Origin of the sequence: Yeosuana marina, from assembly GCF_011762485.1 — a bacterium.
GTDB classification, from domain to species: Bacteria; Bacteroidota; Bacteroidia; order Flavobacteriales; family Flavobacteriaceae; genus Yeosuana; species Yeosuana marina.
Genome location: NZ_JAAKGI010000025.1, coordinates 115,693 through 173,363, shown reverse-complemented (window position 1 = coordinate 173,363; position 57,671 = coordinate 115,693). Strand labels below are relative to the sequence as shown.

Below are 57,671 nucleotides of genomic sequence, written 5' to 3'. Positions count from 1 at the left end.
AATATACCTAAAATGTTCTGGAGAGAAACTAGGAACACCTTTATAATTTAAGACTTCTCCTTCTGTTAGTGTGTCACCTATTTTAAAAGTCCCAGTATCTTGCAACCCAACAATATCACCAGGATATGATATATCCACAATTTCTTTCTTTTCGGCAAAAAATGCATTCGGACTAGAAAATTTTACTTTTTTATTATGTCTTACATGTAAATAGGGTGCATTACGCTTAAATTCACCCGATACAATTTTAACAAATGCTAAACGGTTTCTGTGATTAGGATCCATATTGGCATGTATTTTAAATACAAAACCGGTAAATTTATCTTCGTCAGGTTGTACTAAGCGTTCTTCACTTTGTTTGGGTCTTGGTTTGGGAGCAATCTCAATAAAACAATCTAACAGCTCTCTAACACCAAAATTATTTAATGCAGACCCAAAGAACACAGGTTGTTGATGGCCGTTTAAATATTCTTCTTTATCAAAATTTGGATAAATACCTTCCACGAGTTCTATTTCTTCTCTTAAGGTATTAGCCGCTTTGTTACCAACCAAGGTGTCTAATTCAGGAGATGATAAATCCGAAATTTCTATGGTTTCTTCAATATCTTTTCTGCTATCACCACTAAAAAGGTTAACATTTTTCTCCCAGATATTATAAATACCTTTAAAATCATATCCCATGCCAATTGGGAAACTTAAAGGTGTAACTTTTAGTCCTAATTTTTGTTCAACTTCATCCAGTAAATCAAATGCATCTTTACCCTCTCGATCCATTTTATTAATAAACACAATCATAGGAATGTTTCGCATACGGCAAACTTCAACCAATTTTTCGGTCTGTTCCTCAACCCCTTTTGCAACATCAATAACTACAATAACGCTATCTACGGCAGTAAGGGTTCTAAAGGTATCTTCAGCAAAATCTTTATGTCCAGGGGTATCAAGAATATTAATTTTAATACCGTCATATTCAAAAGCCAAAACAGACGTAGCTACTGAAATGCCTCTTTGGCGTTCAATTTCCATGAAGTCACTTGTAGCCCCTTTTTTGATCTTGTTACTTTTTACAGCACCAGCTTCTTGAATGGCACCACCAAAGAGCAGTAACTTTTCGGTTAATGTGGTTTTTCCGGCATCTGGATGTGATATAATTCCAAAAGTTCGTCGTCTATTTATTTCTTTAATAAAACTCATAATATTTATTGCAAATGGGTTGCAAAGATACTATTATTAGTATCAATAAGAATAATTGATAACCATGCTTTTTAAATTTATCATAAGATTGCTGATTTTAACATTTTACTTGGTATTTTTGTCTCGTTATGAAAGAAGAAAACGTCATTTTAGTTAACGAAAGCGATGAGCAAATTGGACTGATGCCCAAAATGGAAGCTCATGAAAAGGCGCTTTTGCATCGAGCATTTTCAGTATTTATTTTTAACGACAAAAATCAATTAATGCTCCAGCAACGCGCTCTAGATAAATACCATTCACCTGGATTATGGACCAACACTTGTTGTAGCCACCAACGCGAAGGCGAAAGTAATATTCAGGCAGGAATGCGTCGGTTGCAAGAAGAAATGGGATTTGTTGTAGACTTACAAGAATCTATTTCGTTTATTTATAAGGCACCGTTTGATAATGGTTTAACAGAACATGAATACGACCATATTGTAATAGGAAAATATAATGGAACACCAGAAATAAATCCTGATGAAGTTGCCGATTGGAAATGGATGTCGTTAGAAGATGTAAAGATTGATATGGTTAAAAACCCACAGTTATATACCGAATGGTTTAAAATTATTTTTGAGAAGTTCTACCAACATATAAATATTCTAGACAATGAGAGTAACAGTTAGCAGAAGGGCCCATTTTAATGCAGCCCATAGATTGTATAGAAAAGACTGGAGTTTTGAAAAGAATGATGCTGTTTTTGGTTTGTGTAATAATCCCAGTTTTCATGGTCATAATTATGAATTAATAGCCAGTGTTACTGGTGAAATTGATCCAGAAACAGGATATGTTATTGATGTAAAAATTTTAAAGGATATTATAAAGACAGAAGTAGAAGATGCCCTCGATCATAAAAACTTAAACATTGATGTGCCTGAATTTAAAGATCTTAATCCCACAGCAGAAAACATTGTAGTTGTTATTTACGATAAGATTAAAGCAAAATTAGATCCTAAATTTGATTTAGAAGTCGTACTTTATGAGACACCAAGAAACTTCGTAACTTATTCTGGGCAATAATTAATTTTAAGCATTCAAATTCCTGATAAAATTAATACACTATTGCAAGTTAATGCGTAATTTTGCACGAAATAAAATTATTAAATATGGCAAATGTTCGAGACCTAAAAAAAGACATTAATTATGTTTTAGGCGATATTATAGAAGCAGTTTATGTTTGGGAATACTCAAACACCGATAAAGACACCAAAAAAAGTGAAGCAATTATAGATGAAGCTATTGAAACATTTGATGGGTTAATAGCTAAGATAAATGATAAAACTGCTGAAAACAAAAAAGCACACTTTAAAGCGATTAGTTCTGAACTTGAAGATAAGGGAAGAGCGCTTATTGAAAAAATTAATAAATTAGGATAAATTTTTTAACGGACTAGTTGCAAATTTAATTTTTGCGATTATATTTGCATCCGTTAAACGCCGATGTAGCTCAGCTGGCTAGAGCAGCTGATTTGTAATCAGCAGGTCGTGGGTTCGAGTCCCTCTATCGGCTCTTTAAAAAGTTCAGTATTTTACTGAACTTTTTTATTTTATTATAGTTTGGTAATCTGTTAGTGACTTAAGAGTTTAGTTTAACTTTAAAAACATCAATCTTTATCTCCTTTAAGCCACGAGAAAAAGCCTTTTTTCTTTTTCTTTTTAAAAGTTTTTTTATTTGAATCGGTGCTAAAAAGACGTTTAAAAAATCCATCTTTCTTTGTTAACTCACAATCTAAATCATCTATAACGTCTGTTGAAGGTTTCTCAAATGTAGCTTTGGTAATGGCGTTGTATTTGGGGTCTTTGTTTAATTCTTTTAAGTAGTTTGCGAAAATAGGTAAGGCAGAATTAGCCCCTTGACCAATAGATGTATTACTAAATCCAATTTGCTGATTATCGTTTCCTACCCAAGTTATCGTTAATAAATTGGGCATAATTCCAACAAACCATCCATCCTTATTATCTTGAGTAGTGCCTGTTTTTCCCGCAATATCATTTTTAAAACCGTAAGAACTTCTTAATCGCTGTGCCGTGCCATCATTAACAGTTGCCTTTAAAAACTCTAACATAACCTGTCTTGTGTAATCACTAAAAGCTTTTTCCGCTGGTTGTTGGGGGTTTATATCATTGTATGACGCAATTACATGACCTTCTTTATCTTCAATTTTAGTGATGAAAACAGGAGTGGAGGGTCTGCTATCATTAACAAAAGACGTGTAGGCTTTAGCTAGCTCTATTAAGCTTAGGTTTGAAGTGCCTAGGGCTATTGAAGGAACTTCTTCTATGTGACTAGTTATACCCATAGCTTTCGCTTGTGCTATAACATTATCAATGCCGGTTTCATGTAACACTTTTACAGCTATGGTATTTATAGAGTTACTCAATGCCTTCTCTAAAGAATAATTCAAATCATCATCCTCGGTTTCTGAGGCGTTTATTGGGGTCCAATCATCGTAATCGGTATAAGTAATTGCTTTTGCTGAAAAATAGGTACAAGGCTTCATGCCACTTTCTAGGGCAGCTGTATAAACAATTGGTTTAAAGGTTGAACCTACTTGACGTTTGCTTTGTGATACATGGTCATATTGAAAAAAATGATAGTCTATACCGCCAACATAAGCCCTTATAGCACCCGATTTGGGATCTAAAGATATTAGTCCAGAATTTAAAAATTTCATATAGTATTCTAAACTATCTAAAGTTGAAATAGATTTTATTACAGTTCCATCCCATGAGAATAATTCTTTTTCTTGGGGTATTTTTAAAGAATCTTCAATATCTTTTTCCGTTAGGTTTAATGATTTTAAGGTTTTGTATTTTTTTAAACGTCTTTTAGAGGCTATAAAGGCGGATTTGCTTTTAAGCCAGGGTGCATTTTTTCCATAGGCTTTTTCATAAATGGCCTGTAATTTGGTCATATGGTCACGCATAGCTTGCTCAGCATAGCGTTGCATGGTATTGTCTAATGTTGTGTAAATTTTAAGACCATCTTGAAAAATATTATACGTTTCACCGTTTGGTTTTTTAAACTTGTCTTGTTGTAGTAAGCTATCTAACTGTTTTTTTATTTCTGCTCTAAAATAGGAGGCTAAACCTTCATTAGGCGCATAATATTGATAATCTAACACAAGTTTGTTAGCTATACTTTTTGTCGCTTTCTCTGGAGTTAAATACCCATATTTTTCCATTTGTTTGATAACAACATCTCGTCTGGCTCGCGATTTTTTTGGGAATAATCTTGGATTATAACTGTTATTTGCTTTTAATGATCCTATTAGAGTTGCGGATTGAGAGATGTTTAGCTGTTTTGTGTGAACATTGAAGAATTTTAATGATGCGCTTTCAATACCATATGTGTTATCAGGAAACGGCACTGTGTTTAGGTAGAATGTAAGAATGTCTTCTTTTGAATAAATATCTTCAAGTCTGGAGGCAACAATAGCTTCTTTTATTTTATTTACAACAATACTAAATGGTCCAAAATCTTTTCTACCGAACAAATTTTTAGCCAATTGCAGGGTAATAGTACTTCCACCTCCAGAAGATTTGTCTCCTGTTAAAATAGTTTTGAAAAAAACACGAAATAGACTCTTAATATCAATACCGTTATGTTCATAAAAACGAGCATCTTCAGTAGAGATTAATGCATCAATGAGATGTTGAGGGAAATCAGTAAAAGGAATGGATTGTCTATCATAAATATAGTATTTACCAATGAGATTATTATTGACATCTAAAACCTGTGAAGCCTGACTTTGCTTAAGATCTTTGAGTTGATCTTTAGAAGGTACTTTTCCCCATAAACCCAAATAAATACTTGATATAAACAATATATTTAAAACGATTAAAGCTAATAAGCCTTTGATTGCGTATTTAAACCACTTGTTTTTTAATAGTTTATTTAATACCATATATGTATAAAACAATAGACGTTATAATAAATCCAATTTTAATGGGCATTTTTACAATATAACGACTATAACCTTAGGTAAGTATATATAAGAGAATAATGTTGTTTAAGGCTGTTCTGTATTTTTTATAGTCTTAATGAATGATTGCAACTCTTTACCATATTTAGAGTCTTTAACCTTTGGTGTTAAAGAGTTACTGATTGTATCTAAATATTTAACTTGAGCGTTATAAATTTCGGTAAGAGCCAGATAAGGCGCCACTTCGCTATCTTTATGATTTAGCGCAAAATTTACGGTATATAAATATTTACGTTTTAAAATATTATCCGATTCTTTTTGAGTACTTTTAATTTTAGAAGTGTCACCATTTTTTTGAGCTTCAAAATTTTCTTTAATCAAATCAAGATTTCTTTCATTAAAACGAGACATCATAAGTTTATACTCATCCCAAGTTTTTTGTTGAGCTGATCCGTTTATTTTTGCATCAAACACAAAGTTTTTTAAAGTTGTGTTGATTTCAGTTATTCCCTTATCTGCAAAAAACGAAATCCGATCATTTTCTTTACTGTTTTTATCTAAATATAAAAAGAAGACTTCTGGAGACTCTAAATCACTATGAAGTTCAAATTCAGAATTTCCATTAACCACAATCGAATCAACAGTGACTAACGCAGTATCTTTTACTTTTTTAAGATATACAGTTCCTTTTTTTAATCCTTTAATGCTTGCTTTAACTGTTAAATCATGTTGTTCCTTTCCACATGAGAACATTAAAACCAATACTAATAAAACGGATATTTTTTTCATTTAAAGATTATTTTTAAATCGCAAATATCATATAAATATAGATTTAAAAAAAATTAAGAGAATACAATATTTAAAATTAGCTCACGGCAGCAAGTTCCATTAAAATTGTACATAAAATAGCACCTACTGTTCCAATAGCGTACCCACAAACCGCTAATAGAACTCCCACAGTAGCTAATGACGGGTGAAAAGCAGCTGCAACAATAGGTGCTGAAGCAGCACCACCAACATTAGCTTGACTACCAACTGCTAAAAAGAAATAGGGAGCTTTTATGAGTTTGGCGACCAAAACTAATAAACCTGCGTGTATAGTCATCCAAACAATACCAATAAAAATTAATCCTGCATTATCAAAAATTTGAGTTAAATCCATTTTCATTCCTATGGAAGCAACAAGAATATAAATAAAAACACTTCCATATTTACTGGCACCTGCACCTTCATAGTTTTTGGCTTTAGTAAAAGATAATAAGATGGCAATTAGTGTTGAAAGACTAATCATCCAAAAGAATTCAGAGCCTAAAAAAGTAAATATATTTCTGGCAGTTGCAGATTCAATTTCACCAACCAACCTCTCAAAAAAGGGCGCTAAGAAGCCTGCAAAGTAATGTGAAAAACTCACCGTGCCAAAAGCAATAGCAGTCATAATCATCAAATCGGTTAAAGTTGGATTACGTTTTACTTTGTTACTGAAAGTAGATACTTTTTCTTTTAGAGCTTCAATGGCAGAATTATCGGCATTTAGCCATTTATCGATACGATTAGATTTTCCAATACCTATTAATAAAACAGCCATCCAAATATTAGCCACGACAATATCAACAAACACCATACCGCCATATAATTTTTGATTATAGCCATAAATTTCTAGCATAGCAGTTTGGTTGGCTCCTCCACCAATCCAACTTCCTGCAAGTGTAGATAAGCCTCTCCAAACAGCATCAGGACCAACCCCACCAACGGTTTCTGGAGAAATCATAGAGATTAGTAGAATAGCAATAGGACCACCAATTATGATACCAATAGTACCTGTAAAAAACATAATTAAAGCTTTCCAACCTAAATTAAAGACAGCCTTTAAATCAATACTTATCGTCATTAAAACTAAAGCGGCAGGCAATAAATATCTACTGGCTACATAATATAGATTTGTACTATGCTTTATGGTCTCACCAGCATCGTTAACTGTTTTCCATGTAGGAGCTATTAATCCAACAGTTGTAAACAACGAAGGAAGCATATAGGCTACAAATAATCCAGGAACTATTTTGTAGAATTTAGGCCAAAACCCAGTTGTTCTTGATTCTGTATAAAAAATGAACCCTAGCGCGAGCATTAATAAACCGAATACAACTGTGTCATCTGTGAAAAGTGGAGAATTACCCATGAAATTTTTATTTTGGTTAAAAATACCAAAATATTTAAAGTATTGTTAATATTCCAGTGAATTAAATATTTGGCACAGTCATTGCATTTTTAATAACGATTACTTGTTACAAAAAAAGTTTATTGAGTGGTTACTTTAAACTTAAGACTTGTAATTATATTTTTGGTTGGTTAGTTAAAAAAGTATCCTTTCGAGGATGCTTTTTTTATGATGTTTATTTTACAAATTCTGTAATAGCTTCAATTAGTTCTGGCGATAATTGTCTGTTGGGCTCGTTGTATGATTTTGAGTTTTCTAAATTATCATTATCCGTTATAGGAACTAATATATGATTCATTTTATCTATTATTTTTAAAGTTGCCTTTGGGGCAGCTTCTTTTAAAAGCGTAGCTTCTTTAGCTTCAACTTGTAAATCGCTTGTGCCATTGATTAATAAAATAGGTATTTGTAGTTTTTTAATTTCTTCTTGCGGATTGTATTGCATCCAATTCATCATGAATGACTGGATTTCTATGTTGAAAATAGCTGCCAATTCTGGGGGATATTTGGCAGTCTTTTGTCCATTTCTTAAACTTTCAAATATTCGTTTTGCATCATCAGTGAAAACCGGATATGTTTTTGCAATTTGTTCAATGACTATCTGATCAATAGGCTGACCCGCTCCGGCAATTGATATAAATCCATCAGCTTTATTTTCTGCAGCTAGCATGCCTACTAAGCTTCCCTGACTATGGCCAAGAACATATATTTTATTGAATTTTCCGGTGTTTTTAAAATAGTCTATAACAGAAATAGCATCGGTTACAAAATCATCAAATAGAATGTTTTTATCTATAGCACCCTGTTTAATCTGTTTAACAACTCGTTTGTCATATCTATAAGTCGCTATTCCATTCTCTGAGATATCTTCGGCAAGCTTTTTTAATGAATTATTTTTTAAAAAATTTTGATTTCCATTTCTGTCGGTAGGACCCGACCCTCCTATAATAATTACCAAATTTGGATTTTCTACATTATTTGGTGTCAAAAGGGTACCGTCAATTAAGCTGTTTACTGAAATGTCTTGAGCTGTAAAGTTGGTGTCTTGTGAAAATATTTTAAAAGTGAAGAAAAGTAAAAGGACTACTATTTTTGTTTTCATTTTATTGACTTATAAAAATTACTTTTTAATAAACTGAATGACTAAGGGAATTAGTATTTAAAAATGTAAAAATATATTAAAATTGAAGAAAATAGATTTAAATGTTAGAATAAAAAATGATTTTGAGCCAATGATGTTTACTAAAAAATAGATAAATAACTTACAAATGTTAAAAAAATATGTTTTTCATCGAAAATATGTACTTTTAATCGTTGAATTTGAAATATAATTTTATTTTTGAAGTGTACTAAATAACATACTTTTTAGTTCAATGGATTAATTAATTAATATTTGCATTATGAGTTGGAATTAGAGACCCTAAATCTATCTTCGTAATATAAAAAGCAAATTGAGAAAAGACCGAGATTGAGGGATCTCGGTTTTTTTATGCTTAAAATTTCGGGTTATAGTCTTAAAAATTATAATGATTCCTTATAGACATAAGGACGTTATTTATTCTAAATGTTAAAAAAAATAACACTTCATCGAAAAAATATACTTTTTGTCGTCAAAATTGGAATATATTGTTACTTTTGAAGTGTACTAAATAACATACTTTTTAGTTCAATGGATTAATTAATTAATATTTGCATTATGAGTTGGAATTAGAGACCCTAAATCTATCTTCGTAATATAAAAAGCAAATTAAGAAAAGACCGAGATTGAGGGATCTCGGTTTTTTTATGCAATAATTCTAAAGGTTAAATTAATACGTTCACCCACAACTTTTTTAGTTTTTGGCAATTTATGTAACCAATTGTTTTGTGTATCACCTTTCATCACCAAAAGGCTTCCGTGTTTTAATATTAATTTTGCTTTTTGATGTTTATCGTGTTTATGTTTAAAGTGAAATACTCGTTCAGCACCAAATGTTACGGAAGCTATTGTTGGATATTTGCCTAATTCTTTTTCATTATCGGCATGCCAACCATTACTATCTTGTCCATTTCTATATAAATTAGCTAAACAACTTGTAAAAATGGTTCCTGTTTCTCGTTCAATACGATGTTTAATTTCTAATAACTCTTTAGTGAATGCTTTTGGATGCATGGTAATATTAGAATATGTATAAGGGGCGTTATTATCTGCATAGAGGGCTGTTAATCTGGGTTGTAAATACTTCTTTCCAAAAACAGTAATATCGTCTTGTTGCCACTCAATAGTTTTTAAAAGTTTTTTGAAATAGTGATTAGAAAGATCTTGATCAAAGAAATGCTCAAAATAATCTACATGAGCATCTTTCATGTTTAAACAAATGGGGTTTTTAAACATATTTTGGAGTGTAATTAAAAATTTATTTCTCTAAATTAGCATAAATTGAATTAGATATGAAATTAAAATTTTCTGTATTATGTTGTTTGATTTGGTTTGTTGGTTTTTCACAATTACCAAAAGGATTTGTGTATGTTGATTCACTTATTCCAGATATACATGTTGAATTACGCTATAGTACGGACTATAATTTTGTAGGTAAGGTTGTTAATGGGTATACCGCTAATAAACTAATTTTAACACAAGCAGCAGCTTTGGCTTTAAAAAAGGTTCAAGACGAATTAGAACAACAAAACTTATGCTTAAAAGTATACGATGGGTATCGCCCTCAGCGTGCCGTAAATCATTTTATTGTTTGGGCAAGAGATTTACATGATACGATTAACAAACATATTTTTTATCCCAACGTACATAAAAAAGATTTGTTTAAAGACGGATACATTGCATCGCATTCAGGACATAGCAAAGGAAGTACACTTGATTTAACGATTATAGATGGAAATACAGGAGAACCACTGGATATGGGAAGTCCGTATGATTTTTTTGCTCACCAATCTTGGGTAAATTATGAAGGAATCACAGAAACACAAAAAAACAACAGGCAGTTGTTACAAAACGTTATGTTAAAGCATGGGTTTAGAAATTATTCAAAAGAATGGTGGCATTTTACCCTACGAGGAGAACCGTTTCCTGATACTTTTTTTGACTTTGTTATCAAATAAAAGAGGCTGTCTAAAAAGTGTCTTTTGGGTCACTGTGAGTAACGAAGTAATCCATAAGTTATTAGTATTAAATCAACAGATTACTTCACTACGTTCGTAATGACGATTTTGTCCACTTTTAAGACACCCTCTTTTTGTTTTTTGATTGATGATATGCCTATTCTTTATCTAAATTTTTGGTCATATTAAATCCTATAAATAACCCAATACCAGCCATAAAGAAAATAACTGCTGGATATACAGCATCTTCGTCTAGCGTTGTATAGTTAGCTAAAAGAGATGCAATAAATACACCTAAACCAATACCCATTAATAATAAGGCAAGATTTAAGATTAATACTTTCCAGATTGGTGAGGTATGACCTTTTCCTTTCATGAAAATACTTGCGTCTGCTCCTTTTTCAATTAGAGCTAAACGTTCTTTGTTGCGAGTTGATAGGTATAAATAGAATATACCAAATAGAACTCCAAACATAATAGGTACTATAACTATTTCTGATCCCATAATTACTTGTTTTTAATTGATTATATTTAATGTGTTCATAGCTTATGACGATACCTTTATTATTTAGGTTACACTTTTTTTGAAAAATATTTTTTTAATGTGTTGTAACCTAAAACTAATTATAGTCGTCTTACTATTAAATGACCACCAACAACGACATATATTATATCAATTTAATTATTGAAGGCAACTCAAATGCATTTAGTGTTTTGGTTGACCGTTATAAGGACTTGGTATTTTCTTTAGCGTTAAAGCTGGTTAAAAATAGGGAGGAGGCGGAAGAAGTTGCGCAGGATACGTTTATAAAAGTATATAAATCGTTGAGTCAATTTAAAGGCGATTCAAAATTTTCAACATGGATTTATAAAGTAACATATAACACCTGTTTGGATAGATTAAAGAAACATAAACGAGAACAACACGTCGTTCCAATAGATGAATTTAATACTAATCAAATAAAAAGTTTGGATAATGCACTTGATGCTATGCAAGACAAAGAGCGCATACAAGCTATTCAAGATTGTATTGAACTGTTGCCAAGCGATGATGCTTTTTTGCTAACTTTATTTTATTTTGAAGAACAATCTTTAGAAGAAATAGCAAACGTTGTAAATTTAACGACGAATAATGTAAAAGTAAAATTGTTTAGAAGTCGGAAGAAATTGACAACTATTTTAAAAGAACGATTAGAACCAGAAATAATTCAACATTATGGATCATAATACAGATAAGCAAATAGAAACATTGGTAGATAAAATGATGAAGGAATCAACTATAGAACAACCTTCGTTTGATTTTACAAATAGTGTTATGTCTCAAGTTGAAGCTCTTTCAAAATCAAAAAGTTTGGTTTATAAACCATTAATTTCAAAGAAAATTTGGGTTTTGGTTTCTGTAGGTTTTATAGCGTTAGTTCTATTTTCAATTTTCGGAACGCTACCAGAAAGTAAAGGTTGGTTTGATACGTTAGGTTTTAATACCAATTCTATACATAAACTTTTTAATGCGATTCCAACATTTAAACTTCCAAAAACGACTTTTTATGCGTTAATTATGTTAAGTGTTATGATTTTTATTCAAATTCCTGTTTTAAAACATTATATAAACAAACGTTTTGAAGCCTAAGCCTCTATTTAATTTAAAGTTAATACCAGCGTTTCTTTTTCTTTTTTGAAGCTTCGCTTTTTCGGCCTTTTTTGTATTTGCTTTTTCCAGGCGTTTTATGAATTTCTTTTTTAGCTTTTGGGTCTAACGGATAAGGATGATCTTCAATCACATCAAGTTGTAATTGAATAAGTTGTTGAATGCTTGCAACATACGTTTTTTCGTCAGCAGAACAGAACGAATACGACGTTCCTGTGTTTCCTGCACGAGCCGTTCTTCCAATTCTATGCACATAAGTTTCAGGTACGTTGGGCAAATCAAAGTTAATAACAGCATCTAAACTATTAATATCAATACCTCTTGCCGCTACGTCTGTTGCTATTAAAATGCTAACTTCGTTATTTTTAAATTGGTTTAAGGCTGCTTGTCTGTCGTTTTGGTTTTTATCACCATGTAAACTCGTTACTTTATAACCATTATTTAAAAGTGTCTGTTCTAGTTTTTCTACGCCAAATTTGGTACGTCTAAAAATAAGGATACTTCCCTTTATGGTATTTCTTAGCAAATGCAAACACAATTCTATTTTATTACGTTTAGGCACATAATACAAGACTTGATTAACATTTTTTGATGTAGATGAATTTTGTGAAACTTCAATACGTTCAGGATCTTTTAAAATACTATTGGCTAATTGCTCCACCTTAAAAGGAATGGTTGCCGAAAACAGTAAGATTTGTTTTTCATGCGTACAAAGTCGTTCAATTTTTTTAACGTCATCAATAAAACCCATGTCCAACATTAAATCGGCTTCATCCAATACGAGTGTTTCAATATAATCTAAATTGATAATGTCTTGTTTGTGTAAATCGAGTAAACGCCCTGGAGTCGCTATTAAAATATCAACGCCTTTTTTTAAGATATCAATTTGAGGTTCTATGGCTGCACCACCAAAAACAACGGTCGTTCTTAAATTGGTATACGTGCTATAAGTTTTAAAATTTGTTTCTATTTGTACTGCCAATTCACGTGTTGGGCTTACTACTAAAGCACGTATTTTTTTACCACGCTTTGAGGCATCTTGTTTGTCAAATAATTGCTGTAAAATAGGTAAGGCAAAAGCTGCCGTTTTACCGGTACCGGTTTGTGCAGACACAATCACATCTTTTTTGTCTAAGACGAATGGTATTGTTTTTTCTTGCACTAAGGTTGGGTTATCGTAACCTGCTTCGGCAACAGCTCTTAAAATAGGTCTGTTAAGTTGTAAGTCTTTAAAGGACATGTAAAATAGTTTGCCACAAAGATAACCTAAAATGTTTTGGGTTTATTTTTTATTAAAAAATCTGAAATTTTAGGAGTTAGACTTATAGTGGTTCGGTGTAAGATTAGTTTTGTGATTAAGCAACTAATTGATTCAATAAATCACGGATAGAATATTCCATAGGCATATTCGTAAGTTGGAAGTGACCAAGGAATTAATTATACTCGTTGTCGGATGTTTTTTATTCAAATAGTTTTCTTGTTAAATGTTCCCCATTTTCATCTACTAAAAATGATGTGATTGAACCGTCAGGTAGCAAAGTACTATGGCCAATATCTATCCCACAACTTTTCAAAAGATAATCTAAGAAAAGAGCATATTCTTGATTATCCCATTTCCTAGATCTTAAAGTTCCCATAGTATTTACATTAATTTCCTTTGTCAAATCATTGTATGATGTAATATATTTAGGAACATTTTCTTTAATTATTGCACTATAAAACAGGTTGCAGTTTACTTCCAGATATTGAGGGAAATTAATTGGGTAATCCTTAAGTTTTTTAAAGCCATCCATAAAGCTCTCAATTATATTATTGTCTTCAAAAACGATAGTGATAGCAATCTTACCAAACTTCATTGATAAAAAAAGGCCTTCAATGTTATTATGATAGAAAAATTCTTCATCTGTACACTTGAAAACAAATAAGCTCCAAGGCTTGGGTGAATTAAATGTTGTTTTAAATCTAATTGACTGCAAAAATAGGTGAAGTGCAGAATACCCTTCTAATTCATAAGGATTAAGGATTTTACCCAATTCAGGGTTTTTCCTATCTATTAATAATGATAATTCCTTGTATCTTGTTGCATAAAGAATTTTTGCTGTCCATTGAAAAATAACTTGTTCGTCTTCAATAGTTAAACTTTCGAAAGAGCATTCCAAAAGTTCTTGGAATTTAGCTTCCATTCGAGAGAGGTCTTCATTATTGCATTTTTCACAGCAAGGGACTGTTAAATTTTTATAAGGAATTGAAGTATCATTCGTAACAGTTAGTTTTTTATTCCACAAATCATATTTATGTTGCAACCATTTTGGAAAAATATGTTCTGCTGTTTTGGTCTCACATTCTTTCCCGCACAAGAAACAACTATTGTCATCAAATGTCTCTTCTTTGAAATTTGTGTAAAAATTGAATTCTGTGCCCATTTTTTAATAACAGCTAACAAATATGGTATGAAATCGTTTTAATGTTTTATATCAAAAGCCCAACGAATTTAGTAAAAATTCTTACAATATTAAGAGTGTTTTTTATAAAACCAAAAGCCCTACTTCTCTTAGTTTTAGAATTGATTTTGAAAACCAAAACAATTCAAAATTTTCAAATAGAGTTTCGAAATCAGATTTTAAATCGTCATACGTACGTTGTTTGTTATGGTTTGGATTAATGGTTTTTAAGGTGTTTAAAAGCCATAAGCCTTGCTCTTTTTCTAAAGATATTTTAAATATGTCAGTCTTATCATGAAAGGTCATAGTCAGTAATTCTAAAGTTTGACCTCGTTTTGACTTGGTTTGTTCTGTTACCATTGGGGTGGTGCCTAACCAAACTATTTTAGCATTAGGTTTGATGTTAAAATCAACCGCTGTTTCCAAGCAATTGTAAATAAAGTCGGGTTTAATTTGAGTTTTTGGAATTTTAAAATCGAACCATTCTTGTAGTGGCAATTCAAACCCGATACCGTGCATAAAATTAAAAAGTGATTTTTTTAAACCAAAACTGAACTGCGTATGGTCAATACCAGTTTGGTCTGTAAAATCAATATCATTATTGGCGAATGAAATATCTTTGGTGTGTGGCATAACTCCAAAATCAGAAGGGTTTAATCCAATTGGACTATGCGCTGTTAATGCAAACTGATGCCAAAACCCTGATTGTAATACACCGACTTCAAAAAGCTGACGTACCATTTCTAAACTATCAATAGTTTCCTGTACAGTTTGTGTTGGGTAGCCATACATTAAATAGGCGTGCACCATGATGTTGGCTTCGGTAAAATTTCTGGTTACTTGCGCCACTTGTTCTACCGTAACCCCTTTATCTATTAAAGCTAATAATCTATCGGAAGCGACTTCCAATCCGCCAGAAACGGCAATACATCCAGATGCTTTTAATAACAGACAGAGGTCTTTGGCGAAGTTTTTTTCAAACCGTATGTTCGCCCACCAAGTAACAGTAAGCTTTCGTTTTAAAATTTCAAGAGCCAACGCTTTCATTAAGGATGGTGGTGCTGCTTCATCTACAAAATGAAAACCTGTTTCATTGGTCTGAGTGACAAGTTGTTCCATTCTGTCTACTAAAATAGTTGCAGCAATGGGTTCGTATATTTTTATATAATCTAATGAAATATCACAAAATGTGCATTTGCCCCAATAGCAACCGTGTGCCATAGTGAGTTTGTTCCAACGCCCGTCACTCCAAAGACTATGCATGGGGTTTGCGATTTCAATAACCGAAATATAGCTATCTAAATGCAAATCAGAATAATCGGGTGTTCCAAGATCTACTTGTTTATAGTCTGATTGCGTAGCGTTATTTTTATAAACTACGTTGCCGTTTTCTAGTAGAAAGGTTCTTTTAAAAGACATTTCGACTGAGCTTGATGTGACAGCATTATATAATAATTCAATCGGTAATTCGCCGTCATCTAAAGTAATAAAATCGAAAAATTCAAAAACCCGAACATCTGAAACCGAGCGTAATTCGGTATTTGGAAACCCGCCTCCCATGGCTATTTTAATCGTTGGGTAGTTTGTTTTTATAAATTGAGCACAACGAAACGCACTATATAAATTACCAGGAAATGGTACCGAAAAACAAACTAATTTAGGTTGAATGGTTTTAAGTTTTTCTTCAAGAACACTTAAAGTTATCCTATCAATATAAGTAGGTTCTTCTTTTAAATGCGCATACAATTCATCAAAACTGTTAGCGCTTTGCCCCAAACGTTCTGCATAACGACTAAAGCCAAAGTTGTCGTCGATACATTCAACAATAAAGTCCGATAAATCCTCTAGGTATAGGGTTGCTAAATGTTTAGCTTTGTCTTGAATTCCCATAGAGCCAAACGCCCAATCCAAATCATCCAGTTGCTCAAAACGTGAGGCTTGGGGTAAAAAATTATCTGTACAAATCTGTCTGGAAAATGTTGGTTTTTTGCCTTGTAAAAAGGCAATAACATCATCTAAAGGTTGCAGATAAGCATCTTTTAACGCATAGATACGTTGACAATTTTCAGAATGAATTTGGTTTGTATTAAAGGCTATTTCAAAAAGGTCTTGAAAAGTTTCTTTTGAAAATAATTCTAAAATCACTTCAATACCCAAATCCATTTGAAATGAACTAATATTTTTAGTGTTTAAAAATCCTTTTAAATAGGTTGTAGCAGGATAGGGGGTGTTTAATTGCGTAAAGGGTGGTGTTATGAGTAGAAGGTCTTTCAAAATAAAGCGTTATAACGAGTAACAAATATAACTTAAAAGATAATGCGTTAAGATTCTAAAAACAAAGGTTGTTTAAAAGTATATTTTACGTCATTGGGAGGAGCTAAGTATAAATCTATTAAGAGGTTACTTCACTACGTTTGAATGACGTTTGTTTAGACAGCCATATTAGTCAAGATAGGCTTGTAGTTTGAGCCTCTTTTTTAGAGGTAATGCTTCATTTTGTAAGACACGTTCTATAAGTTTTTTGTCCTTTTCTTTTGCAAATAACAACTTGAAAAATTCATAAATGGTAACACTCTTTGGGGCTTGTTCAACTAATTCAAACGTGTCACCAGTTTTCACAACTCCTTCTCTTAAAACACGCACATAAGTACCCGGGCGTCCATGATCTATAAACTGTTTAAGCACCTCTTGACTGCCAAATTTATAAGCAAATTTAAAACAAGGTTCTCGTGGTTGGGTAATTTGAACTAAAGCGTTTCCCACTTTGTAAATACTACCAATGGTTAGTGTCATTTCATCTAAACCTGATACTGTTAGGTTTTCTCCGAACATACCGTAATTCCAATCTAAATGAGGATATAGGTTTTTCCAATAGGGATAATAGTCTTCCGAAAATAAATAACAGGCTTTAAACTCACCACCATGAACATTTCTATCGGATACTTCATCTCCTTTAACGTCTTCTTTTCCAAGAAATATTGGTTGGTTTGTTGGTGTTTTATAAATGCCAGTTGTGACTTCCTTTCCATTCCAAATAATGGTAGTTGGCTTTGCTGTGTTAGTAGATGTAATTTTCAAGATTGCTTATTTTTAATCTAATAAATTTAAAACCTTTTGCCATACATCATGGTTTACCTGCATTCCAGATTTTAAGTTTTTAGTTTTATTTTGTAGTGCCTGTTCTCCAGGATAGTATGTTTTGTGTCCTTCTTTCATGGGTGTTACATCATGAGTGTAATCAATGATTTCATTGAGAAGTTTTTGTTGAATATTTTTGTCGTGAAACAAATCTGGGTAAATACACAGATATATCTGTGAAATAGCGGTTTCATATTCGCTTAAACCAATATTATATGTAGAGTTTCCAGCTGATAGCAAAGTAGCTAGCATATCTAAAACCATGGATAAGGATGATCCTTTCCAGTATCCAATTGGAAGACCGCGCTCTCCATTTGATAAGATTTTGTCAGGATCATTGGATAGTTCGTTATCAGCATCCCAACCACCCGGATGAGGTAGTTTTTCGCCTTTTAATTGATACTCATTAATTTTGCCAAATGAAAATTGTGAAAGCGACATATCTAAAACCACGTGTCCTTCTTTTCGGGGTATAGAAATAACTAAAGGATTATTTCCTATGCGACTATCTTGTCCTCCCCATGCTGGCATATTTGGTTTGGTATTGGTAAATAATATTGATATACACCCAGCATTAGCCGCCTGCCATCCATAAGCTCCCCCTCGCATCCAATGATTAGTATTTCGAAGTGCTACTAACCCTATTCCATGTTTTTTCGCTAAATAAATAGCGCGATCTGTACATGTAATGGCATTAAGAACTCCTGAGCCTAAGTTTCCGTCCCATCGTTCTATACTTCCAAAAGCTGCTATTTTTTGAGCTTCTGAATCCACTTTAATAATCCCTTTTTTGATATACTCAATGAATAGTGGTACGCGATTGATTCCATGTGAATTGACACCATTCAATGTGTTTTCTGTATGTGTATTGGCTAGAGATTTAGCTTTTTCTACTGTAAAACCATATTTTAGGAACAGCTTAAAAAGCACGTCTTGCATCTCATTAGCCTTAATTTTTAATTGCATGTTTACTTTTAGATAATTGCCACGTTAATACAGATTAGATTTTTAAAGAATCTATCTGGTTCGATGTTAAACGAAGTCCGTTAATTTTTTAGATAAATTTAAACCTTTTAGAGATAAAAGCGAAGCGTATAATTAAGCAATCTTATCTAAACCTCCAGGGAAAGGTCTGTAAGCATAGTATTGTAGTACTTCTTCAATGGCAAGTTTTAAAGCTTTATTTATAGGAACAATGATATTGCCCATATGAAAATCTATTTGAGAAAGTTGCATATAATAGTCTGTAAAGATAGGTACATATAAACCTTTACTAATAGCTTCAATGGTATCTTGATACAAGTTTTGCTGGTTTTCTTTGATAATTTTACAGGTTACCAATCGTTGTTGTCCATACTTGTCTCTAGAGGTAGCATAACCAAAAAGGCGGCAGATGAGTCCTCGATATTTGTAATTACTGCAATTCCCTAGAGTACTGTCAACAAGGTTAAGAGGATTATAAATATGACAAAGATCTTGATGCTCTTTAGTGTTTAGTATTTTAAGAGTGTCTTCTGCTTTTCCATTTAAAAATAAATGAAAAGCCCAAGGTAAAAATTCTATGGGAGACGCTTCAATGGTAGGGTTAGTACAGCACTTTCCGCAACCAGCTAAACAATGTATTTGAGTTTTATTTTGAAACTCTGAAATCTCTGAATCAAGCTGTTCAAATAACCCCTCAACCAACCGCACTTTAGCCTCAACAGACATAGGATTTTTTTTGCGAATGTACGCTATAATTTGTTTCGTTAATTTTTTTTTGAGAGATATTTTTTGATTCTAAAAAGTTTTAATTACAACTATTTATTAGTGCAATTTTTTTGATAGATTTTTTATAAAAAATTATGTTTTTATTCTTTAGAAATAAGTTTTAATTAAAAAAACCACTCTGTTTACACAAAGTGGTTTTTGATTTTTATAGATTGTTTAAAACATTAATGCGTCAACTTATTTTATTACATTGTCGCTTAATTGATAAGTTTAATTGTTATTTTCAAACTCTTTTTTTAAAGTAATACTATCAATGGCTCGTGTATAAACATAGGTTTCTGGGTGGGTTATTTCTTGGGTTGTAAATAATTTTGAAGCTCTTTCTAAAAACTCGGTGTCCTCACCATAGTTTAGGTTGTCAAAACCACCAAGTTCAAAAAAAACACTTCTTTTTCCGAAGAATGTAGACCCTAATACACATTCTTTTACGTTAATTAAAAAATTGGGTTTATAAAAATCGGGCACAAAAATATCTTCATGTAAATCAACTCCTCCATAAATTAAATCAACTTGATCATTTTCTACCATGAAATCTAAACGACTTTGGATGTGGTTTTCTTTAAAAGTATCATCACTGTCTAAAAAGGTTATGTAGGTTCCAGTGGCTAAAAGGAGACCGACGTTTCTAGATAAAGCGAGTTTTATATTTTTATGTTTTACATATCTTATATTTGAATATTTTTGAAGATAAGGATTTACAATGTTATACGTATTATCATCACTGCCATCATCAACAATTATTAATTCCCATTGTTGATTGGTTTGGTCTATGATACTTGATATGCATGTGTTTAAATAACTGGCTCTATTGTATGTACAAATTATTATTGATACTAATGCCTGATTATTTGAAACTTGAATTTGTTTTTGTTCATTCATAAATTAAAAAAGCAAAAACCACTTTAAGACTAATATGAATTTAGCAAAAAGTGGTTTTAAATTGAATTTTATCGATTCAAACAAGATGCTATTTTTTAATAACAATTATTTTATCATCTCGTAGCTACGTTTAATAAAGTTTGTTAATTCTTCACCTTTTAACAATCCTTGCGATAAACGCGCTAAATCTAAACTTTGTGTTATTAAGCGTTCTTGTTTCTTTTTGGTTTTAGTGTTTAAAATTTCTCCAACCAAATCAGAGTTTGTATTCACCACTAAGTTATACATTTCTGGCATGTTACCCATACCAAACATACCGCCACCGCCAGTTGCTTGCATTTCTTTCATACGACGCATAAATTCTGGTTGTGTAATAATAAAAGGCGATGCATTACTGTCCATAGCTTCTAATTGAACCATAAATTTTTCTGAAGGAATCACTTCTTTTAGTAAATCTTCTAAAGATTTCTTTTGGTCTTCATCTAATTTAGAAATGGTTGTTTCGTCTTTCTTAATTAAGTTATCAATATGATCACCATCAACACGAGCAAAAGAGATGTTTTCTTTCGTGCTTTCTAATTTCTGAATTAAGTGAGATACAATTGGAGAATCTAATAACAACACTTCGTAATTTTTAGCTTTTGCAGCTTCAATATAACTGTGTTGCGCTTCTTTATCTGAAGCGTATAAAATAACTAGCTTATCATCTTTATCCGTTTGATTTGCTTTAATTTTATTAAATAATTCTTCATAAGTGTAATATGCACCATCAACTGTTGGATATAAAGCAAACGCATCTGATTTTTCAAAGAATTTTTCTTCGGAAAGCATACCGTATTCAATCACGATTTTAATGTCATTCCATTTCGCTTCAAAATCTTCTCTGTTATTATTGAATAACGATTTCAATTTGTCTGCTACTTTTCTGGTAATGTAAGACGATATTTTTTTAACAGCGCCATCAGCTTGTAAATACGAACGCGATACGTTTAATGGAATGTCTGGAGAGTCAATAACTCCACGAAGCATGGTTAAAAATTCAGGAACAATACCTTCAACATTATCAGTAACAAATACCTGATTTTGATACAATTGTATTTTGTCCTTCTGAATTTGCATGTCGTTAGACATTTTTGGGAAGTATAAAATACCAGTTAAATTAAAAGGATAATCTACATTTAAATGTATGTGGAATAACGGCTCTTCGAATTGCATCGGATACAATTCTCTGTAAAAGCTATTATAATCTTCATCTTTTAAATCTGTTGGTTGTTTTGTCCAAGCAGGATTTGGGTTGTTAATAATATTGTCAACCGTAATTTTTTTATGAGGTTCAGTGGTTTCTTTACCGTCTTTATCTTTTGTAGTTTTAGGAGTAAAGTCTGGATCGTTTATTTCCTTAGTGCCAAATTTAATTGGAATAGGCATAAACTTATTATATTTTGTAAGAAGCCCACGAATTTTTGATTCTTCTAAAAACTCTTCAGAATCATCGGCTATGTGAAGAATAATTTCTGTACCTCTGTCTTTCTTTTTGGCTTCTGTTAAGCTAAATTCCGGACTTCCATCACAAGTCCAATGCGCAGCAGGAGCATCTGTATAAGACTTTGTGATAATCTCTACTTTTTTAGCGACCATAAAAGCCGAATAAAAACCAAGACCAAAATGACCAATAATACCTGAGTCTTTCGCTGAATCTTTATATTTATCTAAAAATTCTTCAGCACCAGAAAAGGCTATTTGGTTAATGTATTTTTCAACTTCTTCAGCTGTCATACCTAAACCTTGGTCAATAATATGTAATTTTTTTCCTTTCTTATCTACTTTAACTTCAATTTGCGGATTACCATATTCTACTTTGGCATCTCCTAAAGTTGAAAGATGTTTTAGTTTTAAAGTAGCATCTGTAGCATTACTTATAAGTTCACGTAAGAAAATTTCGTGATCACTATACAGGAATTTTTTGATAAGTGGAAAAATGTTTTCAACCGATACATTAATATTTCCTTTTGTCATGTTATATGTGTTTTTATATTGTTTATTACTATGACACTTTAGTAGTCAAAAAAAGTACCAAGTATAAAAAGATGACAAACTGACACAATATCTATATTCGAAAGTCATAAATCTTTAAACGTGTTTCTTGCATTTGGTTATGGGAATTTGAGTTTTTTAAATAGGAATTTAAAAACAGTTGTTGTATTTTGCTTAAACAAATTAAACGGGTTATGTACAATTCAAAAATTATAGGTTTAGGCAAGTATCTTCCAGAAAATGTCGTTACGAATGACGATTTATCCAAAATGATGGATACCAATGATGAATGGATACAGGAACGAACAGGTATTAAAGAACGGAGATGGATTCCTGAAGACAGTAATGATACATCTGCCGTTATGGGTGCAAAAGCAGCTAAAATAGCCATTGAGCGTTCTGGATTAACGAAGGATGATATTGATTTTATTGTCTTTGCTACGTTAAGTCCAGATTATTATTTCCCTGGTTGTGGCGTCCAAATTCAAGATTTATTGGGTTTACAAAATGTAGGAGCTTTGGATGTAAGAAACCAATGTTCGGGTTTTATATATGCTATATCTGTGGCTGATCAATTTATTAAAACAGGCATGTATAAAAATGTGCTTGTAATTGGAGCGGAATACCATAGCAACGGACTGGATAAAACCACTAGAGGACGCGGTGTTACGGTTATTTTTGGTGATGGAGCAGGAGCCTGTGTACTCTCTAGAGAAGAAGATACAACTAAAGGAATTTTGTCGACTCATTTGCATAGCGAAGGAAAATATGCCGATAAATTAATTGTTGCTTCACCTAGTATTAAACATTGGGTTCCTGAAATTATTGAATCAAACGAAGAGGATATTTCATATTACCCCTACATGGATGGTACGTTTGTTTTTAAACATGCTGTGGTTAGGTTTAGTGAAGTTATTATGGAAGGTTTAATGAAAAATAATTTGACTAAAGAAGATATTGATATGTTGATTCCTCATCAAGCTAATTTGAGAATTGCTCAATTTATTCAAAAGAAATTTAAATTACGAGATGATCAAATTTTTAATAATATCATGAAGTACGGTAATACAACGGCGGCTTCAGTAATTATTGCCTTAACAGAGGCTTGGGAAGAAGGTAAAATAAAAAGTGGTCAGCATGTAGTTTTAGCAGCTTTTGGTAGTGGTTTTACATGGGGAAGCGTTATTATAAAGTGGTAATTCATAAAATTTAAAAACCCGAAATCTTTTGGATTTCGGATTTTTTAGCTAATAATCAGTTCAATACTAAAATTTAAGATGTATTAAAGTATTAATTATTTGCATGGGGGCTCTTATTAACTTTAATAATTTATTCTTTTTTAGATACTTAGAAAAAAACTCGAAATACCGTATTTCGAGTTTTTTTTAAAGCTATTTTTTTTGGGAGCTAATACAAATCTTTTCAATGTGGTCGTACATTATCTTAAGCTGACTAATTCAAAATATAATTAAAAACAACGTTTGTAAAATAGATTGTATTACATAGAGCAACGTTTATTACTGTATATTATTGTCTGTGAATGAATATTTTAACATTTTTTTAAACATTTATGGTTTAATTTGATTAAACCCCAAAGAAAAAATACTTTGGGGTTTGCTATTTAATAACCTAACATTACACTAACCATCAACTATTTTATGAAGGTTATTAAATATTTTTATAAAAATCCGCCACCGCCAGATTTTTCATTATTATCTCTATTTTTTCTCTGTAATGCTTTATATTTTCCTCCTCCAAATCTGTAGGATATACTAATATTCCAGGTATTACTTTCCCAATTAAATTGTCCAGCAGAAGGAAATGGTCTGTCTCCTTCAAACTCAAATTTCATTGTGTTAAAAATGTCATTGTAATTAAAACTAAAGGTTGCTCTATTGTCTTCTAAGAAACTATATCTTAAACCAGTATTAACCATAAACATTGGTTTTCTTGTAAATTGTAATCCTTCTTCTTCCCCTCTATACATTGCAAATAAGGATAGGTTTAGTTTTTTGGTTGCTTTAAAATTATTAAACACTCTAAAATTCCAAACTATATTGTTTGCTTCAATCGTTGAAACTGAAATATCATTAGCAGTAGCCGTTTCTATTGGAGCATTAAGCACTTCGGCGATTCCTTTTTGTTTTCTGGAATATAAATCAAAACTTGCATTAAAGTTCCACCAAGTAGTTGGTCTGTAATTAGAGCTTAACTCTAGTCCAAAAGCAGTAGTATTGTCAAAATTATCAAAGCTTAAAATACTTTTATTTAAATCTAAACGATCAATAAAAAGAACTCTGTTAATTTCGTCTTCAACAATTCTGTAAAAAATACCACTAGTAATACTTCCTTTCTCTAAATTTCTGGTATAATTAATTTCAAATGAATTAGTAAATTGCGGTTGTAAATCTGTATTTCCATAAGATGATATTAATGGTGTACTCCACTCTCTAATAGGATTGACTTGTTGTAAACCAGGTCTATCTACCCGTCTACTAAAACTAGCTTGGTATGAATTTTTTTCACTTGGAGAAAAGGTGAAAAATGCTGATGGATATATTTGAAAATAGTCATTTTTAAACGGTGTGGCTTCAGTCGAATTTTCTAAAGTTTTAATAGCATTAGCATCTTCTTTAACGGTTTCTGCTCGCGCTCCAAGTTGTACGGTCCATTTTTCGAAAGATTTACTATAGTTTGCATACGCTGAATAAATATCTCTTTTATAGGTAAAATCTGTACTTGGGGTTGGTATATATTCATCACCATTATTTGCAATATCATCTTGATTTTCGTTAATCGATAAGCCTGTAGAACTATAATCAATATTTGTTTCAAATAGTCTAGCCTCCAGTCCCATTTCTAATTTAGCCTTTTCAGATAATGGATTTACGTAATCGATATTTGCAACTGTTTGCTCTCTTTTTGTGTAAACAAAATCAGTGTAATTTGGCGGGAAAGTGAAATTAATGAAATTGAAATTAGCAACTTCATCATCATTAAATTTACTATAATCAACCTCAATATCTAGTTTCTCACCTTCTTTAGCAAATTTATGATTGAAAACACCATTGTATTGAGATGATAAGTTACCATTTACATTATCAAGAGTTTGTAGTTGTAAAGGTTGATTGACATATTGTACACCTGTTGAACCGAATCCTTTTCCGTCGTATTTATTTTGGTTTGTAAAGAAAGAAATAGTGTTGTTATCATTCATATAAAAATCTAAGCCTGCTTTGTATAAATATGACTTATTATTATTACCAAAATCAAATAATTGTATTGAGTTATCATCTAAACGGTCTACACGACCATAATTAGCTGAATTACCAATATTATTACCATAATTTCCATACAAATTAAATTTTCCATTTCTGTAATTTAAGTCTACAGAGCTATTAAAACGTGCATTTATTTCTTTAGTTAAACCAAAATTAAGATTACCATTAAATCCAACATTTGTATTTTTATTTAGTATAATATTAATGATACCACTCATCCCTTCTGGGTTATATTTTGCTGAAGGATTTGTAATTAATTCAATACTTTTAATAGATGTTGAAGGAATCTGTTTTAACAATTGTGCTACTGGTACGTTTGAAAGTTTTCCATCAACCATCACACGAACATTTTCGTTGCCACGCAAACTAATGTTTCCTGTTTGCTGATCGACATTAACGGATGGGATGTTATTCATAATATCTGAAGCAGTTGCACCAGAAGTTGTTAAATCTTTACCAACGGTAATTACTTTTCTGTCTACTTTTTGTTGAATGGTTGAAACTTCGGCTACGACGGTAACTTCATCAAGGCCAGCAGCTTCTTCTTCTAAAGATATATTGCCTACATCTAATTTGCGATTACCTTTATCTATGCTAAGGTTTTTTGTGATGGTTTTAAAACCAATATATTGGATGCTCAATACATATTGTCCGTCAGGAATATTTCCAATTTTAAAGGTTCCGTCTTCGTCGGTAATACCTCCAGTTATAATTTTGTCAGCTTTGTTTTTAATTATTACATTGACGTAAGGTAGAGGTGTGTTTGAACTTTCATCTATTACTTTACCTGTAATAGAACCAGTTGCTTCGTTATCATTTGTTAGTGTTGATGCTTGTGTTCTTAAAATAGTAAACATAGAAAGAACAGATAATAAAAATAGTTTTTTCATTTTTTGATTGATAGATTATTTGTTGGTTGATTATTATTTGATTTAATTAGATTAGGTTTTGTGGAATAGACGACTAATCTTTTAATATGTTACTTTTAATAATTGTCTTAACAGTTTTTTAACATTATAAAATGAGCATAAAAGAGGGATTAATCACCCAAGGGAATGATTATTTGAGAATGACAGATGACCACTGAAAAATAATAAATATGAACACATGAAACAGAAAAAAACTTTGGTTATAGGCGCTTCCTTAAAGCCTCATAGATACTCTCATTTAGCCGTTCAAAGACTTGTTAATCATCAATTTGAAGTAGTTGCATTTGGGTTGAAATCGGGTAAAATTGAAGGCGTGAAAATTGATACAAAATTATTGCCTTATAAAAATGTGCATACGGTGACTTTGTATGTAAATGTGGATAATCAAAAAATGTATTATGATTATATTGTATCGTTAAAACCTGAACGCGTCATCTTTAATCCCGGAACAGAAAATCCTGAATTCTATAAAATTTTAGAAGAAAATGATATTTTTTATGAAGTAGCTTGTTCTTTAGTGCTGCTTTCTACGAATCAATATTAACCCTAAATAGGTTAAAAGACCATTCAAAATTAAAACGAAAAACCCAAATTCAAATCCGAACCATTTGTAGCTATTCATACTTATAAAATAGGAAGAAATGGGAGATAGTATAGCTATTATTGGAACCCATTTGTCTTTAATCTGAAATTTGGTAAAGAGCCCAAAAGCATATAAACCGAGTAATGGACCATAGGTGTATCCTGCAAAAACAAATAATTTAGCAATGACGCTCTCGTCTCTGATAAGATATTTAAAGGTGATGATGGTTAAAATTAAAATGACTGAAATTAAGATATGAATTTTCTTTCTGGTCGAAACTTGTTTGTCAATGCTATATTTTTTTTCAATATCTAAAATGTCAATACTAAAAGAAGTCGTAAGCGATGTTAACGCACTATCAGCACTACTATAAGCTGCAGCAATTAAACCCAATATAAAAAAGGCAAGAATGCCAAAGCCTAAGTGGTTTTTTGCCAGAATCGGGAATAAATTATCTTTATGAGCATCGATGCCATGTTGCTCCGCATAAACTGTTAAAAGCAAGCCTAAACTTAAAACTAAAAAATTAACAATGGTTAGAACAATTGTAAACCAGAACATGTTTTTTTTCGCCTCTTTAAGAGATTTACAACTCAGGTTTTTTTGCATATTGTCTTGGTCTAAACCAGTCATAACAATGGCAATAAAAGCGCCAGAAATAAATTGTTTCCAAAAGTAATTACCAGATTTATAGTCATCAAAAAAGAATGTTTTTGATAGATCGTTATCTAAAACATAACTCAATAAATTTCCATTTTGTATTCCAAGGTCGCTACTTACAAAATAAATGGTAACGCCAATAGCTATAAGCATAAACAATGTTTGTAAGGTATCGGTCCAGATAATTGTTTTCATACCCGATCTAAATGTGTAAACCCAAATAAGCAGTACGGTAATACAAACCGTTTGCCAAAAGGTAATTCCCAAATCATTAAATAGAATGGTTTGCAATACGTTAGCAACTAAAAATAATCTAAAACTTGCGATTACAATTCTGGAAATTAGGAAAAATGACGCACCAGTTTTATAGGAATATTTCCCAAATCGTTGCTCTAGATAGGTGTAAATGGATGTTAGGTTCAGTTTGTAATAAAGAGGTAATAAAACAGTTCCAATAACTATATAGCCAACAATATAGCCCAAAACCACTTGCATATAACTAAATTGAGAGGCTTCAACCCAACCAGGAACGGAAATAAAAGTAACTCCAGATAGTGAAGCGCCAATCATTCCAAAAGCAACTATATACCAAGGAGCTTGTTTGTTTGCATTAAAAAAAGTGTCATTATCAGATTTTTTTCCCGTGAAATAGGATATTAAAATTAGCAAGCCAAAGTAAGCAGCTATTAAAAATAAAATTGTTTTTGAAGACATGTACGCTTTAAATATTTTCGAAATTAATTCTTTTATATTATAAATTTCAAAAAACACTTTTTTAATTACTTCAATCTATTTCGTTTTTTTAAAATTAAGTACCTTCGCATTCATGGAATTTTCTTCAAAATTATTAGAACGTGCAGTTAATGAGATGTCTCAACTTCCTGGTATTGGAAAACGGACCGCTTTACGGTTGGTTCTTCATATGTTAAAGCAGCCTAAAGAACGGATCGTTTCATTATCTGAGTCTTTGCAGACTATGCGAAATGATATTAAGTTTTGTAAGTCTTGCCATAATATTAGTGATGTGGAGCTTTGCGAAATTTGTTCTAATCCTAATAGAAATGAAGAGATTATTTGTGTTGTGGAAGATATTAGAGATGTGATGGCTATCGAAAACACGAGTTCTTTTAAAGGGTTGTATCATGTTTTAGGAGGAAAAATTTCTCCCATGGATGGTATTGGACCTCATGATTTAAACATAGAATCACTAGTCGATAAAGTGAAGCAAGGACATATTAAAGAGCTTATTTTTGCGTTAAGCTCTACTATGGAAGGCGACACTACTAATTTTTATATTTTCAAGCAAATACAAGATTATAAAGTAACAACATCAACAATAGCAAGAGGGATTTCAGTGGGTGATGAGCTAGAGTATGCAGACGAAATAACCTTAGGAAGAAGCATCGTGAATAGAATTCCTTTTGAAAACACTTTAAAACTTTAATCTCTCATTTGAAACTTTCAGTTATCATTTTAAATTATAATGTGCGTTACTTTTTAGAATTGTGTCTAAAAAGTGTACAAGAGGCTACTAAAAATTTAGAGTCTGAAATTATTGTTGTTGATAACCATTCTGAAGATGAAAGCTGTAAAATGGTCAAGGAGTTATTCTCTGATGTTATTCTTATCGAGAATACTGAGAATTATGGGTTTTCAAAAGGAAATAATATTGGTGTCAGTAAGGCGACAGGTGACTATATTTGTATTTTAAATCCGGATACCGTTGTTCCTGAAGATATCTTTGAAAAACTATTAGCGTTTTCCGAAGATAAAAAAAAACTAGGTATAGTAGGCTGTAAACTAATTAATGGACGGGGCGAATTTTTACCTGAAAGCAAGCGAAATATCCCATTTATAAAAGCAGCATTAAAAAAGCTGTTAGGAAATTCAAAAGACTATTATGCAGTTCAGCTTAATGAAAACAGTATAGGAAAAGTAGATATTCTTGTTGGAGCTTTTATGTTTCTAAAACGCCAAACTTATCTAACTGTTGAAGGGTTTGATGAAGATTATTTTATGTATGGTGAAGACATTGATCTATCTTATAGAGTTTTAAAATCTGGATTTGAAAATTACTATTATGGTACATCAACAGTGATTCACTTTAAAGGTGAAAGTACCTTAAGAGATAGGTTATATGCGAAGCGTTTCTATGGTGCTATGCAAATTTTTTATACGAAACATTTTAAGAAAAATATATTTTATAATTCAATAGTGAGGTTAGGAATCATTTTGGCCTATTTTACCAGAAGAGTCTCTTTTCCTAACAAAAAAAGTGTAGAACGTTATTTTTTAATTTCAGATAAAGAGAATATTGATTTACAAAAAGTATTAAATAAAAAGCTTGCTTTAAAGTCTCATTTAAATGATATAATTCCAGAAAATACCGAAATTATATTTGATGGCAATAACCAGAGTTTTAAACAAATTATTACATCTGTAGAAAAAAATAGTAACAATAAGTTAGTAACTTATAAAATTATTTCAAAAGATTCTAACTTTGTTATTGGTAGTGATAATGCTGTTTGTAGGGGTGAGATTATTAAGTTTTAAACAGATTTAATTATAAATAGTTTAACAAAATTGATGTTTTTTCGTTAATTTTGCAATCGGAAATAAAAAAAAGAGTATTACGTTATAGATATGGCAAGATTTGAGCTTAAGTTACCAAAAATGGGAGAGAGTGTTGCAGAAGCAACAATCACATCATGGTTAAAAGAAGTTGGAGATACTATTGAACTTGATGAGGCAGTTCTTGAAATTGCAACTGACAAAGTAGATAGCGAGGTGCCGAGTGAGGTTGACGGCGTATTGGTTGAAAAATTTTTTAATGTAGATGATGTTGTTCAAGTAGGGCAGGTGTTAGCTATTATTGAAACTGACGAAGAGGAATCTAATACATCCCAATCATCTGGAGAAACCCAAGAACCAAAAGATGTTTCTCCTGAAGTGATTTCTGAAGTCGAGAAAACTGTAGTTTCTGCAAAAGAAGCGGCTACACCAATATCTTCAACCGAAAATCGTTTTTATTCACCTTTAGTAAAAAATATAGCAAAACAAGAAGGGGTTTCTCAATCTGAATTAGATGCGATCAAAGGAACAGGAAAAGAAGGAAGAGTAACCAAAGACGATATTCTTAGTTATATAGAAAAGAAAGGAGGAAGCAAACCAGAGGTTGAGCCTGTCGTAACCCAATCTGTTGTTGAAGAAGTAAAAGAAGCGCCTCAAAAATCCGTTAAACCTGTTGAGGTTCCAAGAGCAGAAAAAGTATCCGTTGTTTCAAGTGGTGACGATGAAATTATTGAAATGACACGAATGGGTAAACTTATTGCTCATCATATGGTAGAGTCCGTTCAAACATCGGCCCATGTTCAAAGTTTTATTGAAGCCGATGTGACTAATATATGGAATTGGAGAAAAAAAGTTAAGGATAGTTTCGCCAAGCGCGAAGGCGAAAATTTAACGTTTACGCCCATTTTTATGGAAGCAATAGCGAAAGCACTTCGTGATTACCCAATGATGAATATCTCAGTTCAAGGCGATACCATTGTTAAAAAGAAAAATATCAATTTAGGAATGGCTGCATCCTTAGCAGATGGTAATTTAATCGTGCCTGTTATAAAAAATGCAGATCAGCTTAATTTGGTTGGGATGACTAAACAAGTTAATGACTTGGCAAACAGAGCAAGAACCAACAAGTTAAAACCAGACGAGATTCAAGGAGGAACGTATACCGTAACTAATGTTGGAACTTTTGGTAGTATTATGGGAACGCCAATTATTAATCAGCCTCAAGTTGGTATTTTAGCACTTGGTGCTATACGAAAAGTGCCTGCGGTAATTGAAACACCCGACGGTGATTTTATTGGTATTCGTTACAAAATGTTCTTGTCGCATTCTTACGACCATCGTGTGGTTAATGGTGCTCTTGGCGGACAATTTGTAAAGGCTGTTAAAGATTATTTAGAAGCATGGGATAGTAATAGAGAGATTTAATTTATCTCTGGAAAATATTTTTTAAAGGTTTCAATGAGAGTGTCTTTAGTTTCTATATTATCGTAAATTGAATCTTGAATTTTTAAGATAAAGGTTTTGTCTATTGTGTCTTTCTGTATCTTTAAAAGGTTAAAAATTTCAGATGGGTTATTACTGAAATTGTAAGTTTTAAATGAGATATCATTATTCGTGAGTATTCTTTTTGCTTGATCACAAATATCACAATCATCTGTTTCAAATACAACAACTGATTTGCTTTTTAAAGCATCGTTAAAATTTATTTCAACGCCATCATGGTCTTTAGTAAAACTTAATTCTTCAGTATATTTATTGACTATAAATTGATACTCATACAATCCTTCTTTGTTAGCTAATTTAATCAGTGTTAATAAGTGTTTTTCACTTTTCGGATAGATAGTTTCCAAAACAGGTCGGTTGCTACTTCTTCTAAAATCATCTGTAGTAACTCTTAAGAAAATAGAATAGCTTACAGTATCACTGTTTTTTGCAAAAAGTTCTAAGCGTTTGCCATTCTTTTTTTCTATTAACTTTACATAAGGATGATTGTTGTTTTGTGACCATGCAATTTGAATAATAAAAAATGAAATTATGTATATTAAAAACTTAAACATGATACATTCCGTTTAAGTAAATTTAAGTAAAATTTTAAAAGTATATTTGCAAAAAGTATAATAAATAATGAATCTTAATCTTTCAAAACCTATTTGTTTTTTTGATCTTGAAACAACAGGAATTAATATTTCTAAAGATCGCATCGTAGAAATTTCTATATTAAAAGTATTTCCTGACGGAAAAGAAGAAACAAAAACATGGTTAGTAAATCCAGGTGTTCCAATTCCTAAAGAAGTAACCGCTATTCATGGAATTACAGATGAAGATGTTGCCGATAAACCAACGTTTAAAGAACTGGCAAAGGAGATTTATAATATGATTAAAGATTCAGATTTAGGAGGTTTTAATTCGAATAGATTTGATATTCCGCTTTTGGCAGAAGAAATGTTACGTGCTGATGTTGATTTTGATATGAAAAACAGATTAGCGGTTGATGTGCAAACTATTTTTCATAAAATGGAACAACGTACTTTAAGTGCTGCGTATCAGTTTTATTGCAACAAAGAATTAGAAGGTGCTCATGGAGCTGAAGCCGATACTAAAGCAACCTTTGAAGTTTTAAAAGCTCAAATTGCGAAATATGATGATATTGAGAATGATACCAAGTTTTTAGCAGAATTTAGTTCGCGTAAAAAGTTTGCAGATTTTGCTGGATTTATAAGTTATAACAAAAAGGGCGAAGAATGTTTTTCTTTCGGAAAGCATAAAGGTAAATTAGTAACAGATGTTTTAGAGTCAGAGCCTGGTTATTTTGGTTGGTTGCTTAATGCTGATTTTCCGTTGTACACAAAAAAGGTATTGACGGCTATTAAATTAAGAAGTTTTAATAATAAAATTTAAAAGAAATAAGAATCAAAAAGTCCTGGTTTTTAGTGTGACCGGAACTCTGTAGGAAGCATGCGTTAGGGATTGTAGAGGAAAGCCCACAGCGAGGAACGAGCGAGGACTTGTAACGAAAAGCCCGACCCGATTGGGGAACGCCCAAATTAAAATTTAAAAAAATGAAATTAATTTGTATTGGTCGTAATTATACCGAACATATCAAAGAATTAGAAAACGAAAAACCAACAGATCCTGTCGTGTTTTTAAAACCCGACACGGCAATTTTACTTAAAAAACAGCCATTTTTTATTCCGGATTTTTCTAATGATGTGCATCACGAAGTAGAAATTTTAGTTAAGATTAATAAAGTGGGCAAGTACATAGCAAAAAAGTTCGCCCATAAATATTATGATGAGATTGGTTTAGGTATAGATTTTACGGCTCGCGATTTACAAAAGCAATTAAAAGACAAAGGGTTACCTTGGGAAAAGGCAAAAGGCTTTGATGGAGCAGCTGTTATTGGAGAGTGGATGTCTGTTAAAGAGATAGAGGACGTAAACGCCATTAAATTTTCGTTAAAAAAGAATGAAAATATTGTTCAATTAGGAAATACAAGCCATATGTTATGGAAAATTGACGAATTAATAGAATATGTGTCAAAATATTTCACATTAAAGATAGGAGATATTATCTTTACAGGCACTCCAGCTGGAGTTGGTAAAGTAATTGCAAACGATAAACTAAAAGGATTTATAGAAGACAAGGAAATGTTTTCAATAACTGTAAAATAAATGGAACAGCACTACAAATTATTTAGAGTAAGAGAATTAGCTGATAATGATGAGGATTTCATTGGAGCGTTAGCACAAGCATTTTTAGAGGAAGTTCCAGAAGATGCTGAAAGGTTAAAAAAGGCTGTAGCCGAAAAAGATTATTTCACAGCTTATCAAGCTGCTCATAAAATGAAGCCTACCGTGGATTTATTTGAATTAGGTGTGCTAGATATCTTAATAGAAGTTCAGGATTGGGGTAAGTTTGAAAAAAGAGATTTAGATATTACAAACCAATTAGAGGTTGTTTTAAATGCTGTAGATTTAGCAACAAATGAAATTAAATCTGATTTTAATTTATAATGCTTGCAGAGATTATAACTATAGGAGATGAGCTTCTTATAGGGCAAGTTGTAGATACTAATTCGGCCTTTATAGCTAAAGAGTTGAATAAGATTGGTGTGTCTGTTTATCAAATTACATCAGTTCAAGACGACAAAAACCACATATTACAAGCATTTGAGGAAGCCGAAAACCGTGTAGATATTATTTTAATTACAGGCGGGTTAGGACCGACCAAAGATGATATTACAAAAAAAACAATCGCAGAATATTTCAATGATACATTAGTTCTCGATCAATCTGTATTAAAAAACATTGAAAATATCTGGAAGCAATATGTAAGGCAAACACTGTTACAAGTTAATAAAGACCAAGCGTTAGTGCCATCAAAAGCAACGGTGTTAATGAATACTGTTGGCACAGCTCCAGGAATGTGGATTGAAAAAGAAGAAAAAGTATTTATATCACTTCCAGGGGTGCCTTTTGAAATGAAACAACTGGTTCAGAATAAAGTGATTCCTAAACTTACAGAGAAATTTTGTTTACCATTTATCATACACAGAACATTGATGGTTTATGGTTTAGGAGAAAGTACTCTAGCAGCAAGAATTGAATCTTGGGAAGATGCGTTGCCAGATTTTATAAAATTAGCGTATTTACCAGATTTAGGAAGAGTACGTTTAAGATTGTCTGCAAAAGGATTTGATAAAGATAAAATACTTGCAGGGGTTCAAAAACAGGTTGATGCTGTTTTACCTTTAATTAAAGATGAGTTTTATGGCTTTGAAGATGAAGATGGAATTGTGGAATCTATCGTAGCAAAACAACTTACTAAATTAAAGAAATCAGTAGCTGTAGCAGAAAGTTGTACAGGAGGAAAAATAGCCGAACGTTTTACAGTACATCCAGGAGCATCAAATTATTTTAAAGGTAGTGTCGTTTGTTATGCAACAGAATCAAAAACAAGTGTTTTAGGAGTTTCAAAAGAATTAATTGAGACTTATTCCGTAGTCAGCTCTCAAGTAGCAGAAGCTATGGCACAACAGGTGTTACAATTATTTAATTCAGATTTTGCCATTGCAACTACGGGAAATGCAGGGCCTACAAAAGGAGATTCTGACGCAGAAGTGGGAACTGTATTTATTGCAATAGCAACCAAAACCCATGTTTATTCAGAGAAGTTGATGTTGGGTAATCATCGTTCAAAAGTGATTAATAAAGCTGTAAATAAAGCCTTTGAAATGCTATTAAAAGAAATTTTTAAAAATTGATAAAATTAAATTGTCATAAAATAAAGATTTTGTATATTTGCACCTCGTTTTTAAACAACAAAAAATTTAAAGTTAGAAAATAATGTCAAGAGTTTGTGAACTTACAGGTAAAAAGGCAATGGTTGGAAACAACGTGTCTCACGCATTAAATAGAACTAAACGCAAATTTAATGCGAATTTAGTTAAGAAACGTTTTTACATTCCTGAGGAAGATAGCTGGGTAACTTTAAAAGTTTCAACATCTGCTTTAAAGACTATCAATAAAATAGGTATTTCTGCGGCTATAAAAGAAGCAAAATCAAAAGGATTTTTAAAAAAATAATAGCTGTATTTAATAAGTAAAAGAAATGGCAAAGAAAGGTAACAGAATACAAGTGATTTTAGAATGTACTGAGCATAAAGAATCTGGACAACCAGGGACTTCAAGATACATTACAACTAAAAACAAAAAGAATACGCCTGACAGAATGGAGATAAAGAAATTTAATCCAATCTTAAAACGTATGACCGTTCACAAAGAAATTAAATAATTTAGATATTTTCACTTTAGTAGAAAATTTCAAAAAATATAAGTTATGGCAAAGAAATCAGTAGCATCATTACAAACAGGATCAAAAAGATTATCAAAAGCAATAAAAATGGTTAAGTCTCCAAAAACAGGAGCTTACATGTTTGTTGAATCTATTATGGCACCAGAACTAGTAAACGATTTCTTAAATAAGAAATAAGAATTACTTTTTATATAATATTTTAAAGCCACTTTATTTAAAGTGGCTTTTGTTTTATATTTACATATCGTTAGATGACAATTTTTCAGTAGCAGGTTTAGGGCAAGAAAATTGTTAAGAAGAATTATAATGTTATCACATAGTCAGAATAAATAACCAACGAATATCACCATAATAAAATGAGCTTTTTTAAAAAGATATTTTCTTCAGAAAAAAAAGAAACTCTTGATAAGGGTTTAGAAAAAACAAAATCTAGTTTTTTTGGTAAATTAACAAAAGCGGTTGCTGGAAAATCTAAAGTAGATGATGAGGTTTTAGATAATCTTGAAGAGATATTAGTATCTAGTGATGTAGGTGTTAATACCACTTTAAAAATTATAGAACGTATTGAAGAACGTGTTTCTCAAGATAAATACTTAGGAACCGAAGAATTAAATGTCATTCTTCGAGAAGAAATAGCAGGTTTATTATCTGAAACGAATAGCGGCGAAGAAACAGAATTTACAGTTCCCAAAGATAAAAAGCCCTATGTTATGATGGTCGTAGGGGTTAATGGTGTTGGTAAAACAACAACCATTGGTAAACTAGCGCATCAATTTAATAAACAAGGCTTAAAAGTGGTGCTAGGAGCTGCAGACACCTTTAGGGCAGCTGCTATTGATCAGTTGCAGGTGTGGGCAGACAGAGTTGGTGTGCCTTTAGTAAAACAATCTATGGGTAGTGATCCTGCTTCTGTGGCTTTTGATACTTTAAAAAGTGCGGTTTCTCAAGATGCAGATGTGGTTATTATTGATACGGCTGGGCGTTTACATAATAAAGTAAATTTGATGAATGAACTGACTAAGGTAAAACGTGTGATGCAAAAAGTAGTTGACGATGCGCCTCATGAGGTATTATTAGTTTTAGATGGTTCAACAGGGCAAAATGCTTTTGAACAAGCAAAGCAGTTTACAGCAGCTACCGAAGTAACCTCGTTAGCAGTCAGCAAATTAGATGGAACCGCCAAAGGTGGGGTTGTAATTGGTATCTCAGATCAATTTAAAATACCTGTAAAATATATTGGAGTAGGTGAAGGTATTGATCATCTTCAAGTATTTAATAAATATGAATTCGTGGATTCGTTTTTTAAATAAAATTCTTCTGTCTCAAAGAGGGATTTTACTCAATTAAAGCATTTATTTTACTCCATAATTCATTGTCAAAGCCAGACAAAGCAAACGTAGGATTATCTGGATTGGCAACGTCTCCCATTCTAACAATCACCAATTTTTTACTAGGAACTACATAGATTTTCTGATCATTTTTTCCTAAAGCCGCATACATATCTGCAAGGGCATTAGGTATTAATGTTTCATTAAATTGTAGTTGGGTTTGTGGTAAATGATAACTAGATTTTCCATTTAACCACCATAAATATCCATAGGCTTGATTAATATTTTGTGACGTATTAGTCGCTTCATTTAAAAAGGATTCAGAAACAATTCGTGTAGTATTCCATTTGCCATTTGCATAAATCATGAGTCCAAAACGAGCCATACTTCTTGTATTACTCCAATACACACTTAATGGACCTAAATCAATCCAAGACCCAGACATACCAATTTTATCCTTTAGTTTGGTGTTAAAATAATTAGTCCAAGTTTCATTACTCGCTGCGGCTACAACATCTTGCATTTTTACATACACATTATGATACGCCCAACGTGTTCCCGCATCTGCTTTATATTGGAGATTTGATGGAGATACATCATCACCTAAACTATCATCAATACCTGAATTCATAGATAATAAGTTTTTACAGGTAATTAGGTTTTCTTTGTCCAAAGTTTCACTGGTCCAACCTGTACCTAAATAATCAGATACTTTATTATTAATATTGATTAAGCCTTCGTCTTGAGCGATTCCAGAAACAGTTGAGGTTAATGTTTTTCCGGCACTAGCCCAATACCATGGGGTTAAATCGGTATGACCATTCAAATAGCTTTCAACAACAATTTTACCGTTATAAAGAATCATAAACCCTTTGGTGTTTTTTTCTTCTAAATAATCAAGTAATGGTTGTAATTCAGTTTCGTTCCAACCTAAATCTGCAATAGATGTAGTTTCCCAAGTTTCTGAGTTTATGGGAGGAAAATATAGTTCTTCATTTATAGGATTAGGATCCGTAGGATTGTCGTTAGACGAGCAGCTCACCATTAAAAAAAGTATGATAAGCATGTGGAAGGATGTTTTCATAACTGTAGGTTTTTGTTTTAAGACTATTAATATAAGAAAGGTTTAATTAAGATTGTATCTTTGCGCCCTGATTTATAAAAGTATGCGAACAAAATCTTTAAAAAAGAACAAAATTAACGTTGTAACGCTTGGTTGTAGCAAGAATGTATATGATAGCGAAGTGTTGATGGGGCAATTAAAAGCCAGTGGTAAAGACGTGGTTCATGAAGAAGAAGGCAATATTGTAGTTATTAATACCTGTGGTTTTATTAATAATGCCAAAGAGGAAAGTATTAATACGATTCTTGAGTTTATGCAAAAGAAGGAAGATGGAGATGTCGATAAAGTATTTGTTACAGGATGTCTTTCTGAACGTTATAAACCCGATTTACAAAAAGAAATACCTAATGTTGATGCCTATTTTGGTACAACAGAATTACCAGGATTACTTAAAGCCTTAGGAGCAGATTACAAGCATGAATTAATTGGTGAGCGCTTAACAACAACGCCTAAAAATTATGCCTATTTAAAAATTGCAGAAGGTTGTGACAGACCGTGTAGTTTTTGTGCTATTCCTTTAATGCGTGGTAAACACAAAAGTACTCCTATTGAAGATTTAGTGACCGAAGCCGAAAAATTAGCAGCTAAAGGCGTTAAAGAATTGATTTTAATAGCTCAAGATTTAACCTACTACGGTCTGGATATCTATAAAAAACGAAATCTGGCAGAATTGCTTGAAGCGTTGGTTAAAGTTGATGGGATAGAATGGATTAGATTGCATTATGCGTTTCCAACAGGATTTCCTATGGATGTACTGGACGTTATGAATCGCGAGCCAAAAATCTGTAATTATATTGATATTCCATTGCAACATATTTCTGATTCCTTATTAAAAAGTATGCGACGAGGAACCACTAAGGAAAAAACAACCAAATTGCTAAAAGAGTTTAGAGCAACAGTCCCTAACATGACTATTAGAACCACCTTGATTGTTGGTTATCCTGGAGAAACTGAAGATGATTTTCATGAATTAAAAACGTGGGTTCAAGACATGCGTTTTGAGCGCTTGGGTTGTTTTACTTATAGCCATGAAGAAAATACACATGCCTATAATTTAGAAGATGATGTGCCTGAGGAATTAAAACAAGCACGTGCCAACGAGATTATGGAAATCCAATCTCAGATTTCTTGGGAATTAAATCAGGAGAAAATAGGAAAGACTTTTAAAGTAGTTATTGATAGAAAGGAAGGTAATTATTTTGTAGGTAGAACAGAATTTGATTCGCCCGATGTAGATAACGAAGTATTAATTGACGCCACAAAAACCTATTTAAAGACTGCCGAATTTGCTATGGTAAAAATTACGGATGCAGCTGATTTTGATTTGTACGGAGAGGTTTTAAATTAATGTTTTGTTTTTATGATTTTTATGAAAAGGTTGGTTTATTTTGAGAGTTTTTTCCAAAGGAAAATTAAAAGTAAGCACATTAGCAACTCACATTTGGTAATCTCAAGAAAAGTAATTTTTTATTAATCGTTTTAGCTGTAGTATTTATTTTTTCAGAATTTCATTAATATAAATTGAACGATACTTTTCCGGGAAATCAAAATTTGCTGCATGCCAGGCATCTTTAAATAAAAACCATTTTTTTTCTGGCGCTTTTATGGAATCAAAATATTCTTTTGCCAATGATGTTTCTGTGTAATGATCATTTTCACCTTGAATAATATATACTGGAATTTTCCATTCAGGGACATCACGCATCAGATTGATATTGAAACAAGTTGGCCATAAAAGCCAATAAGCATTCCCGATTAATTGCGGATTAATTGCTGGAGCAAACTTCTCTTTAAATGTTAAACCGTTGTCTAAAAAAATATTTTTTATAATATTAAAATTAAATGGGTCTCGCTGCGGAGGTGCATACTTATTAACGATTAAGCGTTCAATATCACATGCATCAGCCATTTCTCTGGCTGTTTTGTTAGGATACGGAGGTCTCCCAATTTGTTTTAATTGATTTATTGAGGCAGTATCATTCTGTTTTAAAGCTTCATTCATAACAAAATCGTATGACATTTGTTCCGACAGCGGTTGATTAGCCATCTGCCCGATTCCAATATAAGCTTGATATAATTCTGGTCTCTTCTGCACCATAAAAGCACTAACAGTAGTGCCCCAAGAAATACCTTCAATATAAATCTTGTCCTTATTAAATTTTTGCTTGAGATAATCGGTAATTTCGAGGCCGTCATCTACAATTTGTTTTAATGTAATTGTTGAATCAGGTATTTTATCTGTGTGTAAATAGTATGCAGATCCAGATCCTCTTTGCTCCCAATAACATACAGTAAACAAATCTTCCAAATCGATATTTAATAATCGATGCAACACCGGAGGCATATGTCCTCCAGGTCCGCCATGCACCTGTAATAATACGGGGTTATTAATATCCTTTCCCCTAATGGTAAGTCGTTGAGGAACTCCGTTTATTATTTTATCCTCGTGCATGGCAATGCTGTTGGGAAGCACTTCACCATGTTCGTCTAGGAATGGTTCTTCAACACCAGAACTATTGATTCGAATGATGAGCAATACTATTAGAATAATTCCGATAATGCCTCCAAGTAAAAACAAAATCCATTTTCCAATTTTCTTTAAAATTTTCATAATTTATTTTAATTAAATTGCATTTTGCTACCAGCCATTACGATAAGCTTGTTTTAATATTTCATATTATGATTAACTAATTTAAATATTTTATACGAAAAAGTCAATGATTTTCAAAACATTAGCGTTTTATGAGAAGTAAAAAGTTAGTTGCTTATCTTGTCATTTGATACATTAAAAACCATATTTTTTACAATACGCTTTTATAGCACTTTCTAAATCAGGTTTATTTTCCATGAAAGGAATATGTCCTACTTTACTCTTCCATAGTAGCATATTAGGGAATAAAACTCCTTTATAATGTTTTGGGCCAATAGTCCAATCATTTTCACCATAAAAAAATAATACTGGCATTTTAATATCTGGAGTGTACGTTTTAAAGTTAATCAAGTAATCTTTGTGAGACATTCCAATACCACCGAAATCATAATTCCAATTGGGAATTTCGTCAAAAGTATTATTCATAATAGTTTCATTTTCCTTATTTGCATAGGCTAATTTCCACGTAAGATCTTTTTCTTTTAATAGAGGGAAAATGCGATTCAATTTATCTTGAATCTTAATAGTGTCATTCTGATAAAAAGATACATCTTTCAAATCGAGAATTTCACAAGCTTTCGGTATCCAACTTTTGCTAATACTCTCGGTAAGATTGAGAGAACAATTAAACATCATCATACCTTTTATAGATTCAGGGTGTTCCTTTGCATAGGCAGTTACCATTGTTCCTGAAAAAGAGTGTCCCATGATAATCCAACTTTCAAACCCCAGGAATTTTCTAATTTCTTCAAAGTCTTGAATCATTCTGTTCATGCTATAATTGCCATTTGATGGACTGGTAGAACGGCCAACGCCTCTGAGGTCTATATAAATCATTTTAAAATGCTTTTCTAGTATGTCACCTGCAAATTTTTCCATCCAATAACTTCCAGAACCAGGTCCACCATGTATATAGAGACATGGGGAGCCTTTTCCTTTTACGTTTATATATAAGTTTACACTATCAGAGGTGCTAAAATTGCACTCTTGAGCTTTACAATTAATAGTGATTAAGACAAAAAAAATAAAAAATAATAATTTATTCATGACTGAAGTTTTTTATGTTTATAGTGCTTTTGTAAATGAGCTTCAAGGTTGACGACAAAGCATGAGGTTCTGTTACATTTTGTCTAACCATCATTTCAAATTAAAATTATTTTCTGCTTGCAATTTAACTCAAGAGGCGACATATAATAGTTGTTACCCTCAGGCATTTAATGCTATTTTAAATAAGTTTTGATTCAAATTTTATAAAAACATACCAGCTAATTGGGATTAATATTAAAATCCAGCAGGCAAAAATTTGGTTTGGAGTTATATAGTTTAAGTTGTTTGTAGTCTGAATAACATTATGAGAAACAAAAAAGAAAGTATTTCCAGACCAATGCATAAAACCAGTAATCCATAAGTTTTTGTAATTATTAATGGAATAATAAATAAAACGCCTAACAAAAACAGGTAAGACAGGGTGTCTAATCCATCGTTAAGTCTATAGATATGATTTAATAAATATACCGTTGCAGATATAAGTATAATCCAACCAGTTTTAATTTTGTTATTAAGTATCCTAAAAACAGTGCCTCTTGTTAAAATATCTTCAGAGAATGAAGAAAAAAACACGCCAAATGAAAATGGAATGCTAGCTTTCAAAATATCAGTCCAAGGCGGAATTTCTGATAATAATTCAATTCCAAGAAAAAGTGAAATAATGTAAGGAACACCATATAACATTACTCCTAATGTTATCCCGATTAGAACATGCTTTACCTTTAATTTAGAAAATGATAACCACCAAAAATTAAATCCATTCTTTTTAATCCAATTCCCTAAAATCCATGCGGATAGAAAAAAAAGAAATTGAAAAATAAAAAAGCCAGCAATACTATTTTTAAACGAAATCATGTATTCCGCTGAATGATACATAACAAACAAAACGACAAAGGAAAATAATATTTTCCAGATGTCTCTATGTTCCTTATTCATTATTTATCTTCCTATTAGATAAGATAATATTGAGTTTATGCTTGCAAGTAATAATATGATGTAAACCCGTTTTAATAATTTCTTTAAAACGTTAATCGAATTTAGATATTTTTTCTATCAAAATCAATTTTTTAAAATGGATATTTTTTTTGAAAAGTTAAAAGTTAGTTACCTTAGCTATAATTTAAAATCTCAATGATTATGCAATATAGACTATTAGGAAAAACAGGATTTAAAATATCAGAGGTAAGTTTAGGAACATGGCAAGTTGGTGGCAAATGGGGAGAGATTTTTAATCATAAAACTGCCGACACTATTTTAAATACGGCTGTTGACAATGGAGTGAATTTTATTGATACGGCAGATGTGTATAGTGATGGAGATAGCGAAAAAGCCGTTGGTAGATTACTTAAAAACCGAAGTGAACGTATTTATGTAGCCACAAAATGTGGCAGACGTTTAAACCCGCACACCAACGAAGCGTACACGCCAAAAGCTTTAAGACAGTTTGTCGAAGCTAGTTTGACCAATATGCAGTTGGAATGCTTGGACTTAATTCAGTTACATTGTCCACCAACAGAAGTGTTTTACAGACCAGAAATTTTTGGATTGTTTGAGGATTTAAAAAAAGAAGGAAAAATTTTAAATCTAGGTGTGAGCGTTGAGAAAGTTGAAGAAGCTATAAAAGCCATTGAGTTTGAAAATGTAAGCACCATTCAAATTATTTATAATATGTTTAGGCAACGACCTAATGAACTGTTTTTTAAGTTGGCTAAACAAAACAATGTGGGTATAATTGCTCGTGTGCCTTTGGCTAGTGGATTACTTACTGGGAAATTTTCAGAAGAGTCTATATTTTCAAAGGATGACCATCGTTTTTTTAACAGAAATGGTGAGCAATTTGATAAAGGGGAAACCTTTTCAGGTATTGATTATAATACCGGATTACAAGCTGTTAATGCTTTAAAAGAAGCATTCCCTCATAAGAACTTGACCTTGTTGGCATTAAAATGGATTTTAATGTTTGAAGACGTAAGTTGTGTGATACCAGGAGCATCAAAGGTTGAGCAAATACAATCAAATCTTCAAGTGGAAAATGTTTTAGAGTTATCGAAAGACGACATGAAAACCATTACATCTATTTATACTGAATTTATCAAACCTAAAGTGCATCAGTTGTGGTAATCCTTAATTGAAAAGTTTTTTAAGAAACAGATTATTTAGTAACAATACCCATGGATCCTAAATCTAGCAGCTGCTTTTTGCCGTTTTCAGCAATAGATTTATAAATAGCTTCAACAATAATCATATCTCGTTTACCCATTTCTCCTGGAGCTACGTTTGCTGTCCCTAAAAGTATATGTTTTGCAAAATCATCCATTTGTAAGGCTTGCTGACTTTTATGAGGAAAATAGATTGTATTTCCATTTGAGGTTCTGCCACTAATAGGTCCATAGCTATGAGCTGGTTCTAAATCAAACCATCCTTTGTCGCACGATACGCGCATTCTGTTTCCACTGGTATTATGAGACGTAAACATATCTGCTACAGCACCAGAGGGAAATTCCATTTGGGCTGTAATGGTTTCATCGGTATCTTTAAAATATTCTGGTCTTGTACTAAATTCTTGAGCTGATATAGATATTGGATTATAACCAGTACCATAAATACTTGTTTGAATGGCATAAACGCCCATATTCATTAAAGCTCCGCCACCAGAAAGAGCACGATTTAATCGCCATTGTTGGGGATTTCTGCGAGAAATATAAGCAGCTGTTGACGATACATGACGAACGCTACCAAATGTCTTTTCTCTCACATACTTTTTAACTTCATTAGTATAAGGATCTGATTGCATTCTATACCCAACACTTAGTTTTACTCCCTCTTTTTTACAAGCATCAATAATGGCATCACATTCCGAAACATTGATTGCCATTGGCTTTTCGCAAATAATATGTTTACCTGCTTTGGCTGCTCTGATACTAAAATCGGCATGCATACTGTTTGGTAAAACAACATAAACAATGTCAACAGCATCATTACTGATAATAGTGTCAAAATTTTCATAATTATAGATACAGTTTTCAGCAAGGTTGTATTTGTCTTTCCAAATTTGTTCTTTGTCCTTGGAGCCTGTAACTATTGCGGATAAATGACAAAAAGAAGTGTCTTGTAATGCAGGTGCTAATTGATATGTACTGTAACTTCCTAAACCTACTAAAGCAATACCTAGGCTCTTTTTTTCGTTGTTTGTCATTCCAAAGGACAAAGGCATAGTACTAATTAGTGTTGTTCCTAATAAACCTGTGCTTAGTTTTTTATTGAAGTTTCGTCTTGATATTTTGTTCATAGTATAATCCTAGCAGAACTCTTAACCATTCACTTTAATAGAGCTTTGTCGTATTAAAGTGAATACAAAAAGATTTTTATTTTTATAATTGAATGATTTAATAGATTTTTAGAGACCTATTAAATTTCCGCACGCTCTAATTTTCTATTGATTTTTTTGATAGCTGCTTCAATAGATTTTTCTGGTTCAATAATATTATATTCACCCCAAAATTCTGGGTCGGCAAATCCGGAGGCTTTGTCGGTTAAAATAACGTTAGGTTTTAATTTTTCGCCTTGGGTGCTAACTTCATCACTTATTTTCCAGTTTGTAACAGCCATTTCGCTATTTAAGGTATAAACATTATTAAATAATTTATTTTTCCAGTTGACTTTAAATGTTAATTGAATATTTCCATATCCGTAATGCCATTTGCCATTTCGGGTTCTGTAATCTACTCTATAAGATGCTTCGGTAGGATAGACTCTAACTCTTCTTGGTTTTTTTCTAACAAACATCTCACTAGCTAAGGATTTGTTTTCAACATTTAAATTATAAACAGCACTTGTTAAAGCTAAAGTTTCTGAGTCAATATAAAGCTTTCCGTAATATAGAGGCTCTCTATTATCTATACTTTGCTTAAACTTTACAACATATACAGGTCTGTTATTTATTTGTGTAGATGGATCAAAACTAAATACATAATCAGACAAATTATCGGTATTAAAAATATATTCTGGGTATTTAACCATGTCTGTATATAAGGTGCTAAACGGACCGCCTTGAAGCTTTAAAGCAATCGTGTCCAACCTTGAATAGTTTGTGTTTTTTCTTGATTTTAACAAGGTGACATCATCATGTTTTGAATTTGAATACGGTTGTTTGTTAATTTGAACAATAGCTTCAGATAATGAGGCGTTTCGATTACGTTTTTTTATAGTTTCTCTATAAAAGGCGGTCATAACCGTATTCTCATTGTAGTAATTATTATTTTTTCTATTTAAGGTTGCTCGAACTAAAGCAGCTGCATCTTTTGAACCGTAAACACTTATAAAATCTAATTCTGTTACAGATTCATTTAATAAAATTGTAAAGTCTTCATTTTTAAATTCAGACAACGGAATTTCTTTTTTTTCATAACCCAATAGAGATATAACAACTTTTTTATCTAAATAGTCGCTAGGGACTTTCAATAGAAATTCACCTTCATTATTGGTTATGGTACCAATATTTGTTCCTAGAACATTAATGTCCACATAGGCTAAGGGTTTTTCAGTTTTACCGTCAAGTATAAGCCCTTTGAATTCACTAGGTGTTTGAATCGTTTGATCGACTTGTTCCTGATAAAAATTGCTGGCTTGTATATTAAAAGCAAATCCTGAAAAAAGGAACAATAACAGAGCTATTTGGATAAATGGGGTGTTTCTATAAGATCTTTTCTTTTTCATAATTAGCATGTTTAAATTGTTATAAATAAACACGTTAAGTTACTAAAATAGAGTAACAAAGACAAGTTTTTTTAGTTAAAATAAGTCTTATAAAATCAATTAAAAGCTGTTTTTAGTTGTCTAAGAAAATAGCGTTGGCTAAAAACAGTTTTCCATTTTCCCAAAAACCTCTAAACATAATATCATCTACAAAATAAATAATGTTTCCTTGACCTAATCGTTCTTCACCAAAGACTAAGGTGTTTTTTAAAGCGTTATAAGTGTCGCTACCAGCAAAGCCAGAGATAGGCTTGGTGTCCTCACCAAAATAAGCAATATTAAAATTGTTCTTTCCTAAAAGGTTGAAGGCATAGTTGTCATTTTTTAATGTAAAGTAATTGCTGGGATAACCAAAAGCCAAAGGATGTGTGTTATCGACTTTAATTTTATAAATAGCACCTAAGACTTTTGACTTTATTCCTTCACGAGTTCTATCGGCATACGGAATCAAATTAATACTATCTTTCTTTTCTTCTTTTTTATAATCTGTCGTCTTCAAATCAAACTCTTCTTTATTACTAAATATTTTTAAAGCACTACCAAAGGCAATCACTTTACCACCAGATTTAACCCAGGTTTGTAACTTTTCAAGATTTTTTTTATCGAATATATCTTTGTAATTACCTTCTGGAATAAGGAGTGTATGGTATTTGTTTAAATAAATATTACTAAAATTAATTGAAGGTAATGATGTAAGTGGGAAATGCAGTTCGGCTTCAAAAAAATGCCAGAGAGATCCGTAATTTAAAGATGCAACGTTTGGTCCAGTAAGGATGGCTACTTTAGGATTATGGATTATTTTAATATTGTCTGACCCTAAATCTGGTCCACTTGTTGAGAATCCAGACGTGATAGGATGTAATTGTCTATGGAATGTGGTAGCAGCTTTAATAACAATCTTATCAAAATCTTGAAGCGTTTTATTATCACTTCTGGTAATGATTAACGACCCTCTGTTAAATTGCAAACCAGATTCTGTTATTGGTTTTTCTGTAAACCTAATATTTACCTGTTGTTGTAATAAATATGACAAAAACTCTGCGTCTTTTAGGCTATTCCAATTTAACATATAAGCAACGCTATTCGGATTAATAGAATTAGTGATTATAGGTGATGGTTTTGAGTTAGAAGGAATTAATTTTTCACTCCCTATAGCATCTAATCCATAAGCGTAGGGTAAGCTCCAAGCGGTGATATCATAGGTTAAAGAATCGACTAATTTTGTATGAGGTTCAAATAGAACGTTAACCATATTGCCTTTGGGTTGATTCGTGCTCACAACTAAATCATTAGGTGTTGAATTTAGTGAGCCATTTGATGCTTTAAAATACTCGTATCCTGTAATTTTTCCGTTACTAGTGTTATAGCCATAATGGATGTCATGCTTATCAAGTAATGATTTTAGAGCCTCAATGTTATCTGAATTACCTTGAAGTACAAAACTTTTGTACTTTAAACGAGAGGTATTATCAAAGAATTTTTTAAACTCACTATTTAGTTTTTCTGTATTTTGAGAACTGACTTCAATGGTTGATATACCTGTTGTATAATGATGTTCTATTCTGTCTGTAAGAGTCAACAATTCATTTTCATCATTCAAAACTCCTAAACCTGCTCTTCCATGACCGGCTTGCTCAAAGGTCATTCCAATGGCTCCCATATACGTTGGGTAGGTGTCGCCATAGCTTGGGTAGAGTAAATCAAAATATTCTTTAGTAAAAAATAGCCAGCCAGCTTTATCAAAATACGAGGCATTATTTTTGCCAATTTGCGTTTGAAAATCTCGCTGCCAGTCGGTGATTATTTCATGAAAAGGCTCCGCTGCTGGTGCAAAATAATAATGTTCATTGATGCCTTGTTCATGAAAATCTACATGTACTTGGGGTAGCCATTTATTATATATTTTTAATCGTGCTTGAGTTTCTTTTTGTGTCCCCCAAACCCAATCTCTATTTAAATCAAACAAATAATGATTTGGTCTGCCGCCTGGCCAAGGTTCATTGTGTTCCGAGGCTTGTTGGTCACTGTTAAATGGAGTACTTGCAGTTCTATTAAACCAATTTACATATCTGTCACGCCCGTCTGGATTTAAGCAGGGATCAATAATAACAATAGTGTTTTTAAGTAAGTCTTTCTTTTTTGTGAGTAAGGCATATAGGGTCTTCATAGACGCTTCACTACTAGAAGCTTCATTGCCATGTACATTATAGCTTAACCAAACAATAGCGATATTGCTTGGGGTTGAATCTCCTTCAATAACTCCGGCATTTTTAAGATTGTTGTTTCTAATTTGTTCAAGATTTTTTATGTTGTCTTCCGAAGAAATATAAGTAACATACAAGGGTCTTCTTTCATTCGTCTCTCCGTATTGTACTAACTTAACATTAGTACTCATTTCATCTGAAACGTATTTAAAATAATCAACAACTTGATGATGTCTCGAAAATTGTGTTCCAAGTTCATAACCTAAAAATTCAGAAGGCGATTCTAAATTTTGCGATGACATTTGAACTGAAATAAAAATTATAAACACAAAATTTAGTATGCTAGAAAATAGTCTCATAAGATGGGTTAAAAAGTTAAAAGCTAATTTACTTAAATATATGATATGAGAACTCTTTAACGTATTTTTTAGAAATTAAAAATGGAATAGCCGTATATTTACTTTTTTTAAAATCGGACTTAATTAATATGCCAACTGAAAATATATCATTTAAAAAAACTGGTTATTTTTCATCACTTATTTGTGATTATTTAGATGAAAAATCATCACTGCATCCGTTTTACAATAGATATCCAAAACTCGAAAACTTTAAAGGGCAAATTGAAGAAAAACAGAAATCTTTCTCAATAGATTCTAGAAATGTTTTAGTAACTGCTTTAAAAAAGCAATATCAACATATTGATGCATCGCAACTTACGCTTGACCATATTGAAAATTTAAAAAAAGATAACACTTTTACAATAACTACTGGGCATCAATTAAATATTTTTACAGGGCCTCTCTATTTTTTATATAAAATTATTTCAACTATCAATCTTACTAAAGAATTAAAACAAGCCTATCCAGAGTATAATTTTGTACCTGTTTATTGGATGGCGACCGAAGATCATGATTTTGATGAAATCAATTATTTTAATTTTAAAGGAAAAAAAGTACAGTGGAATAGAGCATCAAATGGAGCTGTTGGTGATTTGTCAACAGATGGTTTAGATGAGGTTTTTGAACTCTTTTCAAAAGATTTAGGGGTAGGTGAAAATGCTAATGCGTTGAGAGATTTATTTTCTGAAGCCTACTTAAAACATAACAATCTTGCTGATGCGACGAGGTTTTTAACTAATGCCATTTTTAAAGCATATGGTTTGGTAATTATTGATGCAAATACGGCCGAATTAAAAAAAGAATTTGTTCCTTTTATAAAAGACGAATTGCAAAATGAAACCTCATTTAAATCGGTTTCTGAGACAAGCAACAAAATAAATGAATTAGCAGAGAACTATAAAATACAAGTAAATCCGAGAGAAATAAATCTTTTTTATTTAAAAGAAAATCTAAGAGAGCGGATTGTTTTTGAAGAAGGTATTTATGGTGTGGTCGATACTGATATAACATGGACAAAAGAAACTATTTTAAAAGAGGTAGACACTAATCCGGAACGGTTTAGTCCTAACGTGATTATGCGTCCGTTATACCAAGAAGTTATCTTGCCAAACCTTTGTTATATCGGTGGTGGCGGTGAATTAGCCTATTTGTTTCAACTTAAAGATTTTTTTAATAAGGTCGATATTCCTTTTCCTGCCTTGTTGTTACGCAATTCTGTTTTGATTCAATCAAAAAAACAGCAACAGAAACTTCAAAAACTACATATATCAAATGAAGATATCTTTTTAAAGCGAGATAGCTTTGTTAATAAAAAAGTAAGAGAGATTTCAAATATTGATATTGATTTTTCAAGTCAAAAAAAGTATTTAAAGCAACAGTTTGAAGATTTATATAAACTCGCAGAGCAAACGGATAAATCGTTTTTAGGTGCAGTAAAAGCTCAGGAAGTAAAACAATTAAAAGGGTTAGATAATCTTGAAAAAAGACTATCAAAGGCACAAAAAAGAAAACTGTCTGATCAAGTTTCTAGAATGATAGACATTCAAAATGAATTGTTTCCAAATCAAAGTTTGCAAGAACGTAATACTAATTTTTCTGAGTTTTATTTAGAATATGGAGAGGAATTGATTTCTGAATTAATCAAGCACTTAGATCCTTTAAAAAGTGAGTTTACAATCTTAACGTTATGAAAAAAGCAAGCTATTTAGCTTCCTTTTTTCATACTAACCCAAATATTTTTAAAACTTAATGTCTTTTCTTAGCATCATTAATTAATTTTTGTAAAGCACCTTCTGGATTGCAACTAGTCGTATTAACACGTGCGCGTTCAACTAATTCGTCTCCACTAAAGATATTGTACGCTTTAACTGTTTTTTCTTCACCATTAACAACAATAAAAGGACTAAATTCTTTTGTATTGTTATTGTATCTAAAACCTGAAGCCTGAAGACCATCTGTAAGTTCTGAAATACAAGCGTCAACACCATCTTTTAAATTATTTAGTTCTTCAATGGTTGGCAACTTATCAAGGATGACCTGAGCATCAAATTTAATGCCTTCTGCCTCAGCAATATATTTAACATTATCTGCTGCTTCCAATAATTGGGATACTTGTGTTGCCGTTAATATGGTGGCCGATATAGTTCTATTTCGTGTTGTGCTGCTTGACCAAACACTACATTTGTTTATATCTGGTATTGGACTTGGATTATTAACAGCTTTATTTCCATAGGAAATGGTAACCGTTACAGTTTTGTTTATTTTATATAAGGTTGCAAGATATCTTAGAGCACTTTCCAGTTCTGCTCTTGTTTGCTCATTATCATTGGTATCGTTTACGGCATTTTTTAACCTATTTAAAGCGTATCTGTAAGGCTGGACAGCTCCATTGACAATCGAAGAAATATTTGTGCTACATATGGCAGCTCCGTTGCTGCTGGCAATAGAGCTTGCCTGACTTTCTGCAGCGGCAACTGCAGAATTTACAGCATTTGTGATTTCAATATTAGCTCTATCAATAATATCAGGAAGCGCCGCTCTCAAGCCTCTTAAACTTAATTCAAACTCATACTTATCATTGGCGGTCAGTAAATCTGCTTTTGCTTTTTCGGTAGTCTCAATGGCTGCATCAATTTGGGATGAAACCGTTTCTGAAATGCCAGCAGTAAAATTCACTGGAGGCGTGGCTATAACCTTTGTCTCATCTTTGGTAAAGGTGGCATTAGCTTCCCATATGTCGTCATTAACAGTCACTTGGCCTTCCATTGTAAAAGCTTCCGGTGTAACACGCATAGCACCACCAATAGATTGACTACCCGTAGGAGTTTCTAAATTGAAAACACCAGATAGACCAATATCAAAATTGCCCGTTTGTTCAACAAATCCATAGGCGTTCATATTACCACTAGGTGCCACCGGAATAATACTTGGCCACCAAGAAAGATCTGGTTCGACCAAACCATTAATTAGGGCTTTAGCAACAATACCATTATTGGTACTGGCTTCTGCAACAATAGCTGCACTACCAGAACCTATTGGGAAACCGAATGAAATGAAGGAAGCGATGTCAAATGAAAAATCTAATTTTCCGTTGATTCCAGCACGATAGTTATATCCAAAATTAGATTCCATGGGTTCATCAAAGTTTGCATTGACGTCAAATCCTCTATTTTGATAATACATGCCCGTAGCTTCTAACACTTTGAAAAAAGAAACCGTGCCACCAGTTACCTGATTAGCTTGAAATGAAACGGTTTTTCCGTTTACGGGATTGGAGGATATGTATTTAAAATTTGACCCATAAGAAGCTCCAAAACTTACACTGGCTAACTTGGAACTGCTAGAGTTTCCGTTGCTGCCATTTCCACTGCCACCATTATTATTACTACTGCCTCCGCCAAGTGCATCTCCACCTAATGAGTAGAAAAACATGGGGTCTGTATAATCAGCAATAAATGTTATGTGGCCGCCAACGGGCGCTTTAATGGTCAGTGGTTTTTGCGCGGCCGGATCATTATTGGCACCAAGTTTTAATTCTAGATTTACCGAAACAGCAAACACAAAATACCAACTATCGTCAACTAATTGTATTTCAAAATCTCTATTTTCATTTAAAAATTTTCCTGAAAAGAAGCCAACATCTGCCATTACAGGGTTTTCAAATTCAAAATAATTGGATGGTGCCGGTATTTCTGAAGTACCAGTAACAGACATTAATGTGCCGTTGTCATAAAATTGAACATCAAGATTGGCGTTGTTAAAAACCACATCGCCCGAAGAAGCCGTGGCAATGGTTAAGCTGCCATCAACTGTGTATCCGTTTTCGGTATTTGTAACGACCCCTTGAGGTGTGATGCTATTATCAGAAATTTGCTCGTTAGAACCAACAGGTTTAATGGGATCTGTTACACTTTCATTGTTGCAATTACAGGTTACGATGGCCAAAAGTACCCAACAGAGGTTTTTAACTAATTTTTTTACTGCTTTCATTATTGTTATGTTTTGTGGTTGATAATCCTGTTTTGTGTGACCTGTCCGGAAAACGGTCTGCAGCCCTAAACCGAACAAGACCACAAAACGGTTGTTGTCAACTTAATGACAAAACAAACCTAAAACATGAAACTGTTGAATAAAAAAAAACGGGGTGGACAACGGGTGGACACCTTATAAATATGTTGATGACAAATGGTAGACAGCTTTTTTAGATCTTGTAATCAAAGGCTTAACACGAAATCTTGTAAAGAATTGTCTGTGTTGATATTTAGTTTTTTTCGAAGTCGATATCGCGCTTTTTTAATGCCATCTGGTGAAATATTAAGGATGTTAGCAATCTCTTTTGAAGATAAGTTCATTTTTAAAAGAGACATCAAGCGTAATTCATTTGGGGTTACTTCTGGGAATTTTTCCTTTACATTGCTGTTGAAATCTTTATGGACTTCTTGAAAATATTTGCTGAAGTTTTCCCAGTTGTTATCGTCCTGCAAATCAAAATTGATGGTTCTTATAAGTTGCTGATAGCCATTTTGATTGTTTTCTAAAGTTTTAAGTTCTTCGGCTTTTTGTTTTAAACCTTCCAAGACCTCATTTTTTTTAGCCAAATGCAGAGCATGTGTTGTGAGTTCCTTCTTTTTAAAAGCTAATTCGGCATCCACTTTTTCCTTTTCCAGTTTATTGCGTTTTAATTTTTGTCTGATGGCATAAAAGGCGGCCAAAGAAAACAATAAGCCAATAATTAATAAAACTCGAATTAAATTCTCATTTTTAGATTTCTGTTTTAATAAATCAAGTTCTTTTTCTTGTAGCAATATCTGTTGCTCTTTTTTTTCGGTTTCGTATTGTGTTTTTAATTCGTCAATTTGTTTGGCTTTGGCTTCATTGAAAATACTGTCATTATAAGTTTGATATTGTCGTTGGTCCTGTAAGGCAGCTAAATAGTTTCCTGTTTTTTCATAGGCTTTAGAACGACCAGAATAGCAATCTCTAATAACATCTAAGGCTTTTACGGAATCTGCTAACTTAATGGCTTTGGTATGGTTATAAATGGCTTTGTTATAATCGAGGGTTCTATAATAGATGTCACCCAGCATGTTGTAGTTAATTATTGAATTATTGATGGAGCCAATTTTTTCGGTAATAGCTTGTGCTTTTAAAAGATATTCCAATGCTTTTTTGTTGTCTCCTTTTTTTGAGTAAATATCAGCCATATTGGCCAAATTGGAGGCTAAAAAATCATCTCGATTCATTTTTTCGCCAAGTTCATAACTAAGTTGGTAATTTTTTAGTGCCTCGTCATAATCTTCTATATACCAATACAAATTGCCCAATTCTATATACAAAACGGCCGTCCAATGGTCATTTTTTAATTCTATTAATGTATTTAAAGCATTATTAAAAGGCTTCAAAGCTTCTTTATAATTGCCTCTTAGCATTTCAATTCTGCCAATATCACCGGTTGCAATGGCTTTTCCTAATTTATTTTCAGGTTTTATGGTGTCTAAAACATGCAAGGCGTTTAAGGCTTCCTTCATCGCAAGATCTAATTTGCCCATATCCATGTAAGTAGTAGATTTTCGTTGAATGTTATCAACCATATGTGGACCATGTTTCATCTTTGTGGCTACTTCAAGACCTTGGTTGGCAAGTTCTATGGCCTTATTAAAATTCCCTTGAAGCGTTTCAAAAATGGCATATTCATTTAATGTTCTCCAAAGACTTTCTTGATTTTTGGTGTTTTTTAATGTTTTTACAGATTTTTTAAAATAATATTTAGTCGAATCTATGTTTGGCAAAAATCTATAATAGTAAGCCAAGTTAAGATACCCAAGACCTTCACCGTTTTTGTAATTAATTTTTTTGGAAAGTGTTAATCCATAATTAGCATACCTAAAAGCTTCATCTGGGTTTTTATGTTTGTAGGTATTATAAAGTTTTTGACTTGTTTTAACTTTTTCAATACCATCAGGTTGATTATTGAAGACATTTAAAAGACTATCAAGTTTTTTGTTTTCTTGCGAAAATGACCCCAAACTGATACAAAAGAAAAGAAAGACAATGATTGGCCGCTTCATTTATTGATGGTTTAATCTTTGTTAAAAATAAATATTTATTTATTGTAAATCAAACAGTTGATTTTTTGAAATGATATTATCAGATTTCAAAAACAATATATTCATTAGTTAGTGTTAAATTTACAACCCGTTAAAAATAGGTGTTTTTAATACTTAACATTATAATAAACATGCATAAAATAGATATAGAGTTAGTTGAAATGACTATGGATGTCATGAAGTATGCTATTAATAGAATTTCAAAAACTGATCCAGAAATTGGAATCCCAAGGAGGGCAGAAGATTTAAAAGCATTGGTTGGAGAAACTATTACGCCGAAAGGAATTGGAGGTGAAGTAGCATTTGGATTGTGGAAAGAGCATTTAATGAAGGCTAATGTTTCGATAGATCATCCAAGACATTTGGCATTTGTGCCAGCGGCTCCAACAAGAGCAGCTATTATGTTTGATTTGGTAACATCGGCGTCTAGTATTCACGGTGCCTATTGGATGGAAGGTGCTGGTGGTATTTTTTGTGAAAATGAAGCCATGAAATGGATTGTATCCTTAACAGGATTACCAGAAGGTGCTTTTGGGGTGTTTACTAGCGGCGGGACGGCTGCTAATTTATCGGCTATCGTAACAGCAAGAGAGTATTGGCGTAGTTTAAACGACCAGAATAAAGTAGAAAAAGGTATTATTATTACCTCTATCGGAGCACATTCATCTGTAAAAGCAATGGCTAAGGTTGTTGATGTTGATGTGTTGCTAGTGGATACTGAAGATAAAATGGAGGCAAGTACGTTACAACAAACAATTGATGGACTAACAGAACATCAAAGGAGGCGTCTGTTTGCAGTCGTTGGAACAGGTGGCACAACCAATGCTGGTATTATTGATGATTTGTCTGGAATAGCTACTATTTGTGAAAATGAGCATTTATGGTTTCATATAGATGCGGCTTACGGAGGAGGTGCTTTGGCGGCTGACTCTGTAAGACATTTATTTAAAGGTATAGAGCGTGCCGATAGTATTACAATTGACCCTCACAAATGGATGTTTTCACCTTACGATTGTGGTGCTGTGATTTATAAACAACCTGAATTAGCAAAAAAAGCGCATTCCCAACAGGGATCGTATCTCGATATTTTTAAAGATGAAGGAGCTCATGGCTTTAATCCAACCGACTATCAAATACAGTTAACAAGACGCGTGAGAGGCTTGCCTTTATGGTTTTCTTTATCTATGCATGGTACAGACAGATATAAAGAAGCGGTAGAACGCGGATTGGAACTGGCCCAAATAGCGGGTAAATTAATTGAAGAAAGACCATTTGTTGAGTTGGTGCGGGAACCTAGTTTGTCATGTGTATTATATAGAAGAATAGGTTGGAAACCTGAGGATTATACGCATTGGACGTATGAAAACCACAGAAAAGGTTTTGCTTTGGTTACGCCAACAAAATGGAAAACAGGTGCTAGTTTTGAAACCGTTTCACGTTTTTGTTTTATTAATCCTGATACAACAGAGAAGGATATCGAAATGATTTTAGATTCGATGGCTTAAAAAATTATTAAAAAAATATAAATCGTAATTCGTCATTCTAAAATCAATTCCTATTTTTGCGCATGCAACACAACAAGGTACTTATTTTAGATTTCGGGTCTCAATATACACAGCTTATTGCCCGTAGAGTTAGAGAACTCAATATTTATTGCGAAATTCATCCGTATAACAAAAAACTATCAAACATCGCTGAGTACAATGCTGTTGTGCTTTCTGGCAGTCCGTTTTCAGTGAGAGGCGAGGATGCACCACATCCAGATTTATCTGAAATAAGAGGCAAAAAACCAATGCTAGCAGTCTGTTATGGCGCACAATATTTAGCACATTTTTCAGG

General features: G+C 32.3%; 51 protein-coding genes and 1 tRNA gene (2 of these 52 only partly in view). 25 read left to right on the top strand and 27 right to left on the bottom strand.

The window, feature by feature from the left end:
* On the bottom strand, positions 1-1,194 hold the 5' portion of the coding sequence (locus tag G5V56_RS13095; RefSeq protein WP_166965725.1) for a peptide chain release factor 3. 393 nt of this gene lie to the left of the window's left edge; 1,194 of the gene's 1,587 nt are visible here — the first part of the coding sequence; it begins with the start codon at positions 1,192-1,194; its stop codon lies beyond the left edge, outside the window.
* 128 nt (positions 1,195-1,322) lie between these two features.
* Between G5V56_RS13095 and idi the strand changes: the two genes are divergently transcribed.
* From idi to G5V56_RS13075, 4 genes are all read left to right on the top strand, one after another.
* A complete protein-coding gene (idi, locus tag G5V56_RS13090) occupies positions 1,323-1,862 on the top strand; it encodes an isopentenyl-diphosphate Delta-isomerase (RefSeq protein ID WP_166965723.1) in 540 nt (179 codons plus the stop codon).
* Complete coding sequence (locus tag G5V56_RS13085) at positions 1,846-2,256, top strand: 6-pyruvoyl trahydropterin synthase family protein (RefSeq protein WP_166965721.1); 411 nt, start codon at positions 1,846-1,848, stop codon at positions 2,254-2,256. Before idi ends, G5V56_RS13085 begins: the two co-directional genes overlap by 17 nt.
* A gap of 86 nt (positions 2,257-2,342) precedes the next feature.
* Positions 2,343-2,612: a hypothetical protein gene (locus G5V56_RS13080; RefSeq protein WP_166965720.1), complete on the top strand. Its 270-nt coding sequence runs from the start codon at positions 2,343-2,345 to the stop codon at positions 2,610-2,612.
* 59 nt (positions 2,613-2,671) lie between these two features.
* A tRNA-Thr gene (locus tag G5V56_RS13075) sits at positions 2,672-2,745 on the top strand.
* 94 nt (positions 2,746-2,839) lie between these two features.
* On the opposite strand, the gene G5V56_RS13070 is transcribed toward G5V56_RS13075, so the two are convergent.
* The 5 genes from G5V56_RS13070 to G5V56_RS13050 form a co-directional block, all read right to left on the bottom strand.
* A complete protein-coding gene (locus G5V56_RS13070) occupies positions 2,840-5,143 on the bottom strand; it encodes a transglycosylase domain-containing protein (protein ID WP_166965718.1) in 2,304 nt (767 codons plus the stop codon).
* Positions 5,144-5,248: 105 nt separating this feature from the next.
* The gene (locus G5V56_RS13065; protein WP_166965716.1) at positions 5,249-5,950 is read right to left on the bottom strand and encodes a DUF4369 domain-containing protein; all 702 of its coding nucleotides are present in this window, start codon (positions 5,948-5,950) and stop codon (positions 5,249-5,251) included.
* Between the two features lie 76 nt (positions 5,951-6,026).
* Positions 6,027-7,337, bottom strand: a complete 1,311-nt coding sequence (locus G5V56_RS13060) for a DUF819 family protein (protein ID WP_166965714.1) — start codon at positions 7,335-7,337, stop codon at positions 6,027-6,029.
* Positions 7,338-7,551: 214 nt separating this feature from the next.
* Complete coding sequence (locus G5V56_RS13055; protein WP_166965712.1) at positions 7,552-8,478, bottom strand: alpha/beta hydrolase; 927 nt, start codon at positions 8,476-8,478, stop codon at positions 7,552-7,554.
* A gap of 681 nt (positions 8,479-9,159) precedes the next feature.
* Entirely contained in the window at positions 9,160-9,723 is a 564-nt protein-coding gene (locus G5V56_RS13050; protein ID WP_240911313.1) for an alpha-ketoglutarate-dependent dioxygenase AlkB family protein, read from the bottom strand.
* Between the two features lie 83 nt (positions 9,724-9,806).
* Here G5V56_RS13050 and G5V56_RS13045 point away from each other — a divergent pair, with 83 nt between their 5' ends.
* Positions 9,807-10,472 carry a M15 family metallopeptidase gene (locus G5V56_RS13045; protein ID WP_166965708.1) on the top strand — a complete coding sequence of 222 codons (666 nt, stop codon included), beginning with the start codon at positions 9,807-9,809 and terminating at the stop codon, positions 10,470-10,472.
* Between the two features lie 157 nt (positions 10,473-10,629).
* On the opposite strand, the gene G5V56_RS13040 is transcribed toward G5V56_RS13045, so the two are convergent.
* Positions 10,630-10,977, bottom strand: a complete 348-nt coding sequence (locus tag G5V56_RS13040; protein ID WP_166965706.1) for a DUF6249 domain-containing protein — start codon at positions 10,975-10,977, stop codon at positions 10,630-10,632.
* 140 nt (positions 10,978-11,117) lie between these two features.
* On the opposite strand from G5V56_RS13040, the gene G5V56_RS13035 reads away from it, so the two are divergent.
* A complete protein-coding gene (locus G5V56_RS13035; RefSeq protein ID WP_166965704.1) occupies positions 11,118-11,699 on the top strand; it encodes an RNA polymerase sigma factor in 582 nt (193 codons plus the stop codon).
* A complete protein-coding gene (locus G5V56_RS13030) occupies positions 11,689-12,102 on the top strand; it encodes a hypothetical protein (RefSeq protein ID WP_166965702.1) in 414 nt (137 codons plus the stop codon). Before G5V56_RS13035 ends, G5V56_RS13030 begins: the two co-directional genes overlap by 11 nt.
* 19 nt (positions 12,103-12,121) lie before the next feature.
* Here G5V56_RS13030 and G5V56_RS13025 read toward each other — a convergent pair whose 3' ends face one another.
* The 8 genes from G5V56_RS13025 to htpG form a co-directional block, all read right to left on the bottom strand.
* Entirely contained in the window at positions 12,122-13,360 is a 1,239-nt protein-coding gene (locus G5V56_RS13025) for a DEAD/DEAH box helicase (protein WP_166965700.1), read from the bottom strand.
* Between the two features lie 220 nt (positions 13,361-13,580).
* A complete protein-coding gene (locus G5V56_RS13020) occupies positions 13,581-14,543 on the bottom strand; it encodes a hypothetical protein (protein ID WP_166965698.1) in 963 nt (320 codons plus the stop codon).
* A 102-nt stretch (positions 14,544-14,645) separates the two neighbouring features.
* Entirely contained in the window at positions 14,646-16,835 is a 2,190-nt protein-coding gene (locus tag G5V56_RS13015; RefSeq protein ID WP_166965696.1) for a B12-binding domain-containing radical SAM protein, read from the bottom strand.
* A gap of 168 nt (positions 16,836-17,003) precedes the next feature.
* The gene (locus tag G5V56_RS13010) at positions 17,004-17,639 is read right to left on the bottom strand and encodes an MOSC domain-containing protein (RefSeq protein WP_166965694.1); all 636 of its coding nucleotides are present in this window, start codon (positions 17,637-17,639) and stop codon (positions 17,004-17,006) included.
* A gap of 12 nt (positions 17,640-17,651) precedes the next feature.
* On the bottom strand, positions 17,652-18,665 hold the full coding sequence (yiaK, locus tag G5V56_RS13005; protein WP_166965692.1) for a 3-dehydro-L-gulonate 2-dehydrogenase: 1,014 nt from the start codon (positions 18,663-18,665) through the stop codon (positions 17,652-17,654).
* Between the two features lie 132 nt (positions 18,666-18,797).
* Entirely contained in the window at positions 18,798-19,409 is a 612-nt protein-coding gene (locus tag G5V56_RS13000; RefSeq protein ID WP_166965690.1) for a YkgJ family cysteine cluster protein, read from the bottom strand.
* Between the two features lie 270 nt (positions 19,410-19,679).
* Positions 19,680-20,348: a glycosyltransferase family 2 protein gene (locus tag G5V56_RS12995; RefSeq protein ID WP_166965688.1), complete on the bottom strand. Its 669-nt coding sequence runs from the start codon at positions 20,346-20,348 to the stop codon at positions 19,680-19,682.
* Between the two features lie 105 nt (positions 20,349-20,453).
* The gene (gene htpG / locus G5V56_RS12990) at positions 20,454-22,364 is read right to left on the bottom strand and encodes a molecular chaperone HtpG (RefSeq protein ID WP_166965686.1); all 1,911 of its coding nucleotides are present in this window, start codon (positions 22,362-22,364) and stop codon (positions 20,454-20,456) included.
* 212 nt (positions 22,365-22,576) lie between these two features.
* Here htpG and G5V56_RS12985 point away from each other — a divergent pair, with 212 nt between their 5' ends.
* A complete protein-coding gene (locus G5V56_RS12985) occupies positions 22,577-23,581 on the top strand; it encodes a 3-oxoacyl-ACP synthase III family protein (protein ID WP_166965684.1) in 1,005 nt (334 codons plus the stop codon).
* A gap of 479 nt (positions 23,582-24,060) precedes the next feature.
* Here G5V56_RS12985 and G5V56_RS12980 read toward each other — a convergent pair whose 3' ends face one another.
* Positions 24,061-26,553 carry an outer membrane beta-barrel family protein gene (locus G5V56_RS12980; RefSeq protein WP_166965682.1) on the bottom strand — a complete coding sequence of 831 codons (2,493 nt, stop codon included), beginning with the start codon at positions 26,551-26,553 and terminating at the stop codon, positions 24,061-24,063.
* 217 nt (positions 26,554-26,770) lie between these two features.
* On the opposite strand from G5V56_RS12980, the gene G5V56_RS12975 reads away from it, so the two are divergent.
* Positions 26,771-27,136, top strand: coding sequence for a CoA-binding protein (locus G5V56_RS12975; protein ID WP_166965681.1), 366 nt, complete (start codon positions 26,771-26,773; stop codon positions 27,134-27,136).
* On the opposite strand, the gene G5V56_RS12970 is transcribed toward G5V56_RS12975, so the two are convergent.
* Complete coding sequence (locus G5V56_RS12970) at positions 27,107-28,549, bottom strand: sodium:solute symporter (RefSeq protein WP_166965679.1); 1,443 nt, start codon at positions 28,547-28,549, stop codon at positions 27,107-27,109. The two genes, G5V56_RS12975 and G5V56_RS12970, sit on opposite strands and share 30 nt — an antisense overlap.
* Before the next feature lie 112 nt (positions 28,550-28,661).
* Here G5V56_RS12970 and recR point away from each other — a divergent pair, with 112 nt between their 5' ends.
* The 3 genes from recR to G5V56_RS12955 all read left to right on the top strand — a co-directional run bounded on the left by recR (position 28,662) and on the right by G5V56_RS12955 (position 31,831).
* Entirely contained in the window at positions 28,662-29,279 is a 618-nt protein-coding gene (gene recR / locus G5V56_RS12965) for a recombination mediator RecR (protein ID WP_166965678.1), read from the top strand.
* Between the two features lie 8 nt (positions 29,280-29,287).
* The gene (locus tag G5V56_RS12960; protein ID WP_166965676.1) at positions 29,288-30,388 is read left to right on the top strand and encodes a glycosyltransferase family 2 protein; all 1,101 of its coding nucleotides are present in this window, start codon (positions 29,288-29,290) and stop codon (positions 30,386-30,388) included.
* A gap of 90 nt (positions 30,389-30,478) precedes the next feature.
* Positions 30,479-31,831 (top strand): dihydrolipoamide acetyltransferase family protein, encoded by a 1,353-nt coding sequence (locus G5V56_RS12955; RefSeq protein ID WP_166965674.1) that lies wholly within the window; start codon positions 30,479-30,481, stop codon positions 31,829-31,831.
* On the opposite strand, the gene G5V56_RS12950 is transcribed toward G5V56_RS12955, so the two are convergent.
* The gene (locus G5V56_RS12950) at positions 31,828-32,463 is read right to left on the bottom strand and encodes a glutaredoxin domain-containing protein (protein ID WP_166965672.1); all 636 of its coding nucleotides are present in this window, start codon (positions 32,461-32,463) and stop codon (positions 31,828-31,830) included. The genes G5V56_RS12955 and G5V56_RS12950 overlap by 4 nt on opposite strands.
* A 67-nt stretch (positions 32,464-32,530) precedes the next feature.
* Between G5V56_RS12950 and G5V56_RS12945 the strand changes: the two genes are divergently transcribed.
* From G5V56_RS12945 to ftsY, 8 genes are all read left to right on the top strand, one after another.
* Positions 32,531-33,304 carry a 3'-5' exonuclease gene (locus G5V56_RS12945; protein ID WP_166965670.1) on the top strand — a complete coding sequence of 258 codons (774 nt, stop codon included), beginning with the start codon at positions 32,531-32,533 and terminating at the stop codon, positions 33,302-33,304.
* A gap of 161 nt (positions 33,305-33,465) precedes the next feature.
* A complete protein-coding gene (locus tag G5V56_RS12940; protein WP_166965668.1) occupies positions 33,466-34,077 on the top strand; it encodes a fumarylacetoacetate hydrolase family protein in 612 nt (203 codons plus the stop codon).
* On the top strand, positions 34,078-34,419 hold the full coding sequence (locus G5V56_RS12935; RefSeq protein ID WP_166965666.1) for an Hpt domain-containing protein: 342 nt from the start codon (positions 34,078-34,080) through the stop codon (positions 34,417-34,419).
* A complete protein-coding gene (locus G5V56_RS12930; RefSeq protein WP_166965664.1) occupies positions 34,419-35,669 on the top strand; it encodes a competence/damage-inducible protein A in 1,251 nt (416 codons plus the stop codon). Before G5V56_RS12935 ends, G5V56_RS12930 begins: the two co-directional genes overlap by 1 nt.
* An 82-nt stretch (positions 35,670-35,751) precedes the next feature.
* Positions 35,752-35,991 carry a 50S ribosomal protein L28 gene (gene rpmB / locus G5V56_RS12925; protein WP_166965662.1) on the top strand — a complete coding sequence of 80 codons (240 nt, stop codon included), beginning with the start codon at positions 35,752-35,754 and terminating at the stop codon, positions 35,989-35,991.
* A 25-nt stretch (positions 35,992-36,016) separates the two neighbouring features.
* Positions 36,017-36,199: a 50S ribosomal protein L33 gene (gene rpmG / locus G5V56_RS12920; RefSeq protein ID WP_007648529.1), complete on the top strand. Its 183-nt coding sequence runs from the start codon at positions 36,017-36,019 to the stop codon at positions 36,197-36,199.
* A gap of 45 nt (positions 36,200-36,244) precedes the next feature.
* Positions 36,245-36,397 carry a DUF4295 domain-containing protein gene (locus G5V56_RS12915; protein WP_166965661.1) on the top strand — a complete coding sequence of 51 codons (153 nt, stop codon included), beginning with the start codon at positions 36,245-36,247 and terminating at the stop codon, positions 36,395-36,397.
* Positions 36,398-36,576: 179 nt separating this feature from the next.
* Entirely contained in the window at positions 36,577-37,530 is a 954-nt protein-coding gene (gene ftsY, locus G5V56_RS12910; RefSeq protein ID WP_166965659.1) for a signal recognition particle-docking protein FtsY, read from the top strand.
* Between the two features lie 25 nt (positions 37,531-37,555).
* Here ftsY and G5V56_RS12905 read toward each other — a convergent pair whose 3' ends face one another.
* Positions 37,556-38,632: a serine hydrolase domain-containing protein gene (locus G5V56_RS12905; RefSeq protein WP_166965657.1), complete on the bottom strand. Its 1,077-nt coding sequence runs from the start codon at positions 38,630-38,632 to the stop codon at positions 37,556-37,558.
* Positions 38,633-38,714: 82 nt separating this feature from the next.
* Between G5V56_RS12905 and rimO the strand changes: the two genes are divergently transcribed.
* Positions 38,715-40,019, top strand: a complete 1,305-nt coding sequence (gene rimO, locus G5V56_RS12900) for a 30S ribosomal protein S12 methylthiotransferase RimO (RefSeq protein ID WP_166965655.1) — start codon at positions 38,715-38,717, stop codon at positions 40,017-40,019.
* 144 nt (positions 40,020-40,163) lie between these two features.
* On the opposite strand, the gene G5V56_RS12895 is transcribed toward rimO, so the two are convergent.
* The 3 genes from G5V56_RS12895 to G5V56_RS12885 all read right to left on the bottom strand — a co-directional run bounded on the left by G5V56_RS12895 (position 40,164) and on the right by G5V56_RS12885 (position 43,304).
* Positions 40,164-41,282 (bottom strand): alpha/beta fold hydrolase, encoded by a 1,119-nt coding sequence (locus tag G5V56_RS12895; RefSeq protein WP_166965653.1) that lies wholly within the window; start codon positions 41,280-41,282, stop codon positions 40,164-40,166.
* 174 nt (positions 41,283-41,456) lie between these two features.
* Complete coding sequence (locus G5V56_RS12890; protein WP_166965651.1) at positions 41,457-42,368, bottom strand: alpha/beta hydrolase; 912 nt, start codon at positions 42,366-42,368, stop codon at positions 41,457-41,459.
* A gap of 276 nt (positions 42,369-42,644) precedes the next feature.
* Positions 42,645-43,304 (bottom strand): CPBP family glutamic-type intramembrane protease, encoded by a 660-nt coding sequence (locus G5V56_RS12885; protein ID WP_166965649.1) that lies wholly within the window; start codon positions 43,302-43,304, stop codon positions 42,645-42,647.
* Between the two features lie 201 nt (positions 43,305-43,505).
* Here G5V56_RS12885 and G5V56_RS12880 point away from each other — a divergent pair, with 201 nt between their 5' ends.
* Positions 43,506-44,489 carry an aldo/keto reductase gene (locus G5V56_RS12880; protein WP_166965646.1) on the top strand — a complete coding sequence of 328 codons (984 nt, stop codon included), beginning with the start codon at positions 43,506-43,508 and terminating at the stop codon, positions 44,487-44,489.
* Between the two features lie 31 nt (positions 44,490-44,520).
* On the opposite strand, the gene G5V56_RS12875 is transcribed toward G5V56_RS12880, so the two are convergent.
* From G5V56_RS12875 to G5V56_RS12865, 3 genes are all read right to left on the bottom strand, one after another.
* Positions 44,521-45,657, bottom strand: coding sequence for a Gfo/Idh/MocA family protein (locus G5V56_RS12875; RefSeq protein WP_166965644.1), 1,137 nt, complete (start codon positions 45,655-45,657; stop codon positions 44,521-44,523).
* Between the two features lie 119 nt (positions 45,658-45,776).
* Positions 45,777-47,084: a carboxypeptidase-like regulatory domain-containing protein gene (locus G5V56_RS12870; protein WP_166965642.1), complete on the bottom strand. Its 1,308-nt coding sequence runs from the start codon at positions 47,082-47,084 to the stop codon at positions 45,777-45,779.
* A 112-nt stretch (positions 47,085-47,196) separates the two neighbouring features.
* A complete protein-coding gene (locus G5V56_RS12865) occupies positions 47,197-49,629 on the bottom strand; it encodes a M14 metallopeptidase family protein (RefSeq protein ID WP_240911312.1) in 2,433 nt (810 codons plus the stop codon).
* A 185-nt stretch (positions 49,630-49,814) separates the two neighbouring features.
* On the opposite strand from G5V56_RS12865, the gene bshC reads away from it, so the two are divergent.
* Positions 49,815-51,416, top strand: coding sequence for a bacillithiol biosynthesis cysteine-adding enzyme BshC (gene bshC, locus G5V56_RS12860; protein ID WP_166965638.1), 1,602 nt, complete (start codon positions 49,815-49,817; stop codon positions 51,414-51,416).
* 55 nt (positions 51,417-51,471) lie between these two features.
* On the opposite strand, the gene G5V56_RS12855 is transcribed toward bshC, so the two are convergent.
* Positions 51,472-53,715, bottom strand: a complete 2,244-nt coding sequence (locus tag G5V56_RS12855; RefSeq protein WP_166965636.1) for a hypothetical protein — start codon at positions 53,713-53,715, stop codon at positions 51,472-51,474.
* Positions 53,716-53,939: 224 nt separating this feature from the next.
* Entirely contained in the window at positions 53,940-55,793 is a 1,854-nt protein-coding gene (locus G5V56_RS12850) for a tetratricopeptide repeat protein (RefSeq protein ID WP_166965634.1), read from the bottom strand.
* Between the two features lie 170 nt (positions 55,794-55,963).
* On the opposite strand from G5V56_RS12850, the gene G5V56_RS12845 reads away from it, so the two are divergent.
* Both G5V56_RS12845 and guaA read left to right on the top strand, forming a co-directional pair.
* The gene (locus G5V56_RS12845; RefSeq protein ID WP_166965632.1) at positions 55,964-57,337 is read left to right on the top strand and encodes a pyridoxal phosphate-dependent decarboxylase family protein; all 1,374 of its coding nucleotides are present in this window, start codon (positions 55,964-55,966) and stop codon (positions 57,335-57,337) included.
* A 62-nt stretch (positions 57,338-57,399) separates the two neighbouring features.
* Positions 57,400-57,671 carry the beginning of a glutamine-hydrolyzing GMP synthase gene (gene guaA, locus G5V56_RS12840; RefSeq protein ID WP_166965630.1) on the top strand. It continues 1,264 nt past the right edge of the window, so the window shows 272 of its 1,536 coding nt (coding positions 1-272); its start codon is at positions 57,400-57,402; the stop codon falls past the right edge of the window.

Excerpts from the sequence above, each read along its gene's own strand:
- idi (WP_166965723.1), top strand. The coding sequence starts at position 1,323 with ATGAAAGAAGAAAACGTCATTTTAGTTAACGAAAGCGATGAGCAAATT.
- G5V56_RS13085 (WP_166965721.1), top strand. The coding sequence starts at position 1,846 with ATGAGAGTAACAGTTAGCAGAAGGGCCCATTTTAATGCAGCCCATAGA.
- G5V56_RS13080 (WP_166965720.1), top strand. The coding sequence starts at position 2,343 with ATGGCAAATGTTCGAGACCTAAAAAAAGACATTAATTATGTTTTAGGC.
- G5V56_RS13070 (WP_166965718.1), bottom strand. The coding sequence starts at position 5,143 with ATGGTATTAAATAAACTATTAAAAAACAAGTGGTTTAAATACGCAATC.
- G5V56_RS13065 (WP_166965716.1), bottom strand. The coding sequence starts at position 5,950 with ATGAAAAAAATATCCGTTTTATTAGTATTGGTTTTAATGTTCTCATGT.
- G5V56_RS13060 (WP_166965714.1), bottom strand. The coding sequence starts at position 7,337 with ATGGGTAATTCTCCACTTTTCACAGATGACACAGTTGTATTCGGTTTA.
- G5V56_RS13055 (WP_166965712.1), bottom strand. The coding sequence starts at position 8,478 with ATGAAAACAAAAATAGTAGTCCTTTTACTTTTCTTCACTTTTAAAATA.
- G5V56_RS13050 (WP_240911313.1), bottom strand. The coding sequence starts at position 9,723 with ATGAAAGATGCTCATGTAGATTATTTTGAGCATTTCTTTGATCAAGAT.
- G5V56_RS13045 (WP_166965708.1), top strand. The coding sequence starts at position 9,807 with ATGAAATTAAAATTTTCTGTATTATGTTGTTTGATTTGGTTTGTTGGT.
- G5V56_RS13040 (WP_166965706.1), bottom strand. The coding sequence starts at position 10,977 with ATGGGATCAGAAATAGTTATAGTACCTATTATGTTTGGAGTTCTATTT.
- G5V56_RS13035 (WP_166965704.1), top strand. The coding sequence starts at position 11,118 with ATGACCACCAACAACGACATATATTATATCAATTTAATTATTGAAGGC.
- G5V56_RS13030 (WP_166965702.1), top strand. The coding sequence starts at position 11,689 with ATGGATCATAATACAGATAAGCAAATAGAAACATTGGTAGATAAAATG.
- G5V56_RS13025 (WP_166965700.1), bottom strand. The coding sequence starts at position 13,360 with ATGTCCTTTAAAGACTTACAACTTAACAGACCTATTTTAAGAGCTGTT.
- G5V56_RS13020 (WP_166965698.1), bottom strand. The coding sequence starts at position 14,543 with ATGGGCACAGAATTCAATTTTTACACAAATTTCAAAGAAGAGACATTT.
- yiaK (WP_166965692.1), bottom strand. The coding sequence starts at position 18,665 with ATGCAATTAAAAATTAAGGCTAATGAGATGCAAGACGTGCTTTTTAAG.
- G5V56_RS13000 (WP_166965690.1), bottom strand. The coding sequence starts at position 19,409 with ATGTCTGTTGAGGCTAAAGTGCGGTTGGTTGAGGGGTTATTTGAACAG.
- G5V56_RS12995 (WP_166965688.1), bottom strand. The coding sequence starts at position 20,348 with ATGAATGAACAAAAACAAATTCAAGTTTCAAATAATCAGGCATTAGTA.
- htpG (WP_166965686.1), bottom strand. The coding sequence starts at position 22,364 with ATGACAAAAGGAAATATTAATGTATCGGTTGAAAACATTTTTCCACTT.
- G5V56_RS12985 (WP_166965684.1), top strand. The coding sequence starts at position 22,577 with ATGTACAATTCAAAAATTATAGGTTTAGGCAAGTATCTTCCAGAAAAT.
- G5V56_RS12980 (WP_166965682.1), bottom strand. The coding sequence starts at position 26,553 with ATGAAAAAACTATTTTTATTATCTGTTCTTTCTATGTTTACTATTTTA.
- G5V56_RS12975 (WP_166965681.1), top strand. The coding sequence starts at position 26,771 with ATGAAACAGAAAAAAACTTTGGTTATAGGCGCTTCCTTAAAGCCTCAT.
- G5V56_RS12970 (WP_166965679.1), bottom strand. The coding sequence starts at position 28,549 with ATGTCTTCAAAAACAATTTTATTTTTAATAGCTGCTTACTTTGGCTTG.
- recR (WP_166965678.1), top strand. The coding sequence starts at position 28,662 with ATGGAATTTTCTTCAAAATTATTAGAACGTGCAGTTAATGAGATGTCT.
- G5V56_RS12955 (WP_166965674.1), top strand. The coding sequence starts at position 30,479 with ATGGCAAGATTTGAGCTTAAGTTACCAAAAATGGGAGAGAGTGTTGCA.
- G5V56_RS12950 (WP_166965672.1), bottom strand. The coding sequence starts at position 32,463 with ATGTTTAAGTTTTTAATATACATAATTTCATTTTTTATTATTCAAATT.
- G5V56_RS12945 (WP_166965670.1), top strand. The coding sequence starts at position 32,531 with ATGAATCTTAATCTTTCAAAACCTATTTGTTTTTTTGATCTTGAAACA.
- G5V56_RS12940 (WP_166965668.1), top strand. The coding sequence starts at position 33,466 with ATGAAATTAATTTGTATTGGTCGTAATTATACCGAACATATCAAAGAA.
- G5V56_RS12935 (WP_166965666.1), top strand. The coding sequence starts at position 34,078 with ATGGAACAGCACTACAAATTATTTAGAGTAAGAGAATTAGCTGATAAT.
- G5V56_RS12930 (WP_166965664.1), top strand. The coding sequence starts at position 34,419 with ATGCTTGCAGAGATTATAACTATAGGAGATGAGCTTCTTATAGGGCAA.
- rpmB (WP_166965662.1), top strand. The coding sequence starts at position 35,752 with ATGTCAAGAGTTTGTGAACTTACAGGTAAAAAGGCAATGGTTGGAAAC.
- rpmG (WP_007648529.1), top strand. The coding sequence starts at position 36,017 with ATGGCAAAGAAAGGTAACAGAATACAAGTGATTTTAGAATGTACTGAG.
- G5V56_RS12915 (WP_166965661.1), top strand. The coding sequence starts at position 36,245 with ATGGCAAAGAAATCAGTAGCATCATTACAAACAGGATCAAAAAGATTA.
- ftsY (WP_166965659.1), top strand. The coding sequence starts at position 36,577 with ATGAGCTTTTTTAAAAAGATATTTTCTTCAGAAAAAAAAGAAACTCTT.
- G5V56_RS12905 (WP_166965657.1), bottom strand. The coding sequence starts at position 38,632 with ATGAAAACATCCTTCCACATGCTTATCATACTTTTTTTAATGGTGAGC.
- rimO (WP_166965655.1), top strand. The coding sequence starts at position 38,715 with ATGCGAACAAAATCTTTAAAAAAGAACAAAATTAACGTTGTAACGCTT.
- G5V56_RS12895 (WP_166965653.1), bottom strand. The coding sequence starts at position 41,282 with ATGAAAATTTTAAAGAAAATTGGAAAATGGATTTTGTTTTTACTTGGA.
- G5V56_RS12890 (WP_166965651.1), bottom strand. The coding sequence starts at position 42,368 with ATGAATAAATTATTATTTTTTATTTTTTTTGTCTTAATCACTATTAAT.
- G5V56_RS12885 (WP_166965649.1), bottom strand. The coding sequence starts at position 43,304 with ATGAATAAGGAACATAGAGACATCTGGAAAATATTATTTTCCTTTGTC.
- G5V56_RS12880 (WP_166965646.1), top strand. The coding sequence starts at position 43,506 with ATGCAATATAGACTATTAGGAAAAACAGGATTTAAAATATCAGAGGTA.
- G5V56_RS12875 (WP_166965644.1), bottom strand. The coding sequence starts at position 45,657 with ATGAACAAAATATCAAGACGAAACTTCAATAAAAAACTAAGCACAGGT.
- G5V56_RS12870 (WP_166965642.1), bottom strand. The coding sequence starts at position 47,084 with ATGAAAAAGAAAAGATCTTATAGAAACACCCCATTTATCCAAATAGCT.
- G5V56_RS12865 (WP_240911312.1), bottom strand. The coding sequence starts at position 49,629 with ATGTCATCGCAAAATTTAGAATCGCCTTCTGAATTTTTAGGTTATGAA.
- bshC (WP_166965638.1), top strand. The coding sequence starts at position 49,815 with ATGCCAACTGAAAATATATCATTTAAAAAAACTGGTTATTTTTCATCA.
- G5V56_RS12855 (WP_166965636.1), bottom strand. The coding sequence starts at position 53,715 with ATGAAAGCAGTAAAAAAATTAGTTAAAAACCTCTGTTGGGTACTTTTG.
- G5V56_RS12850 (WP_166965634.1), bottom strand. The coding sequence starts at position 55,793 with ATGAAGCGGCCAATCATTGTCTTTCTTTTCTTTTGTATCAGTTTGGGG.
- G5V56_RS12845 (WP_166965632.1), top strand. The coding sequence starts at position 55,964 with ATGCATAAAATAGATATAGAGTTAGTTGAAATGACTATGGATGTCATG.